This window comes from Amycolatopsis sp. NPDC057786, assembly GCF_042797905.1.
Taxonomy (GTDB): domain Bacteria; phylum Actinomycetota; class Actinomycetes; order Mycobacteriales; family Pseudonocardiaceae; genus Amycolatopsis.
Genome location: NZ_JBHVKW010000023.1, coordinates 1 through 56,209, shown reverse-complemented (window position 1 = coordinate 56,209; position 56,209 = coordinate 1). Strand labels below are relative to the sequence as shown.

51 protein-coding genes (1 of these 51 cut by a window edge) are annotated in these 56,209 nt (G+C 69.3%); 20 read left to right on the top strand and 31 right to left on the bottom strand.

The window, feature by feature from the left end; genetic code table 11:
* Window positions 1–312, bottom strand: partial view of an FAD-binding protein gene (locus tag ACFVM3_RS15585; RefSeq protein ID WP_378439174.1) — the start only. Its footprint begins 1,287 nt before the window's first position; only the first 312 of its 1,599 coding nucleotides appear in the window; the start codon lies at window positions 310–312; its stop codon lies off the left edge, out of view.
* Window positions 313–411: 99 nt separating this feature from the next.
* Between ACFVM3_RS15585 and kstD the strand changes: the two genes are divergently transcribed.
* The 7 genes from kstD (at window position 412) to ACFVM3_RS15550 (ending at window position 7,052) form a co-directional block, all read left to right on the top strand.
* Window positions 412–2,082 (top strand): 3-oxosteroid 1-dehydrogenase, encoded by a 1,671-nt coding sequence (gene kstD / locus ACFVM3_RS15580; protein ID WP_378439172.1) that lies wholly within the window; start codon window positions 412–414, stop codon window positions 2,080–2,082.
* Complete coding sequence (locus ACFVM3_RS15575; RefSeq protein WP_378439170.1) at window positions 2,079–3,218, top strand: Rieske 2Fe-2S domain-containing protein; 1,140 nt, start codon at window positions 2,079–2,081, stop codon at window positions 3,216–3,218. The genes kstD and ACFVM3_RS15575 overlap by 4 nt, the downstream gene beginning before the upstream one ends.
* Entirely contained in the window at window positions 3,215–3,475 is a 261-nt protein-coding gene (locus ACFVM3_RS15570; protein ID WP_126737608.1) for a hypothetical protein, read from the top strand. Before ACFVM3_RS15575 ends, ACFVM3_RS15570 begins: the two co-directional genes overlap by 4 nt.
* Window positions 3,472–4,497, top strand: a complete 1,026-nt coding sequence (locus tag ACFVM3_RS15565) for a 2Fe-2S iron-sulfur cluster-binding protein (protein WP_378439168.1) — start codon at window positions 3,472–3,474, stop codon at window positions 4,495–4,497. The genes ACFVM3_RS15570 and ACFVM3_RS15565 overlap by 4 nt, the downstream gene beginning before the upstream one ends.
* A 160-nt stretch (window positions 4,498–4,657) precedes the next feature.
* The gene (locus ACFVM3_RS15560; RefSeq protein ID WP_378439166.1) at window positions 4,658–5,521 is read left to right on the top strand and encodes a MaoC/PaaZ C-terminal domain-containing protein; all 864 of its coding nucleotides are present in this window, start codon (window positions 4,658–4,660) and stop codon (window positions 5,519–5,521) included.
* A gap of 52 nt (window positions 5,522–5,573) precedes the next feature.
* Window positions 5,574–6,323, top strand: a complete 750-nt coding sequence (locus tag ACFVM3_RS15555) for a class I SAM-dependent methyltransferase (protein WP_378439213.1) — start codon at window positions 5,574–5,576, stop codon at window positions 6,321–6,323.
* Between the two features lie 270 nt (window positions 6,324–6,593).
* Entirely contained in the window at window positions 6,594–7,052 is a 459-nt protein-coding gene (locus tag ACFVM3_RS15550; RefSeq protein ID WP_378439211.1) for a riboflavin kinase, read from the top strand.
* A gap of 81 nt (window positions 7,053–7,133) precedes the next feature.
* Here ACFVM3_RS15550 and ACFVM3_RS15545 read toward each other — a convergent pair whose 3' ends face one another.
* From ACFVM3_RS15545 to ACFVM3_RS15515, 7 genes are all read right to left on the bottom strand, one after another.
* Window positions 7,134–7,703, bottom strand: coding sequence for a DUF5134 domain-containing protein (locus tag ACFVM3_RS15545; RefSeq protein WP_378439165.1), 570 nt, complete (start codon window positions 7,701–7,703; stop codon window positions 7,134–7,136).
* Between the two features lie 73 nt (window positions 7,704–7,776).
* Window positions 7,777–8,946: a lipid-transfer protein gene (locus ACFVM3_RS15540; RefSeq protein ID WP_378439163.1), complete on the bottom strand. Its 1,170-nt coding sequence runs from the start codon at window positions 8,944–8,946 to the stop codon at window positions 7,777–7,779.
* Complete coding sequence (locus tag ACFVM3_RS15535) at window positions 8,946–9,341, bottom strand: MaoC family dehydratase (protein ID WP_378439161.1); 396 nt, start codon at window positions 9,339–9,341, stop codon at window positions 8,946–8,948. The genes ACFVM3_RS15540 and ACFVM3_RS15535 overlap by 1 nt, the downstream gene beginning before the upstream one ends.
* A complete protein-coding gene (locus ACFVM3_RS15530; protein ID WP_378439159.1) occupies window positions 9,338–10,252 on the bottom strand; it encodes a bifunctional MaoC family dehydratase N-terminal/OB-fold nucleic acid binding domain-containing protein in 915 nt (304 codons plus the stop codon). Before ACFVM3_RS15530 ends, ACFVM3_RS15535 begins: the two co-directional genes overlap by 4 nt.
* Window positions 10,249–11,421 carry an acyl-CoA dehydrogenase family protein gene (locus tag ACFVM3_RS15525; protein ID WP_378439157.1) on the bottom strand — a complete coding sequence of 391 codons (1,173 nt, stop codon included), beginning with the start codon at window positions 11,419–11,421 and terminating at the stop codon, window positions 10,249–10,251. The genes ACFVM3_RS15530 and ACFVM3_RS15525 overlap by 4 nt, the downstream gene beginning before the upstream one ends.
* 4 nt (window positions 11,422–11,425) lie before the next feature.
* Window positions 11,426–12,490, bottom strand: coding sequence for an acyl-CoA dehydrogenase family protein (locus tag ACFVM3_RS15520; protein WP_378439155.1), 1,065 nt, complete (start codon window positions 12,488–12,490; stop codon window positions 11,426–11,428).
* Window positions 12,491–12,578: 88 nt separating this feature from the next.
* Window positions 12,579–13,970 (bottom strand): wax ester/triacylglycerol synthase family O-acyltransferase, encoded by a 1,392-nt coding sequence (locus ACFVM3_RS15515; RefSeq protein WP_378439153.1) that lies wholly within the window; start codon window positions 13,968–13,970, stop codon window positions 12,579–12,581.
* Window positions 13,971–14,036: 66 nt separating this feature from the next.
* On the opposite strand from ACFVM3_RS15515, the gene ACFVM3_RS15510 reads away from it, so the two are divergent.
* Window positions 14,037–15,284, top strand: coding sequence for an alpha/beta hydrolase fold domain-containing protein (locus ACFVM3_RS15510; RefSeq protein WP_378439151.1), 1,248 nt, complete (start codon window positions 14,037–14,039; stop codon window positions 15,282–15,284).
* Window positions 15,285–15,462: 178 nt separating this feature from the next.
* On the opposite strand, the gene ACFVM3_RS15505 is transcribed toward ACFVM3_RS15510, so the two are convergent.
* The 3 genes from ACFVM3_RS15505 to ACFVM3_RS15495 form a co-directional block, all read right to left on the bottom strand.
* The gene (locus tag ACFVM3_RS15505) at window positions 15,463–16,647 is read right to left on the bottom strand and encodes an SWIM zinc finger family protein (RefSeq protein ID WP_378439149.1); all 1,185 of its coding nucleotides are present in this window, start codon (window positions 16,645–16,647) and stop codon (window positions 15,463–15,465) included.
* Entirely contained in the window at window positions 16,647–19,421 is a 2,775-nt protein-coding gene (locus tag ACFVM3_RS15500) for a DEAD/DEAH box helicase (protein WP_378439147.1), read from the bottom strand. Before ACFVM3_RS15500 ends, ACFVM3_RS15505 begins: the two co-directional genes overlap by 1 nt.
* 115 nt (window positions 19,422–19,536) lie before the next feature.
* A complete protein-coding gene (locus ACFVM3_RS15495) occupies window positions 19,537–21,612 on the bottom strand; it encodes an acyl-CoA dehydrogenase family protein (RefSeq protein WP_378439145.1) in 2,076 nt (691 codons plus the stop codon).
* Between the two features lie 145 nt (window positions 21,613–21,757).
* On the opposite strand from ACFVM3_RS15495, the gene kstR reads away from it, so the two are divergent.
* Window positions 21,758–22,405 carry a cholesterol catabolism transcriptional regulator KstR gene (kstR, locus tag ACFVM3_RS15490; protein WP_378439209.1) on the top strand — a complete coding sequence of 216 codons (648 nt, stop codon included), beginning with the start codon at window positions 21,758–21,760 and terminating at the stop codon, window positions 22,403–22,405.
* 60 nt (window positions 22,406–22,465) lie between these two features.
* Here the strand turns inward: kstR and ACFVM3_RS15485 are convergent, their stop codons facing one another.
* From ACFVM3_RS15485 to icmF, 3 genes are read right to left on the bottom strand one after another with little or no spacing between them, the layout of a single operon-like run.
* Entirely contained in the window at window positions 22,466–23,455 is a 990-nt protein-coding gene (locus ACFVM3_RS15485) for a TIGR03557 family F420-dependent LLM class oxidoreductase (protein WP_007033688.1), read from the bottom strand.
* Complete coding sequence (locus ACFVM3_RS15480) at window positions 23,452–24,297, bottom strand: LLM class F420-dependent oxidoreductase (protein WP_378439143.1); 846 nt, start codon at window positions 24,295–24,297, stop codon at window positions 23,452–23,454. Before ACFVM3_RS15480 ends, ACFVM3_RS15485 begins: the two co-directional genes overlap by 4 nt.
* Window positions 24,298–24,338: 41 nt before the next feature.
* Window positions 24,339–27,575: a fused isobutyryl-CoA mutase/GTPase IcmF gene (gene icmF, locus ACFVM3_RS15475; RefSeq protein WP_378439141.1), complete on the bottom strand. Its 3,237-nt coding sequence runs from the start codon at window positions 27,573–27,575 to the stop codon at window positions 24,339–24,341.
* A 135-nt stretch (window positions 27,576–27,710) separates the two neighbouring features.
* Between icmF and ACFVM3_RS15470 the strand changes: the two genes are divergently transcribed.
* The 3 genes from ACFVM3_RS15470 (at window position 27,711) to ACFVM3_RS15460 (ending at window position 29,353) form a co-directional block, all read left to right on the top strand.
* Window positions 27,711–28,049: a helix-turn-helix transcriptional regulator gene (locus tag ACFVM3_RS15470; RefSeq protein ID WP_125675475.1), complete on the top strand. Its 339-nt coding sequence runs from the start codon at window positions 27,711–27,713 to the stop codon at window positions 28,047–28,049.
* Window positions 28,042–28,695 (top strand): DUF899 domain-containing protein, encoded by a 654-nt coding sequence (locus tag ACFVM3_RS15465; protein ID WP_378439138.1) that lies wholly within the window; start codon window positions 28,042–28,044, stop codon window positions 28,693–28,695. The genes ACFVM3_RS15470 and ACFVM3_RS15465 overlap by 8 nt, the downstream gene beginning before the upstream one ends.
* Before the next feature lie 100 nt (window positions 28,696–28,795).
* Window positions 28,796–29,353 carry a dihydrofolate reductase family protein gene (locus tag ACFVM3_RS15460; protein ID WP_378439136.1) on the top strand — a complete coding sequence of 186 codons (558 nt, stop codon included), beginning with the start codon at window positions 28,796–28,798 and terminating at the stop codon, window positions 29,351–29,353.
* A 48-nt stretch (window positions 29,354–29,401) separates the two neighbouring features.
* On the opposite strand, the gene ACFVM3_RS15455 is transcribed toward ACFVM3_RS15460, so the two are convergent.
* Genes ACFVM3_RS15455 through ACFVM3_RS15440 form a run of 4 tightly spaced genes read right to left on the bottom strand, consistent with a single transcriptional unit; the run spans window position 29,402 to window position 34,595 of the window.
* Window positions 29,402–29,965 (bottom strand): ATP/GTP-binding protein, encoded by a 564-nt coding sequence (locus tag ACFVM3_RS15455; protein WP_007033694.1) that lies wholly within the window; start codon window positions 29,963–29,965, stop codon window positions 29,402–29,404.
* A 28-nt stretch (window positions 29,966–29,993) separates the two neighbouring features.
* A complete protein-coding gene (locus tag ACFVM3_RS15450; protein WP_378439135.1) occupies window positions 29,994–30,740 on the bottom strand; it encodes a DUF742 domain-containing protein in 747 nt (248 codons plus the stop codon).
* Window positions 30,741–30,747: 7 nt separating this feature from the next.
* Window positions 30,748–31,200 carry a roadblock/LC7 domain-containing protein gene (locus tag ACFVM3_RS15445; protein ID WP_005166055.1) on the bottom strand — a complete coding sequence of 151 codons (453 nt, stop codon included), beginning with the start codon at window positions 31,198–31,200 and terminating at the stop codon, window positions 30,748–30,750.
* Window positions 31,197–34,595: a nitrate- and nitrite sensing domain-containing protein gene (locus ACFVM3_RS15440; protein ID WP_378439133.1), complete on the bottom strand. Its 3,399-nt coding sequence runs from the start codon at window positions 34,593–34,595 to the stop codon at window positions 31,197–31,199. Before ACFVM3_RS15440 ends, ACFVM3_RS15445 begins: the two co-directional genes overlap by 4 nt.
* 978 nt (window positions 34,596–35,573) lie before the next feature.
* On the opposite strand from ACFVM3_RS15440, the gene ACFVM3_RS15435 reads away from it, so the two are divergent.
* Together ACFVM3_RS15435 and ACFVM3_RS15430 are read left to right on the top strand one after the other, a co-directional pair.
* Window positions 35,574–35,996 carry a DUF485 domain-containing protein gene (locus ACFVM3_RS15435; RefSeq protein WP_378439131.1) on the top strand — a complete coding sequence of 141 codons (423 nt, stop codon included), beginning with the start codon at window positions 35,574–35,576 and terminating at the stop codon, window positions 35,994–35,996.
* Window positions 35,993–37,567 carry a cation acetate symporter gene (locus ACFVM3_RS15430; protein WP_378439129.1) on the top strand — a complete coding sequence of 525 codons (1,575 nt, stop codon included), beginning with the start codon at window positions 35,993–35,995 and terminating at the stop codon, window positions 37,565–37,567. Before ACFVM3_RS15435 ends, ACFVM3_RS15430 begins: the two co-directional genes overlap by 4 nt.
* 51 nt (window positions 37,568–37,618) lie before the next feature.
* Here ACFVM3_RS15430 and ACFVM3_RS15425 read toward each other — a convergent pair whose 3' ends face one another.
* On the bottom strand, window positions 37,619–38,188 hold the full coding sequence (locus tag ACFVM3_RS15425; protein WP_378439127.1) for a TetR/AcrR family transcriptional regulator: 570 nt from the start codon (window positions 38,186–38,188) through the stop codon (window positions 37,619–37,621).
* 137 nt (window positions 38,189–38,325) lie between these two features.
* Between ACFVM3_RS15425 and ACFVM3_RS15420 the strand changes: the two genes are divergently transcribed.
* On the top strand, window positions 38,326–39,747 hold the full coding sequence (locus ACFVM3_RS15420) for an MFS transporter (RefSeq protein ID WP_378439125.1): 1,422 nt from the start codon (window positions 38,326–38,328) through the stop codon (window positions 39,745–39,747).
* Here the strand turns inward: ACFVM3_RS15420 and ACFVM3_RS15415 are convergent.
* The 5 genes from ACFVM3_RS15415 to ACFVM3_RS15395 form a co-directional block, all read right to left on the bottom strand.
* Complete coding sequence (locus ACFVM3_RS15415; RefSeq protein WP_125675490.1) at window positions 39,744–40,097, bottom strand: DUF3817 domain-containing protein; 354 nt, start codon at window positions 40,095–40,097, stop codon at window positions 39,744–39,746. The genes ACFVM3_RS15420 and ACFVM3_RS15415 overlap by 4 nt on opposite strands.
* A gap of 23 nt (window positions 40,098–40,120) precedes the next feature.
* A complete protein-coding gene (locus tag ACFVM3_RS15410) occupies window positions 40,121–40,492 on the bottom strand; it encodes a hypothetical protein (protein WP_378439123.1) in 372 nt (123 codons plus the stop codon).
* A gap of 84 nt (window positions 40,493–40,576) precedes the next feature.
* Entirely contained in the window at window positions 40,577–41,458 is an 882-nt protein-coding gene (locus ACFVM3_RS15405) for a lytic transglycosylase domain-containing protein (RefSeq protein ID WP_378439122.1), read from the bottom strand.
* A gap of 131 nt (window positions 41,459–41,589) precedes the next feature.
* Window positions 41,590–42,072 (bottom strand): helix-turn-helix transcriptional regulator, encoded by a 483-nt coding sequence (locus tag ACFVM3_RS15400; protein WP_126734844.1) that lies wholly within the window; start codon window positions 42,070–42,072, stop codon window positions 41,590–41,592.
* A gap of 349 nt (window positions 42,073–42,421) precedes the next feature.
* Window positions 42,422–42,577 (bottom strand): hypothetical protein, encoded by a 156-nt coding sequence (locus tag ACFVM3_RS15395; protein WP_162182762.1) that lies wholly within the window; start codon window positions 42,575–42,577, stop codon window positions 42,422–42,424.
* Between the two features lie 133 nt (window positions 42,578–42,710).
* Here ACFVM3_RS15395 and ACFVM3_RS15390 point away from each other — a divergent pair, with 133 nt between their 5' ends.
* Both ACFVM3_RS15390 and ACFVM3_RS15385 read left to right on the top strand, forming a co-directional pair.
* The gene (locus tag ACFVM3_RS15390) at window positions 42,711–43,496 is read left to right on the top strand and encodes a crotonase/enoyl-CoA hydratase family protein (protein ID WP_378439121.1); all 786 of its coding nucleotides are present in this window, start codon (window positions 42,711–42,713) and stop codon (window positions 43,494–43,496) included.
* 10 nt (window positions 43,497–43,506) lie between these two features.
* Entirely contained in the window at window positions 43,507–44,031 is a 525-nt protein-coding gene (locus tag ACFVM3_RS15385; RefSeq protein ID WP_378439119.1) for a GNAT family N-acetyltransferase, read from the top strand.
* Between the two features lie 74 nt (window positions 44,032–44,105).
* On the opposite strand, the gene ACFVM3_RS15380 is transcribed toward ACFVM3_RS15385, so the two are convergent.
* Both ACFVM3_RS15380 and ACFVM3_RS15375 read right to left on the bottom strand, forming a co-directional pair.
* On the bottom strand, window positions 44,106–45,254 hold the full coding sequence (locus ACFVM3_RS15380; RefSeq protein ID WP_378439117.1) for a CaiB/BaiF CoA transferase family protein: 1,149 nt from the start codon (window positions 45,252–45,254) through the stop codon (window positions 44,106–44,108).
* 28 nt (window positions 45,255–45,282) lie between these two features.
* Window positions 45,283–46,434: an acyl-CoA dehydrogenase family protein gene (locus ACFVM3_RS15375; protein ID WP_340688457.1), complete on the bottom strand. Its 1,152-nt coding sequence runs from the start codon at window positions 46,432–46,434 to the stop codon at window positions 45,283–45,285.
* A gap of 104 nt (window positions 46,435–46,538) precedes the next feature.
* On the opposite strand from ACFVM3_RS15375, the gene ACFVM3_RS15370 reads away from it, so the two are divergent.
* From ACFVM3_RS15370 to ACFVM3_RS15360, 3 genes are all read left to right on the top strand, one after another.
* The gene (locus tag ACFVM3_RS15370) at window positions 46,539–47,153 is read left to right on the top strand and encodes a TetR/AcrR family transcriptional regulator (RefSeq protein WP_185927221.1); all 615 of its coding nucleotides are present in this window, start codon (window positions 46,539–46,541) and stop codon (window positions 47,151–47,153) included.
* Between the two features lie 103 nt (window positions 47,154–47,256).
* The gene (locus ACFVM3_RS15365; protein ID WP_378439115.1) at window positions 47,257–48,045 is read left to right on the top strand and encodes a hypothetical protein; all 789 of its coding nucleotides are present in this window, start codon (window positions 47,257–47,259) and stop codon (window positions 48,043–48,045) included.
* A 116-nt stretch (window positions 48,046–48,161) separates the two neighbouring features.
* Complete coding sequence (locus tag ACFVM3_RS15360) at window positions 48,162–49,775, top strand: succinic semialdehyde dehydrogenase (protein WP_378439113.1); 1,614 nt, start codon at window positions 48,162–48,164, stop codon at window positions 49,773–49,775.
* Window positions 49,776–49,844: 69 nt separating this feature from the next.
* Here the strand turns inward: ACFVM3_RS15360 and ACFVM3_RS15355 are convergent, their stop codons facing one another.
* The 5 genes from ACFVM3_RS15355 to ACFVM3_RS15335 form a co-directional block, all read right to left on the bottom strand.
* Window positions 49,845–52,868, bottom strand: a complete 3,024-nt coding sequence (locus ACFVM3_RS15355) for an AAA family ATPase (RefSeq protein ID WP_378439111.1) — start codon at window positions 52,866–52,868, stop codon at window positions 49,845–49,847.
* A gap of 63 nt (window positions 52,869–52,931) precedes the next feature.
* The gene (locus tag ACFVM3_RS15350; RefSeq protein ID WP_378439109.1) at window positions 52,932–53,144 is read right to left on the bottom strand and encodes a hypothetical protein; all 213 of its coding nucleotides are present in this window, start codon (window positions 53,142–53,144) and stop codon (window positions 52,932–52,934) included.
* 161 nt (window positions 53,145–53,305) lie between these two features.
* Window positions 53,306–53,515 carry a DUF397 domain-containing protein gene (locus tag ACFVM3_RS15345; RefSeq protein WP_378439107.1) on the bottom strand — a complete coding sequence of 70 codons (210 nt, stop codon included), beginning with the start codon at window positions 53,513–53,515 and terminating at the stop codon, window positions 53,306–53,308.
* 12 nt (window positions 53,516–53,527) lie between these two features.
* Window positions 53,528–54,415: a helix-turn-helix domain-containing protein gene (locus ACFVM3_RS15340; RefSeq protein WP_378439105.1), complete on the bottom strand. Its 888-nt coding sequence runs from the start codon at window positions 54,413–54,415 to the stop codon at window positions 53,528–53,530.
* A 449-nt stretch (window positions 54,416–54,864) separates the two neighbouring features.
* Window positions 54,865–55,764 (bottom strand): acyl-CoA thioesterase, encoded by a 900-nt coding sequence (locus ACFVM3_RS15335; RefSeq protein ID WP_378439103.1) that lies wholly within the window; start codon window positions 55,762–55,764, stop codon window positions 54,865–54,867.
* Window positions 55,765–56,209: the final 445 nt, after the last annotated feature.

Below are 56,209 nucleotides of genomic sequence, written 5' to 3'. Positions count from 1 at the left end.
GTCCTCCAGCCAGGAGATCATCTCCGTACTGCCCGCGCAGAAACGCCGCAGGGTCTCCTCGGAGACGACGTCACCGACCTCCAGCCGCAGGTAGTCGTACATCGCGTCGACGCTGTCGTCGACGCCCGCGTCCCGCTGCTGCGCCGTCCCGCCCCCGGCGTAGACGACACCACCGCTGACCGCGCTCGCGCCACCGCCGGAGAAGCGGTCCAGCACCAGCACCCGGGCACCGGCATCGGCGGCCTCGATCGCCGCACAGGCGCCGGCCGCACCGAAACCCACGATCACCACATCCGCGACGAGGGAGTCCATGACCCCACCCTAGAACTAGAACACGTTCTCGTCTATGGTGACTGGAGCAGCGCGGATGCTGCTACATGCTTCCTACAACGTGTTTCAGGTGAGGGGCGTATGGAGTACGACGTGATCGTGGTCGGCAGTGGTGCCGCCGGGATGACCGCCGCACTGTCCGCAGCCCACCGGGGACTCGAGGTCCTGGTCGTGGAGAAGGCCGCCCACTTCGGCGGTTCGACGGCACGCTCCGGCGGCGGCGTCTGGATCCCCGGCAACCACGCGCTGCGGGCGGCCGGGATCGAGGAGTCCCCGGAGCGGGCGCGCGAATACCTCGAAGCGATCGTCGGCGACGTCGTCCCCGCCGAACTCCGGTCGGCCTTCCTCGACCGCGGCCCCGAGGTCCTGTCCTTCGTCTGTGACAAGACACCGTTGCGTTTCCGCTGGGTCCGCGGCTACTCGGACTATCACCCGGAAGCCCCCGGCGGGCGCGCGGGCGGACGGTCGGTGGAGCCGGCCGCGCTCGACGGCAACTTGCTCGGCCCGGAGCTGGCGAATCTGGAGCCGCCGTACAGCGCTCCCCCGCTCGGCGCCCCGATCACCCAGGCGGACTACCGGTGGCTGAGCCTGCTCGCCCGGCATCCGCGCGGCATCCTCCGCGTGTTCGGTCTCGGCGGGCGCTGGCTCGCCGGACGGATCCGCCGTCAGCGGCTGCTTTCCATGGGGCAAGCGCTTGCGGCCGGTCTGCGTGAAGGTCTTCGCCGGGCGGATGTCCCCGTCTGGCTGAACACACCGCTGGTGGACCTCAAGAGCGAAGGCGACCGGGTGACCGGCGTCGTCGTCCGCCACGAGGGTGAGGAAAAGACGGTCCGTGCGCGGCTCGGCGTCGTCCTCGGCGCGGGCGGGTTCGAGCGCAACGAAGAGATGCGAATCAAGTACCAGCGGGCGCCCATCGGTACGGAATGGACCGTCGGCGCCGAGGCCAACACCGGTGACGCCATCGACGCCGGGCTCAAACTCGGCGCGGCCGTCGACCTGATGGACGACGCGTGGTGGGGCCCGTCCATCCCTCTCACCGGCGGCCCGTGGTTCGCGCTCGCCGAACGGTCGCGGCCCGGCTGCCTCATGGTCAACGCGCGGGGCGAACGCTTCGTCAACGAATCGGCGCCGTACGTCGAGGCCGTGCACGCGATGTACGGCGACGGTGACGGCCCCGGTGCGAACATCCCGACCTGGCTGGTGTTCGACCAGCGCAACCGCAACCGGTACATGTTCACCGGCCTCGGCCCGCGCCAGCCGCTGCCCGGACGCTGGTTCAAAGCGGGCATCGCGGTCAAAGCGAGCACGATCGCGAAACTCGCCGAGCGGATCGAGGTCCCGGCCGACGCGCTGGAAGCCACCGTGCGCCGGTTCAACGGCTTCGCCAGGAGCGGCGTGGACGAGGACTTCCACCGCGGGCGCAGCGCGTACGACCACTACTACGGCGACCCGCGGAACAAGCCCAACCCGAGCCTGGGCCCGCTGGACGTCGCGCCGTACTACGCGGTGAAGATCGTGCCCGGCGACCTGGGCACCAAGGGCGGTTTGAGGATCGACCCGCACGCGCGCGTCCTGCGCGAGGACGGGTCGGTGATCGAAGGGCTTTACGCGGCGGGCAACACGAGCGCGGCGGTGATGGGCCGCACCTACGCGGGCCCCGGCGCGACGATCGGCCCGGCGATGGTGTTCGGCTACCTTGCGGCCGAGCATCTCGCGCAGCAAGATCACACCAAAGCGGGAGGCAGCCGATGACGACGGAATCCGTACGGCAGATCGACGCGGGCGCGCCCCCCACGCGGTTCGCGCGCGGGTGGCACTGTCTCGGCCTCGCCGAGTCGTTCCGCGACGGGAAGCCGCACGCCATCACGGCGTTCGGGACGAAACTGGTGGTCTTCGCCGATTCGTCCGGCAAGCTGAACGTGCTCGACGGGTACTGCCGCCATATGGGCGGCGACCTCACCCAGGGCGAGGTCAAGGGCGACGAGATCGCCTGCCCGTTCCACGACTGGCGCTGGAACGGCAACGGCAAATGCGTCTCCATCCCCTACGCCAAACGGGTTCCGCTGCGGGCGCGGACGAAGTCGTGGCAGGTGCTGGAGGAGAACAAGCAGCTGTTCGTCTGGCACGACCCGGAGGGCAACCCGCCGCCGGAAGACGTCGTCATCCCGCGGATCGAAGGCATCTTCACCGGCGAGTGGAGCAACTGGACCTGGGACTCGGTGCTCATCGAGGGCTCCAACTGCCGCGAGATCATCGACAACATGGTCGACATGGCGCATTTCTTCTACATCCACTACGCCTTCCCGACCTACTTCAAGAACGTGTTCGAGGGGCATGTCGCCACGCAGTACCTGAACACGAAGGGCCGCCCGGACAAGGGAATGGCGTCGAACTACGGCGGCGAGGAAAACCTGCTGCGGTCGGAAGCGTCCTACTTCGGTCCGTCCTACATGATCAACAAGCTGCTCAACACGTACCAGGGTTTCGAGATCGAGAACGTGCTGATCAACTGCCACTATCCGGTCACCGAGAACTCGTTCGTGCTGCAGTGGGGCGTGAGCGTGAAGAAATTCGAGGGCGTCTCGGACGAGCACGCGGACAAGATCGCCGGGAAGTTCGCCAAGGGCATCGGTGTCGGATTCCTGCAGGACGTGGAGATCTGGCGTAACAAGACCCGGATCGACAACCCGTTGCTGTGCGAGGAGGACGGGCCGGTCTACCAGCTGCGCCGCTGGTACGACCAGTTCTATGTGGACGCCGCCGACGTCACCGAGGACATGACGCGCCGGTTCGAGTTCGAAGTGGACACCAGCCGCGCCAACGAGGTCTGGGCGGCGGAGGTGGCCGACAACCTGGCGCGGCAGCAGGCGGAAGAGGCCGGGGTGTGAAGCCCGAGACCGTCGAATTCCTCACCGCCGGGCTTCGGCCGCTGAGCTGCCGCGCGTGCGGGACGTGCGTGCTGGTCAAGAAGAACAGCATGCAGCACACCAGCATCCAGTGGACGAGCGACGCGTCCCGGAGCTGCCCGGTGTTCGCCGAGCAGAAGGCGTCCGGCGCGCAGACGGCGTTGCTCGACACCTGCGGCAATCTCAGCGACAGCATCGACGCCGCGCTGAAGGACGGCCTGCTGGAGGTGCCCGAATGAGCGGTCCCGTCACCGTGACCGTGGCCGAGGTGATCACCGAGACCGCCGACGCGCGGTCGATCGTGTTCGAGATCCCGGCCGAGCACGCTTCGGTTTTCGCTTACACCCCAGGGCAGTTCCTCACGTTGCGCGTGCCGAGCGACCGGACCGGCTCGGTGGCCCGCTGCTACTCGCTCTCCAGCGCGCCGCACGAGGGCCGGGTGCAGGTCACCGTCAAACGCACCGCCGACGGCTACGGGTCGAACTGGCTCTGCGACAACCTCCGGGCAGGCCAGGAGGTCCAGGTCCTGCCGCCGGCCGGGGTGTTCAGCCCCGCGTCGCTCGACGAGGACTTCCTGCTGCTCGCGGGCGGCAGCGGTATCACGCCGGTGATGTCCATCCTCAAGTCCGCGCTGGAGCACGGCACCGGCAAGGTGGTGCTGCTGTACGCCAATCGCGACGAAGGTTCGGTGATCTTCGCCCGGGAACTGGCGGACCTCGCCGCTCGGTACTCCGACCGGCTGGTCGTCGTGCACTGGCTGGAGAGCCTGCAAGGACTGCCGACGGAGGCACATCTGCGCGCGCTGGTGACGCCGTACACCGCGCACGAAGCGTTCATCTGCGGCCCGGGGCCGTTCATGGACGCCGCGCGCACGGTGCTCAAGGACCTCGGGCTGCCGCGCAAGCGGATCCACCTGGAGCGGTTCCTTTCGTTGGGCGGGAACCCGTTCGAGGTGGCCGAACCCGTCGCCGTCGAAGAGGCCGAGACCCCGGCGTCGGTCGAGGTCACCCTCGACGGCGAGACGAAGAAGCTCACCTGGCCTCGCCGGACGAAACTGCTGGACCTGTTGCTGGAAAAGGGTTTCGACGCGCCGTACTCGTGCCGCGAGGGCCAGTGCAGCGCGTGCGCCTGCCGCGTCACCTCCGGCGAGGTGAAGATGCTGAACAACGAAGTCCTCGACGGCGACGACATCGCCGAAGGCATCGTGCTGGCGTGCCAGTCCCTGCCGCTGACCGACGACGTCACCGTCACCTACGAGTAGGAGCTCACGGTGGTTTCTTCAGGCAAGCCCGTGTCCAGAGCCGTAACACGCGTGCTCAGAGCCGTAACTCGCGTGTCCGGAGCCCGATGACTCACGGCCCGCGAGTTACGGCTCCAATCACGCGTGTCCACCGAAAACCCACAGCACCGTAGGAGTCCCTGTGCCCATCGATCCCTCCGTCGCGATCGGCGCCGACCTCGGCGAGGTGAGCTTCGCCTGGACGGCGTCGGACGTGCAGCTCTACCACCTGGCGCTGGGCGCGGGCGCGGACCCGATGAGTCCGCGCGAACTGCGCTACACCTACGAAGACGGCCTCCAGGTGCTGCCGACGTTCGCCACCGTGGCGGCGAACCTGCGTGTGTTCGAGCCGCCGGCGGTCTCGTTCCCCGGCGTCGAGGTCGACCTCGGAAAAGTGTTGCACGGCAAACAGGAGGTGATCGCGCACCGGCCGATCCCGACATCGGGGAAGGCCGTGGCGCGTACGCGGATCGTCGACGTCTTCGACAAGGGCAAGGCGGCCGTGATCGTGAACGAGACGGTCGCCACCGACTCGGACGGAACTCCATTGTGGACACTGCGGTCGAGCATCTTCGCCCGTGGCGAAGGGGGTTTCGGCGGCGAACGGGGACCATCCGACCGCGTCGAGCTCCCGTCGCGGGAGCCGGACGCGGTCATCGACACGCCGACGTTACCGCAACAGGCCCTGCTCTACCGGCTCTGCGGGGACCGCAACCCCCTGCACGCCGACCCCGCGTTCGCCGCGGCGGCCGGGTTCGACAAGCCGATCTTGCACGGCCTGTGCACCTACGGCGTCATCGCGAAGGCCGTCACCGACGAGTTCCTCGCCGGCGACACCGCCCGCGTCGCGTCGTTCTCGGCCAAGTTCGCCGGCGTCGTCTTCCCCGGCGAGCCGCTTCGGACCCGGGTCTGGCGCGAGCCCGCCAGGTTGCTGATCACCACCACGGCACCGGACCGGGACGAGGCACCGGTCCTTTCGGACACTTTCTTGACCACGACAGACTGAATCATCGTTCCCGCAGGTAGCGGCTCTGGCTAGACTCGGGCAGGTGCGCCCCTTGATCTCGGACCCGTATGCCGAACTCGGCCGGGACTACGCGCGATCGAGACGCCCGGATCCCCGCATCGCGGCCGCCGTCACCGCCGCCCTCGGCGACGCGCGCTCAGTGGTCAACGTCGGGGCCGGAGCCGGTTCCTACGAACCGGAAGACCGCGACGTGGTGGCCGTCGAGCCGTCGTGGCGGATGATCGCGCAGCGCCCGTCCACCGCTGCCCCGGCCGTGCAAGCGTGCGCGGAAGGGCTGCCCTTCCCCGACGGCGCCTTCGACGCCGCCCTGGCGGTGCTGACCGTGCACCACTGGACGGACGTGACCGCCGGGCTGGCCGAACTGCGGCGAGTGTCCCGCCGCCAGGTGATCGTGACCTGGGATCAGGCGGTGTTCGCGCGGTTCTGGCTGGTGCGGGACTACCTGCCGGAGATCGCCGAACACGAAAGCAGGCTGGCCTGTCTCGACCGGGTCGTCGAAGACCTGACCGCGGCCGGGCGGACTCCCTCGGTGGCTCCGCTGCCGGTGCCGTCGGACTGCGTCGACGGGTTCCTCGGCGCGTATTGGCGCAGGCCCGAGGCCTATCTGTCCGAGCGCGTGCGCGCGGGGATGTCCGGCGTTGCGCTGCTGGACCAGAACGTCGTCGCGACGGCGGTCGAACGGCTGCGCGCCGATCTCGCGGACGGGCACTGGCACCGGCATCACGTCGGCCTGCTCGGCCGGACGGAACTCGACCTGGGATACCGGCTCGTCACCACGTGATCAGAGCCAGGTGGCGAAGCTGGGATGTCCAGGCAAAGGGTCCTACGGCAGGAACCCGTTTCGGCCGAAGGCCCCGCGATCGTAGGGCGCCCTCGACGCACACGGTGACGTAGATGACCAGGCGGCGGCCTGCCGACGTCGATCGCGGCCGCGGGTTCGTCCAGGTGATTCAGTACACAGTGGACGTCTCTCGCGACGTGAACGGCGGTCGACCCCGGACGGCGAGGCATGGTATTCATGGCTTTCGTGACGGCAGGGGACGGGAGCGGCATGACGGCGGAGTACTTCGTGGTCCGTGGCCAGGTGGAGAAGGGCGATCAGCGGGGCAGGGAACTGGGCTTCCCGACCGCCAACATCGCACTGCGCGACCAGGACGGCCAACTCGGCGACGGAGTGTGGGCGGGCTGGGCCGAACGCGCCGACGGTACCCGGATCGCGGCGGCGGTCTCGGTCGGCAGGCGGCCGACCTACTACGGCGCGGACGGCTACCGGCTCGTCGAGGCGCATCTGCTGGACTTCAGCGGCGACCTCTACGGCGAGGTGCTGACCGTCTGGCTGGGCCACCACCTGCGCGAGCAGGAGGCGTACCCCTCGTCGGAGGCGCTGATCGTCGCGCTGAACAAGGACATCGCCAACGCCGCGAAGTGGGCGGCGGACAACCCGGCCGAGGGCCTGCCGGACGTGGGCACCGCCGAGGCGGGCGTCGTGCGCCGCGTCCCCCGAGACTGAGCTGAAGGACGCTTTCCTCGCATAAGACGCGGTGAAAGCGCCCTTCACCGGGTGAGATGAGGGGAAAGCCTCCTTCAGCCGCTAGACCGCCGCGCCCAGCAGCATGTATCCCATCCCCAGTCCCATGATCACCCGGCACACCCGCCGCGACACCTGACCGGCCTCCCCCGCGCCCCGCGCCGCGAGCACCCCGGCGCGCACTGCGTCCGCCGCGAAGTACGCGGCCACGGCACCGAAGATCAACGAAAGCCACAATGCCGAAGTGCCGCTGGGGCCGGTCATCACCAGCCACGGACCATGCGTGACGTCGCTGTGCGGCATGAACGTCACCATGAACAGCATCGCGGTGGCGGAGACGGCGTGGTGCCCGCACGAAGCGTGCCCCGACCGCCGCCCCTTCCACCACGAGACGGCGAACCAGCCCGCGGTCAGCGCCAGCACCGCCTGCCAGCCCGCCGCCGGGATCGGGCCGCCGACCGGGGACAGCATCGCGACCATCGCGACGACGAGCAGCAGTTCGGCCAGGTCGCCGTTGCGGACCGCCGCGCCCTGCCTGCCGTAGTCCAGGCGGACGAGTCTCAGCACGCAGGGCAGGACGAGCGCGGCGAACACCGCGGTCAGGGTCCACGCGACGACGATTGGTCCGGACATGGCACCTCCCGGCCGGTAACCCCTTCACCGTGGCAGGTACCGCTCTAGTACACCATCGGACATTGAGGTGATCTCAGCCCGCCGTCAGGACCAGTCCGCTCGTGGGGACGCCGGTGCCGGCGGTCACCAGCACCCGCGCCGCCCCGTCGACCTGGTTGACGGCCTCGCCCCGGAGCTGCCGGACACCCTCGGCGATCCCGTTCATCCCGTGGATGTAGGCCTCCCCCAGCTGTCCGCCGTGCGGGTTGAGCGGGAGCTTCCCGTCGAGTTCGAGGGTTCCGCCGCCGATGAAGTCCTTGGCCTCGCCCTTCCCGCAGAAGCCGAGTTCTTCCAGTTGCATCAGGACATAAGGGGTGAAGTGGTCGTACAGCACGGCGAGGTCCATGTCCCCGGGCCCCAGCCCGGACTGCGCCCACAGCTGCCTTCCCACGACACCCATTTCGGGCAGCGCCGGGAGATCGTCGCGGTAGTAGCTGGTCATCACGTACTGGTCCGGCCCGCTCCCTTGCGCGGCCGCCGCGATCACGGCGGGCCTGCGCGGCAGGTCACGCGCCCGCTCGGCGCTGACGATCACCAGGGCGACCCCACCGTCGCTCTCCTGGCAGCAGTCCAGCAGGTGCAACGGCTCGGCGACCCAGCGGGAGGCTTGATGGTCTTCGAGCGTGATCGGCTTGCCGTAGAACCAGGCCTTGGGGTTGGTCGCCGCGCGGGCACGGTCGACGACCGCCACCCGGCCGAAATCCTCGCTGGTCGCGCCGTACTCGTGCATGTACCGCCGGGCGAGCATGGCGACGGTCGCGGCCGGGGTCGCGATCCCCATCGGGTAGTGGAACGCGTTGTCGACGCCGGAGGAGTTCACCTGCCCCGCCGCGGCCGAGGACACCTGGCCGAACCGCATCCCCGACCGTTCGTTGAACGCCCGGTACGCGACGACGACGTCCGCGACACCGGTCGCGACGGCCATCGCGGCCTGCTGCACGGTCGCGGCCGCGGCCCCGCCGCCGTAGTGGATCCGGCTGAAGAACTTGAGTTCGGGGATGCCCAGCTCCCGCGCGACCGCGATCTCGCTGTTGCCGTCCATGGTGAACGATACCAAACCGTCCACATCGGACGGAGCGAGCCCCGCGTCCTTCACCGCGCTCGAGACCGCTTCCGCCGCCAGCCGCAGCTCGCTACGTCCGGAATCCTTCGAGAACTCCGTGGCTCCGATCCCGGCGATGGCCGCCCGTCCGGACAGGGTCATCACTCGCCTCCCAGCGTCAGCGCCACGGTGCCGACCACGTGCTCACCCAGACTGTCCACACCGGACACCGCGACCACCACGTCGTCGCCGTCCCGTTCCGTGACCCGTCCGGTGAAGGTCAGCGTGTCGTAGGCGTAGCAGGGCACACCGAGCCGGATCTTGATCGACCGGACGAACGCCTCCGGCCCCGCCCAGTCGGTGACGAACCGCTGCACCAGACCGGTGTCGGTGAGGATGTTGAGGAAGATGTCCTTCGACCCGCGCCGCACGGCGGCGTCACGGTCGTGGTGGACGTCCTGGAAATCCCGGGTCGCCAGCGCCGTGCTCACCACGAACGTGGGGGTGGCCTCGATCTTCAGCGGCGGCAGCTCGGTGCCGACCGAACAGTCCTTCATCGCGCGACCCTCCAAGCGGGCAACGTCAGTTCCTCGTCGATCTTCACGAAGGCCGCTTCCACCGGAAGTCCGATGTGGACGGACTCGGGATCGGCGTCGAGCAGCTCGCCCATCACCCGGACACCTTCCTCCAGCTCGACGAGCGCGACCACGAACGGCAGATCCTTGCCGGGAACCTTCGGATGGTGGTGCACGACGTAGCTGTAGACCGTGCCCCGTCCGGACGCCACGACGTAGTCCGGCTTCGCGTCGAAGTCGCCGTCCGGCGACATCGGGCCGGGCGGGTGCCGCAGGGTCTCGCCCCACCGCTGGATCCGCAGTTCCCCGTCACGCAGCCCCGACCAGAAGAATTCGGTGTCCTTGCTGATCACCGGCCGCAACACGGGCGCGGCCGTCTTGGCGGGTTCGGCGCCCGGCGGACGGAACTTCAGCACCCGGAACACCATGTCCGCGACGGCCTCGTCACCGACGTACCAGGTGGTCTTCGTCGTCACGAACCAGCCCTCGCCCAGCGCGGTCCGCTTCGGCCCGACGACACTTTCGAGTTTCGCGGTCGCTTCGACCCGCTCACCGTGCCGGAGATAGCGGAAGTAGTTCTGCTCGGAGTTCGTCGCGACGACCGAGGTGAACCCGGCTTCGTCGAGCACCTCCATCATCGCGCCGAGCGGGTCGTCCGACGCCCTCGTCCAGTGCAGCCCGCCCATCGTCCACACCTGCGCCATCGCGGGCGGCGCGACGAGTCCTTTGTGGACACTCTTGGCGGCGAACTCTTCGTCGACGTACACCGGATTGCGGTCGCCGATGGCTTCGACCCAGTTGTTCACCATCGCCTGGTTGACCGCGTCGCGCGCGGCCCGCGGCGCGGATTCCCCGCGCGCGGCGATGCGTTCGGCGGCTTCCTGGATGCTCATCGCGGCACCCTCGGCAGGCCCAGCCCGGCGGTGGCGATCAGCTCGCGCTGGATCTCGTTGACGCCGCCGCCGAAGGTGAGCACCAGATTGCGTTTGGCCACCACGTCCAGCCACAGCGCCAGTTCCGCGGTTTCGGCGTCGGCCTGGTCGCCGTGTCGCGCCACGATCTCCTCCAACCTCCTGGCCAGCCGCTGGATGCGTTCGGAACCGAAGATCTTGGTGGCCGACGCGTCGGCCACCGCCACCGGCCCGGTCGCCGACGACGCCGCGACCTGCCAGTTCAGCAGTTCGTTGACCCGGGCGGTCGCCAACGTTTCCGCGAGCACGGCCCTGACGTCGGGTAGCTGGAGCAACGGCGTGCCGTCCGGCGTCTTCCTGGACGCCGCCCATTCGCGGACGCGGTCGTGAAGACCTCCGATCCGCCCGGCGGGGCCGAGCATGACGCGTTCGTGGTTCAGCTGGGTGGTGATCAGCCGCCAGCCCTCGTTCTCCTTGCCCACCAGCATGTTCGCGGGGACGCGGACGTCCGTGTAGTAGGTGGCGTTCACATGGTGCGCACCGTCGCAGGTGATGATCGGCGTCCACGAATAGCCCGGATCGCGGGTGTCCATGATGAGGATCGAGATCCCCTTGTGTTTCGGCGCGTCCGGAGCGGTCCGTACGGCCAGCCAGATGTAGTCGGCGTCGTGCCCGCCGGTGGTGAAGATCTTCTGGCCGTTGACGACGTACTCGTCCCCTTCGCGCACCGCTGTCGTACGCAGCGCGGCGAGGTCCGTTCCCGCGTCGGGCTCGGTGTAGCCGATGGCGAAATGCACCTCACCGGCGAGAATCTTGGGCAGGAACAGGGATTTCTGCTCCTCGGTGCCGTACGCCTGAAGCGTGGGCCCGACGGTCTGCAAGGTCACCGACGGCAGCTGCACGTCGGCGCGGGCGGCCTCGTCGACGAAGATGTGCTGCTCGATCTCGCCGAACCCCCGGCCGCCGTACTGTTCCGGCCAGCCGACGCCGAGCCGGCCGTCGCGGCCCATTCGCCGCACGATCTCGCGGTACACCGGGCCGTGCCGCTCCCGCAGCATCGCGCGCCGCTCGTCGGCGCTCACCAGTCCGGCGAAGTACTTTCGCAGTTCGGAGCGCAACTGGTGTTGCGCCGCGGTCAGTTCGATCAGCATCGGTTCACCCCGCCACCAGTTCGCCCAGTCCGGCCAGCCGATGCGTGGCGCCGCCGAGCGTTCGTCCCAGATCCTTGACCGCCGACGAGAACCGGTGCAGCGGATACGTTTCGTCCACGCCGACCCCGCCGTGCAGGTGATGGCAGACGGCCAGCGCCGCGGGCGCCTCCTCTGCCAGCCAGTACGCCGCGATGTCGAGCTCCGCCTCGGCGTCGAGCCCCGCCGCGAGCCGCCAGACCGCCGACCGCGCGGCCAGCTGGACCGTCCGCGAGGCGACGTAGACGTCCGCGATCTGTTGCGCCACCGCCTGGAACGCCGCCAGCGGGCGCCCGAACTGCTCACGTTCGCCGACGTGCTCGGTGGTCAGCGCGAGCGCGCCGGCGAGCAGCCCGTCGCCGAACGCCACGGCGCCCGCGAGCGCGAACCGGTGCAGCGTCGCGATCGACTCCCCGGGACCGTGCCCGTTGAGGAGATCGGCGTCGGTGACGGTCACCGAATCGAGCGTCATCGTGTAATCCGGTGTACCGGAAGAGGTTCTCGTCGGGCTCAGCGTCACGCCGTCCGCGCGCGGATCGACCAGGAAGACTCCGGTACCGCCTGGCAGCGAAGCGGGCGTGAGGATCCGGGTCGCCTCCGCCGCGTACGGCACGCCGATCTTGACGCCGCTCAGGCGCCAATCTCCCGCCGATTCCGCGACGGTCGCGGGCCGGGTGCTGAAGGGTGCGGAAGGCTCGTGCAGCGCGGCGGTGAGCACGGCTTCGCCCGCGGCGACCGGCGGGAGCAGCGACGCAAGCTGGTCCGGGCCACCGAGCGCGGTGACCGGCAGGACTCCGAACGCCAGCGACGCCAGCGCGGGCGTCGGCGAGGCGACGCGCCCGAGTTCGGTCAGCACCAAAGCGACTTCGGCGACGCCGAGCCCGTCACCACCGAGTTCGGTGGGCAGCGCCAGGGCGAGCAGACCGGCGTCGGCGAGCGCGCGCCACGTGTCGCCGGGGTCACGCTCCTTGCCGAGGACGCGCGCGGCCAGCGCGGTGACCTCGGTCTGCGTCTCGTCGAACTGGAAGTCCACACTGGCTCCTCACCGGGGCGAACGGGCACAATATTGAAACCTGTTCTAGTCTTAACCGGAAGGAGCCGTGACGGCAAGGGGTGAGGAGCTAGGAGGTGGCTTTGAGCAGTTCCGCGAGGGCGTCGGGGAAATGGTCGGCGAGCGGCCACAGGTCACCGGTGAGTTCTCGGGCGCCGAGCAGGCCGACGTCGACCCTGCCCGCGTTGGACAGCACGGTGACGTTGAGCCCGGCGCCGTGGAACACCGGGCCGAGCGGATAGAGCCCGGTGATCCGGCAGCCCAGCAGGTACAGCGGCATCGGCGGCCCCGGCACGTTGGAGACCACCAGGTTGTGCACCACCGGATGCCGTTCGGCCAGGCGCAGCGCGGAATACGCGCGCACCGCGAGGCCGAACATGGTCGCCGCCGAGAACTGCGCCCAGTCCTGGAGCATGTCCGCGTCGATGGTGTGGTGATGGTCCTTGGACAGCCGGTTGGATTCCGCGAGCATGAACACCCGCGCGGCGGGATCGTCGAGATGGGTCGGCAGCGAGGCGAAGAACGCCGAGACCTTGTTGCTGCCGTGCTCACGTTCGGTCCGGCCGTGCACCGACACGGGCACGGTCGCCACCAGCGGATCCTCCGGTAGCTCGCCCCGGTCTCGCAGGAACTGCCGCAGCGCGCCGGCGACCACGGCGAGGACGACGTCGTTGACGGTGACCCCAAAGGCGTTCTTGACCTGCTTGACGTCGTCGAGGTCGAGAGAGGCGTAGGCGACGCTGCGGTGCGCGGTGATCGTCCCGTTGAACGACGTGCGCGGCGCGGTGAACGGGACCGGCATTCCCTTGCCCTGCAACGCTTTCCCCAGCCATCTCGGCACGAGTTCGAGCAGATCGGGCAGCAGTTTCACGAGCTCGACCGGCCGTTTCGCGAACGACGTCAGCCCCGCGCCGAGCAGCGCGCGCCTGCCGGGAACACCGGCGTTGCCGCGTTCGTCCTTCGCGATCTCCGGTGGCGGAGCGTCCGGGTCGAGCCCCGCGAGGTAGCTGATCAGGCTGGCGCCGCCGACCCCGTCGACGCTGGCGTGGTGCATCTTCAGCAGGACCGCGATCCCGCCGTCGGCCAGGCCTTCGATGACGTACAACTGCCAGAGCGGCTGTGCGCGGTCCAGTCGTTGTCCCGCGATGTGGGCGGCGAGTTCGGCCAGTTCCCGCCGGTCACCGGGGGCGGGTACGCCGATCCGGTGAACGTGGGCTTCGAGGTCGAAATCCTCGTCCTCGACCCAGACCGGATGCGCCAGATTCCAGAGTGGATTGTGCAGTTTGCGCCGGAACGCCGGGATCAGCTCGACCCGTTCGGCCAGCTTCTCCTTGAAGCGGTCGAAATCGTAGCCACCGGGCATGGTCGAACCGTCCAAGGTGAGCAGCCCGCATATATGCAGGACCTGGGCCGGTGTCTCCAGGTAGAGGAAACTCGCGTCCAGACCGCTCAATCTCTGCATGAGAAGCACCTTAAGTGAACTTTGCAACCCGTTCTAGGTGGTCACCCGGCGGTAGGATCGGTGTCCATGCAGCCGAGTTTCGTCGTCCGTCAGGCACTCCAGCTCGCGCTCACCGCGAACGCGCTGAAGCCGCCGCGAGGTGCGCGTACAGCGATTCCGGCGTTCTTCGCGGGCTGGCTCACCGGGGAGCTCGCGCCGCATCTGCTCGCGCTCACCGCGGCCGACGCGGCGGCGCATGTCGCCCGGCACCGGGGTGGATCGAGCAAGGCCGGGCTCGCGCTCGCGGCGGCGTCCGCGGCCGGGCTCGGCACCCTGATCGCGCAGTCCCAGCGGGCCCGCGACGAGATCGAGACCGCGCTCACCGAAGGAATCGGCAAGGCGTATGCCGACGAACTCGATCACCCGCCGAGCCCGACCGACCTCGCGACCCCGTGGGGCCAGCTCGCCATGCCGTTCCGCATGCGTGACCCCGACGTCCGGCGGACCCGCAACATCGCCTACGCGCCCGGCGGGAAGCGATTCCTGCTCGACGTCTACGCCCCGCGCGAGCCGGTCACCGGCGCGCCGATCCTGCTCCAGGTGCACGGCGGTGCCTGGGTGATCGGCAACAAGGACCAGCAGGGCCTGCCCCTGATGCTGCACATGGCCAAACGCGGCTGGATCTGCATCGCGATCAACTACCCGCTCTCCCCCGCCGCCCGCTGGCCCGCGCATATCGTCGCGGCGAAACGCGCGCTGGCCTGGATCCGGGACAACGCCGAGTCCTACGGCGGCGACCCGTCGTTCGTCGCCGTCACCGGCGGTTCCGCGGGCGGGCATCTCGCGGCGCTGCTGGCACTGACCGCGAACGACCCGGCTTTGCAGCCCGGCTTCACCGAAGCCGACACGAGCATCCAGGCGTGCGCCCCGCACTACGGCGTGTACGACTTCGCCGCGACCAGCGGACGACGCTCCAGCCAGGCCCGGCTGAAGACGCTGATCGCCCGGCACGTCTTCGAGGCGGACCGGGATCCGGTGAACTTCCTCGACGACTACATCGCGGCTTCACCGCTGGACCGGATCACCGAGGACGCGCCGCCGTTCTTCGTCATCCACGGCGTCCACGACTCGCTGGTGCCGGTGGGCGAGGCCCGCGAATTCGTGCGGCGCCTGCGGGAGAAGTCCCAGCGGGAGGTCGCGTACGCGGAGATCTCCGGCGCGCAGCACGCCTTCGACGTCTTCCCCTCGATCCGCAGCGCTCACGTCGTCCGCGGGGTGGAACGGTTCCTGGAGTGGAGTTATCGCACGTGGCGGCGCCGGGCCGCAGGTCCGTGAAGGCCTCCTTGAGGGACTCTGGGTCCCTCAAGGCCTTCACGGACTCGGCGCACACGCCTCTAGCTCCAGCAGCCCCACCAGTCACAACGATGGCGGGCGAAGGGCCCCTTCACTGCATTAGACGCAAGGAAGGACCCCTTCACGTACTTCAAACGACCAAGGCACCGGAAGGCGCCGGTCAGGGCGGGTAGATCACGTCCGTCGGCCGGGCGGAGGACGGGCCGTCGACCCGCCAGCCCTCACCGTCGCGCACGAAGCGGTACCACCGTTCGTCTCGCCCGTAACGCAGTTGCAGGTCGCCCTGGGTGATCCGGTTCCGCCAGGTCTTCGGCGTGCCCGGCAGGCCCGATTCGGCGAGGTCGGTCCTGGCCTGGGCGAGCGGCGCCTGCCCGGGCCGCCAGGCGTCGCGGACCACCGCCATCCCGCCCCGGCCCGCCTCACGCCAGGCCTGTGCCCAGAGGGCCAGATCCCGCACCGCGACCCCGGCCGCCTCGGCGAGTTCGGCGACCACATGCGGGTCACTCGCCGCCGCGCGGCGCGCGAGGTCTTCCTCGAAGGACAGCTCCACCTCTCGCTCGGGCCCCATGACCAGCAGCTCCCAGGCCCGCGCGGCGGCGTCGGCCGCCAGTTCGACGAACATCTCGCCGGTCCAGCCGGTGCGGTGCGGCGGGTCGACGTCGAGGACCGCGGGCGGCCCGACCGTGCCCGGGACGGCAGGCCGCGGCGGGAGCGCGGCTATCCGCCGGGTGTACGCGCGTTTCGGGTCCACTCCGGGCGCGGCGGGGGCACGCACCCGTTTGCCCGGCGTGCTCGCGGGGGCGCGGCGGGACCGCAGTTCCGCGAGCACGGCCTCCCTCGGCCTGCCACGCAGCAGGAACAGCACGAACGGATCGGCGTCGACCTCGTCCGCGACCAGGTAGTACACCGCGGCGACGTGCTTGCACGGGTTCGCGCTGTCGGGACAGGAGCACTTCGGGCGCAGGTCTCCGGGGCCCGGCAGCAGATCCGCGCCGACGGCCCGGGCGTCCTCGGCCAGCTCACCGGGCAGCTCGCCGTCGAGGAGGGCGGCGACATGCCCGAGCCGGGAGCCGACCATCCCGAGCAGGCTCTCCCACTGCGGCCCGGTGAACGCCCGCATGTGGATGGTCACCCGGTACGGCACCGCCCGGCTTCCCTGTACCCAGGCCGTCACCTCGCCCTCGCCGACCGCGAGCTTGCTGACGGTGCCCTTGCGCGCGTACGTCCGCCCCCGCGGCAACCGGTTCGGATCGAGTTTGGCGCGGTCCTCCAGGGCCTCGACCCACGCCTTGCCCCACCACGTGTTGCCGAAGGTGCGCCGTTTCCGCCCTGTCACGCCGGGCATCAGGGCTCCCCGAGCCGGACGAGGTCGGCGAGTTCGTCGTCGGTGAGTTCGGTGATCCAGTTCTCACCGGCGCCTACGACCGCGTCGGCCAGCCCGCGTTTGGTCTCCAGCACCTTGGCGATGCGCTCCTCGAGCGTGCCCTCGGCGATCAGCCGGTGCACCTGGACCGGCCGGTCCTGCCCGATCCGGTACGCGCGGTCGGTGGCCTGGTCCTCGACCGCCGGGTTCCACCAGCGGTCGTAGTGGATCACGTGGGTGGCCTTGGTCAGGTTGAGCCCGACCCCGCCCGCCTTGAGGGAGAGCAGGAACACCGGCACCTCGCCCGCCTGGAACCGGGCGACCATGTCCTCCCGTGCCTGGGGCGTGCTCGACCCGGACAGCAGCATCGTCGGCAGCCCGCGTTCGGCCAGGCGCTTTTCCAGCAGACGGCACAACTGGACGTACTGGCTGAACACGAGCACGCTGTCGCCCTCGTCGAGGATGACGTCGAGCAGCTCCTCGAACGCGGCCAGCTTGCCGGACCGGCCGTGCAGCACGCCTGGTTCCTTGAGGTACTGCGCCGGATGGTTGCAGATCTGCTTGAGCTCGGTGAGCAGTTTGAGCACCTGACCGCGCCTCGCCGCGCCGTCCAGCTCGCGGATCATCGCGAGGTTCTCCCGGACCACGGCCTCGTACAGCGTCGTCTGCTCGGCGGTGAGCGGGACGAACCGGTCGGTCTCGGTCTTGCGCGGGAGTTCGGGGGCGATGTCCGGGTCGGTCTTCCTGCGGCGCAACAGGAACGGGCGCACGGTCGCGGCGAGGCGCTCGGTGGCGGCGACGTCACGGTCGCGTTCGATCGGGCGGGCCACCTTGCGGCGGAACCCGTCGAGCGAGCCGAGCAGTCCCGGCGTCGTCCAGTCCACAATGGACCAGAGTTCGGTGAGCCGGTTCTCCATCGGCGTCCCGGTCAGCGCGACCTTCGCGGCGGCCGGGATCTTCCGAAGCTCCTTGGCGGTGACCGAAAGCGGATTCTTGACGTGCTGTGCCTCGTCGGCGGCGATCATCCCCCAGTCCACTTCGGACAGTGTCTCGCGATCCCGGCGGAGGACGCCGTACGTGGCGAGCACGACCTCGTCCGGCGCGACCTCGTCGAGATGCCGCCCGCCACCGTGGAACCGGCGGACCGGGATGTCCGGCGCGAACCGGGCGAACTCCCGTTCCCAGTTGCCCAGCAACGACGTCGGGCACAGGACGAGGGTGGGCCCCTCGCCGAGGGGACGGCGATGCAGGTGCAGGGAGATGAGCTGGATCGTCTTGCCGAGCCCCATGTCGTCGGCGAGGCAGGCGCCGAGACCGAGACCGGTCATCGTCGCCAGCCAGGCCAGCCCCGCCTTCTGATAAGGCCGCAGGGTGGCCTTCAGGTCCGCGGGTTGCTCGATCGGTTCCGCGGCGCTTTCCCGGATTCGCTGAAGCAGCCCCGTCACCGCCGATGGCGCGGTGAACTCGACCTTTTCGCCGTCCAGCTCCAATTCGCCGGTGAGCGCCGCGGCCAGCGCCTCGGCCCCGGAGAGCTTCTTCGCGCGATGGGCACGCACCTTGGCGAGCAGGCGCGCGTCGACCTTGACCCATTTGCCCCGCAGCCGCACCAGCGGCCGCTTCGCCTCCGCGAGCGCCGTGACCTCGGCGTCGGTGAGGTCTTCGCCGCCGAGGCTCAGCCGCCAGCGGAACTGCAGCAGGCTCTTGAGCGTGAACTCGGGCCCGGTGACGCTGCCCGGGGCCTGCGTCGCGCTCGCCTTCGCCTTGAGCTCGCCCGCGAAGAGGTCCTTCGGCCACTGCACCTCGATGCCGGCGCCGCCGAGCGCCGCGTCCCCGTGGGTCAGCAGGTCGACGACCTCGTCGTACTCCAACGTGAGCCCGGTCGGCGCGGCCGACTGGAGCATGCGGCCGAGCGGCGCCCATGCCCTGGCGCCCCGGCGCAGGCCGAGCAGCAACTGCGTCTCGACCTGCTCACCCATCCGTTCCAGCACCGCTTCGGGCGCGTCCCACAGCGTCGCCGCCTCGACGATCAGGCTCGGATCGGCGGCGCTCCGCACGGCGAGCACCGAGGCGAACGTGGGCTCTTCTTCGGGATCCTCGGGCTCGTGCACCTCCATGCGCAGGACGAGATGCGCGCCCTGGGCCTGCCGGGCGCTCAGCTCCGCCAGCCACGCGGCCCCGTCCGGGCCGACCAGCGTCGGCTCGGCCGCGGCGAACGCCGGACCGCCCGCCGCGACACTCGCCGCGGGCGTGCGGACCAGCACGTCCGCCGTCGCGTCCCAGAGCGCGCGGATCAACGACTCCGGCGAATGCAGCCGGATCCGCTTCAGCCCGGACAGCGGCAACGCGTGCGCCTCGGGAGGCAGCGCGGCGGCGAGCCCGCGCAGCATCTCCTCGTCGGCGACGTCGAGCGGTCCGACCCGCCACGAATCCACCCCGGCGGGTGAGGCCGCGGGCAGCAGCCTTCCGCGGGCGATGAGGTTCACCCCGGCTTCGGCGACGGCCGACCACGCGGCGATGGCCGGGCTCAGGTCGCCGTCCGCGGTGAGCAGCCGCGGAATCGCGCGCGACAGCGGGACGAGTGCCGCGTCGACCTTCGTGCGCCGGAAGACCTTGTTGTCCTTGCCCGCCGGAAGCACGAGTTCGATCGCGGTGTCACCCGCTACGCCGTCTCCCCAGAGCGCCAGCACTCCGTCCCGAGGGGGATCCGAGGGGACGAAGGTGGCCTGGGTTCCTGTGCCGAACTCCACGACCCGCACGTTAGAGCACGGGACCGACAGCTGTCGGGCGCCGGTGCCATGAAAGGTCCTTTCCTTGCCAATTTTGCAAGGAAAGGACCTTTCATGGCACGCCAAAGTGCCGCGACAGGGACTTTCAGGACCGAGGCAGCCCCAGCAACCGCTCGGCCGTCAGCGACAGCAGCACCTGCGTCGTCCCGCCCGCGATACTGAGGCACCGGGTCAGCAGGAACTCGTGCTGCGCCGGGTCACCGTCCACGAGCGCGTTCTCCCCCAAAGCCTCCAGGGCGAACTCCGCCACCGCCTGCCGATGCCGCACCCCCAGCAGTTTGCGCACACTCGACTCGGCACCGGGGTCCTGGCCGTCGAGCCGCCGCAGCGTCGCCCGCAGGTCCAGCACCGAACACGCGCTGCCGTCGGCGATCAGCGCGCCCAGCCGGTCGAGGTCGGCGTCGTCGCCCAGCGTGGCGAGCAGATTCTCGACGCCCTCCCCCACCGCCGATCCGCTCCCGAGGGCCACGCGCTCGTTCGCCAGCGTCGTCCGCGCCAGCCGCCAGCCGCCGTCGACCTCGCCGACCACCATCTCGTCCGGGACGAAGACGTCGTCGAGGAAGACCTCGTTGAAGACGGCGTCGCCGGTGATCTCGCGCAGCGGGCGCGTGCTGATCCCGGCCGCGGTCATGTCGACGAGGAAGTAGGTGATCCCCTTGTGTTTCGGCGCGTCCGGATCGGTGCGCGCCAGGCAGATCGCCCAATCGGCTTCGCGCGCGAGCGAGGTCCACACCTTCTGGCCGTTCAGCAGCCATCCGCCGTCGACTCGGCGGGCCGTGGTGCGGAGCGACGCGAGATCGGAGCCTGCCTCGGGCTCACTGAACAACTGGCACCAGGTGATCTCGCCGCGCAGTGTGGGCACGGCGAACTGTTCGCGCTGCTCCTCCGAGCCGTGTTCCAGCAACGTCGGCACGGCCCAGCCGCCGATGACCAGATCCGGGCGGCGGACACCCGCGCCGTCGAGCGCGGCGTCGATCCGTAACTGCTCGGCCGCGGTGGCGCCCCTGCCGTACGGGACAGGCCAATGCGGCGCCAGCAGTCCCGAATCGGCCAGCGCGACCCGGCGTTCCGGCTCGGGCAAGGCGGCGATCTCGCCTACCAGGGCACGGAGTCCGGCGTCCTCGCCGACGTCGACGCTCAACGTCCGGCGGTCGCCGCGCAGCGCGAGTCCGGCGGCACGACGACGCCAGCGGGCCGAACCGCCGAGCCACTGCCGCAGGGCGACGGCCCGCCGCAGGTAGAAGTGCGCGTCATGCTCCCAGGTGAAACCGATACCGCCGAGGACCTGAATGCAGTCCTTCGCGTTGGCCACGGCCGCGTCGAGCGCGTAGGCCGCCGCGGTCGCGGCCGCGAGGGCGTGCTGCGCCGGGTCTTCGGCCGCCCTCGCCGCGTCCCACGCGAGCGCGTCGGTGGCTTCGGCCCGGCACAGCATTTCCGCGCACAGATGCTTGATCGCCTGGAACGACCCGATCGGGCGGCCGAACTGTACCCGCACCTTCGCGTAGTCGACGGCGGTCCGAAGACACCATCGTGCGATCCCCGCGGCCTCCGCGGCGCCGAGTGTGGCGGCGTAGGAATCCACCGGCAGCGCCTCGAAAACGGCTTCGGGCCGCACCTTCGCGCACCGGACCCGGCCCACCGGCCGGGAAACGTCGAACGGCTCGCACCGCTCGATGTCCACTCCGGACGCTCCGGGTGGGATGAGCGCGGAGACGTCGCCGTCCGAGACCAGCGTCCACGCCGACGGGTGAACGTCGAGAGCCGGGCCCGACTGGCCGTCGACCACCGAATCCGAGATACGGAAGGCGCCGCCGAGCACCACCGCCAGCCGTTCCGTCCCGTCCGCGAGACCGGGCAGGATCTCCTTGGCGGCCTGGGGAATCGTCGCGAGCAACGCGCCGCCCAACGCGGTCCCGAGGACCGGGCCGGGCACGAGCGCTTCGGCCGCTTCGGCGAGCCCGGCGGCCAGATCGGCCAGTGTGCCGCCTGCGCCGCCGACGTCTTCGGGAATCGCCACGCCGAACAGCCCGAGTTCCGCCAGGCCTGGTGGCACCTCGGTGATCCGGCCACTTCGGACGGCGTCGACGGGACGGGCGGAAGCCGCCCAAGCCCGGATCGACGCGGCCAGCGCCGCCTGTTCCTCGGTGAGCGCGATCGACACGGGTGAGACCTCCTGCTCGGACCTACCCGCGAGTGTAGAACGTGTTACAGTTTCTTGCCCAGTGGGTCACGTCTTGAACAGTTCGTCCGCTTAGGTACGCTACGTGAGGAAAGTGGAACAAGTTCCGACGAAGGGGGACGTGGCGATGCCAGGGAAGGCCAAGGCACCCACGAGCGCGAAGACGCGCAGCGGCAATGGTCTCTCCGCGCTGGGCGGCGAGGAACTCGGCTCCGCGGCACAACGCGACCGGCGGCGCCGCATCATCGACGCGACCCTCACCCTCGCCGCGAAGGGCGGCTACGACGCGGTCCAGATGCGCGCGGTCGCCGAGAAGGCGGACGTCGCGCTCGGCACGCTGTACCGCTACTTCCCCTCGAAGATCCACCTGCTGGTTTCCGGGCTGGCCAGGGAATTCGAACGCGCGCAGGAGAAACTCGACCGCGCTGCCATCCCCGGCGACACCCCGAGCGAACGACTGATGTTCGTCCTCGGCCGCAACACCCGGCTGATGCAGCGAGACCCGCACCTGACCGAAGCCATGGTCCGTGCGTTCATGTTCGCCGACACGACCGCCGCCGCCGAGGTCGAGCAGGTCGGGCGGCTGATGGAGAACATGTTCGCCAAGGCCATGGGCATCGAGGACCCGACCGAGGCCGATCGCGACATCTTCCACGTCATCGCCGACGTCTGGATGGCGAACCTGGTCGCCTGGGTGACGCGGCGCGCGTCGGCGGCCGACGTCGCGAACCGGCTGGAGCTGTCGGTGCACCTGCTGCTGGACAAGAACGTCTGAACGCTATGAAAGGTCCTTTCCTTGCGAAATTTGCAAGGAAAGGACCTTTCATAGCGCGCGTCAGGCGGTCAGCTTCGGCAGCACGTCCCGCCCGAAGGTCTCGATGAACTCGTCCTGGTTCCGGCCCACGTTGTGGATGTAGATCCGGTTGAACCCGGCGTCGACGTACTTCTGCAGCGCCGCCCGGTGCACGTCCGGATCGGACGAGACGACCATGCGCCCCTCGAAGTCCTCGCGCCGCACCAGTTTCGCCATCTGCGCGAAGTCGAACGGCGAGCGGATGTCGGCCTTCGGGAACTTCATGCCGCCGTTGGGCCACTGGTCGAGCGCGTTGGCCCACGCCGTCTCGTCGTCCTCGGCCCACGACAGGTGCACCTGCAGCAGCTTCGGCATCGAGTCCGGGTCCTTGCCGGCCTTCCGCGCGCCGGTGCCGAAGTTGTCGAGGATCCCCGCCAGCTTCTCGATCGACGCGCCCGGCGTGATCAGCCCGTCCGCGAGCTCACCGGTCTTGCGTGAGGTGTACGGGCCCGCCGACGCGATGTAGATCGGCGGCGGCTCGTCCGGCAGCGTCCACAGCCGGGTGGTGTGCAGCTTGAAGAACTCGCCGCTGTGCTTGACGTCCTTGCCGGTGAACAGCTTCCGGATGACTTCGAGCGCCTCGAACATCCGCCGTACGCGCTCGGGCGCTTCGGGCCAGTAACCGCCGATGATGTGCTCGTTGAGCGCTTCACCGGAGCCGATGCCGAGCCACGTCCGGCCGGGGTAGGTCGCCTCCAGCGTCGCCGCGGCCTGCGCGACCATCGACGGGTGCAGCCGGAACGACGGGCAGGTCACGCCCGGCCCGAGGTCACCGGTGGTGTTCTCCGCCAGGGACGCGAGCACGCTCCACACGAAGGACGCTTCACCCTGTTGAGGGACCCACGGCTGGAAGTGGTCGGCGGCCATCTGGCCGGAGAATCCGTGCTGTTCGGCCAGTGCCGCCAGCCGGATCGACTCGCGCGGCGAGAACTGCTCCAGTGCCGCGGCCAAGCCGATTTGAACCTCAGTCACGCCTGCTGCCCCTTTCGAAAGCTTTCGGCGACCTTCGCGAACTGGTCGAGTCGTTCCAGTGTCGCCGCTTCGGGCTCGGTCGGCAGGAAGAGCGTCGCCTCGTCGACGCCGCCCTCGGCCAGCCTGCCCAGCGTGTCCTCCTCCGGAGTGGCGCCGAAAGCAGAGAACGTGAGGTCGCTACGGCCCTGGTCCGCCAGCCACTGACGCGCCCGGCGAAGCTCCTCCGGCGGGGTGTGGGCGTGCGGCAGCCAGCCGTCGCCGTACTTGGCGATCCGCTCCATCGCCTTCTGCCCGGCGCCGCCGATGTAGATCGGCGGATGCGGTTTCTGCACCGGCTTCGGCCACGCGAAGATCGGGTCGAAGTCGACGTGCTCGCCGTGGAATTCGGCCTCGTCCTTCGTCCAGATCTCCTTCAGCGCGGCGAGTTGCTCGTCGACGAGCGCGCCGCGGGTGCGCGGATCGGTGCCGTGATTGCGCATTTCCTCCCGGTTCCACCCGACGCCGACCCCGAAGACGAACCGGCCTCGCGAGACCAGGTCCAGCGAAGCGACCTCTTTCGCCGTGTGGATGACGTCGCGCTGCTGCAGCAACGCGACGCCCGTCCCCAGCTTCAGGTTCGACGTTGCCCCAGCCGCCGCGGTCAGCGCGACGAACGGGTCCAGGGTCCGGTAGTAGATCCGCGGCAGCTCGCCACCGCCCGGGTACGGCGTTTCCCGGCTGACCGGGATATGCGAATGCTCCGCGATGTGGAGCGAGCTGAACCCGCGCTCTTCGGCGGCTGCGGCAAGGACGTCCGGCCTGATGCCTTCATCGGTGACGAAGGTGGCGATTCCGATCTCCATGTCCAGCAACTACCCGAACACGGCCCGCGATATTCCCGCCGCTACACGTTACGCCGGTACTGCCCGCCCACCTCGAAGAACGCCTCGGTGATCTGGCCGAGCGAGCACACCCGCGCCGCGTCCATCAGGACACCGAACAGGTTGCCGCCCCTGGTCGCGGCCTCGCGCAGGGTCTTGAGCGCGACCTGAGCTTCGGCGTGGTGACGGCGCTGGAAGTCCTCGAGCCGCTCCAGCTGCGAACGCTTCTCGTCCTCGGTCGCCCGCGCGAGTTCGACCTCGACGTCGTCCTCGCCGCCGTTCGGGTTGCGGAAGGTGTTGACGCCGATGATCGGCAGCGTGCCGTCGTGCTTCTGGCGTTCGTAGAGGATCGACTCGTCCTGGATCTTGCCGCGCTGGTAGCCGGTCTCCATCGCGCCAAGGACACCGCCGCGCTCGGAGATCCGGTCGAACTCCAGCAGCACGGCCTCTTCGACCAGATCGGTCAGCTCGTCGATGATGAACGAGCCCTGCAACGGGTTCTCGTTCTTCGACAGGCCCCATTCCTTGTTGATGATCATCTGGATCGCCATCGCGCGCCGCACCGAGCTCTCCGACGGCGTGGTGATCGCCTCGTCGAAAGCGTTGGTGTGCAAGGAGTTCGCGTTGTCGTACAGCGCGCACAGCGCCTGCAGCGTGGTCCGGATGTCGTTGAAGCTCATCTCCTGCGCGTGCAGCGACCGGCCGGAGGTCTGCACGTGGTACTTGAGCTTCTGCGAGCGCTCGTTGGCGCCGTAGCGTTCCCGCATCGCGACCGCCCAGATCCGGCGCGCGACCCGGCCCAGCACCGAGTATTCGGCGTCCATGCCATTGGAGAAGAAGAACGACAGGTTCGGCGCGAAGTCGTCGATGTCCATCCCGCGCGCGAGGTAGCTCTCGACGTAGGTGAAGCCGTTCGACAGGGTGAACGCCAGCTGCGAGATCGGGTTCGCCCCGGCCTCGGCGATGTGGTAGCCGGAGATCGACACCGAGTAGAAGTTCCGGACGCCGTGCTCGATGAACCATTCCTGGATGTCGGCCATCATGCGCAGGCTGAACTCGGTGGAGAAGATGCAGGTGTTCTGCCCCTGGTCCTCCTTGAGGATGTCCGCCTGCACGGTGCCGCGGACGTTGCGCAGCGCCCATTCGCGCAGTTCGGCGGCCTCGGCTTCGGACGGCTCGCGGCCGTGCTCGGCCTTGAACGCCGCCATCCGCTGGTCGATCGCGGTGTTGAGGAAGAACGCGAGGATCGTCGGCGCCGGCCCGTTGATCGTCATCGACACCGAGGTGTTCGGCGAAGTCAGATCGAAGCCGTCGTAGAGCACCTCCATGTCCTCCAGCGTCGCGATGGAGACGCCCGAGGTGCCGACCTTGCCGTAGATGTCGGGGCGGGTGTGCGGGTCGTGCCCGTACAGCGTCACGGAGTCGAAAGCGGTCGAAAGGCGCTTCGCCTCGGAGTCGGCCGAAAGGAGCTTGAACCGCTTGTTGGTGCGGAACGGGTCGCCCTCGCCCGCGAACATCCGCGCCGGGTCCTCGCCCTCGCGCTTGAACGGGAAAACGCCTGCGGTGTAAGGGAAGTAGCCGGGAAGGTGCTCGCGGCGCAGGAACGACAGCAGCTCGCCGGACTCGGTGTAGCGCGGCAGCGCCACCCGCGGGATCCGGTTGCCGGAGAGTGTGTCGCGCCAGAGCTGGGTGTGCAGTTCCTTGTCGCGGATCTTCACGACCAGCTCGTCGGCACGGTAGGACTCGGCCAGTTCCTGGAAGCGGGCCAGCAGATTCGCCGACTCACCGTCCACATCGGACTCGGCCGCGGCGAGCAGGCCGTCGAGCGCGTCGGTGCTCGCGTCGACGGCGGCCAGCGCCTCCTTGGCGGCGGCGAGGTGCTCGCGTTTGCGCAGCGCGGCGACCTGCTGCTCGGTCTTGGCGTGGTAACCGCGGACGGTCTCCGAGATCTCCGCGAGGTAGCGCGTCCGGTTGGCCGGGATGATCGTGCTGGCGTCGGTGGACACCTTGCCCTCGACCTTCGGGAGCACGCCTGCCGAGACGGTCAGGCCGCGTTCGGCCAGGGTGTCGCGCAGGTGCTGGTAGAGCGCGGTGACGCCGTCGTCGTTGAACTTCGCGGCGCTGGTGCCGTAGACCGGCATATCCTCAGGCGAGGAGCTGAACGCCTCGCGGTTGCGCACGAGCTGGCGCGCGACATCCCGGCGGGCGTCTTCGGCGCCGCGGCGCTCGAACTTGTTGATCGCCACCGCGTCGGCGAAGTCGAGCATGTCGATCTTCTCCAGCTGCGAAGCCGCGCCGAACTCCGGCGTCATGACGTACAGCGACTGGTCCACGTAGTCGACGATGCCGGCGTCGCCCTGGCCGATACCGGGCGTCTCGACGATCACCAGGTCGAACCCGGCGGCCTTGCAGGCGAGGATGGACTCGGAGAGTCCGGTGGGGATCTCGCCGCTGGTGGTCCGGGTGGCGAGTGAACGGAAGTAGACCGGGCTGCCATCGAGGCAGTTCATCCGGATGCGGTCCCCGAGCAGCGCTCCCCCGCCCTTGCGGCGCGACGGGTCGACGGCGAGCACGGCGATGCGGAGCTTGTCCTCCTGGTCCAGCCTGAACCGGCGGATCAGCTCGTCGGTGAGCGACGACTTGCCGGAACCACCCGTCCCGGTGATGCCCAAGACCGGCACCGTCCGCGTCTTGGCGGCTTCGGTGATCTTGTCGAGCGCGTCCTGCGGCAGCGCCTCGCGCTGCAGCTGCGTGATGACCCGGGACAGCGCCGGGATGTCACCCGAAAGCAGTTTGTCCAGCGACCCGGGCGACTGCGCGGACAGGTCCGTGTCGCAGGCCTTGATCATCAGATTGATCATGCCCGGGAGGCCCATCTCGTAGCCGTCCTCCGGCGAGAAGATCCGCGCGACACCCCGCGAGTGCAGCAGGTCGATCTCCTCGCGGACGATGACCCCACCGCCGCCGCCGAACACCTTGACATGCCCCGCGCCGCGCTCGTTGAGCAGCTCGACCAGGTAGCTGAAGTACTCGACGTGCCCGCCCTGGTAGGCGCTGATGGCCACGCCCTGGACGTCCTCGGCGATGGCCGCGGTGGCGACCTCGTCGACCGACCGGTTGTGCCCGAGGTGCACGACCTCCGCGCCCTGCGACTGCAGGATGCGCCGCATGATGTTGATGGACGCGTCGTGCCCGTCGAAGAGACTCGACGCCGTCACGAAACGAACGGGGTTCACGGGCCGGTGCAGGTCGCTGCTCATCCCTCCAAAATACTTGGACTTCCTACTGTTTTAAACCCATCCACTTGCGTGATGGCGCTCTCACTCATCCTTGACAGATCGACGCGCACCAGTATATTCAACTTGCAGGTTAAACAACCGATTGATTGAGCAGCGATGACCACTGATCAGCTCAGCGCCACGTTCGCCGCACTGGCGGACCCCACCCGGCGGGCGATCCTCGCCCGGCTGGCCACCGGCGAGGCCAGCGTCAACGAGCTGGCCGAACCCTTTCCGGTCAGCCTCCAAGCCATCTCCAAACATCTCAAGGTCCTCGAACGCGCGGGCTTGATCAGCCGGAGCCGGACCGCGCAATGGCGGCCCTGCCGGCTGGAGGCCGCCCCGCTCGGCGACGTCTCCGAATGGGTCGAGCGGTACCGGCGCTTCTGGGAAGGCGGTTTCGACCGCATGGAAGAGCACCTGGCGGAACTGAGGAAAGGCGAACGAAATGACTGAAACCGTCACCCTGCCGGAAGTCGTCTCGGCGGGCGAATGGCAGATCGCCAGGGACGCGTTGCTGGCCAAGGAAAAGGAGCTCACCCGCGCCGCGGACGCGATCGCCGCCGAACGGCGACGGCTGCCGATGGTGCGCTTCGACAGCACCTACGGGTTCGACGGGCCCCAGGGCCGCGTCACCCTCCTCGACCTGTTCGAGGGACGGCGTCAGTTGATCGTCTACCACTTCATGCTCGCCCCCGGGCAGAAGGCGGGCTGCCCCGGCTGCTCGATGCTCGTGGACAACATCGGCCACCTGGCCCACCTGCACGCCCGCGACACCACGCTGTACGTCGTCGCGCCGGCGACACTGCCCGAAATCGAGCGGTACAAGGAGCGGATGGGCTGGACCGTCCCGTGGGTCTCGACCGTCGACGGCTTCAACCCGGACTGCGGTATCGACGGCGGGTTCGGCGTCAGCGTCTTCCTGCGCGACGGCGACGAGGTGTTCCGGACGTACTTCACCACCGGTCGCGGCGGGGACCAGCTGGTGGGGACGCTGCGCTACCTGGACCTGACCCCGTTCGGGCGGCAGGAGGCCTGGGAGGAGTCCGGCCGCGGGACCGACGGCCCCGGGTACTGGTGGAAGCGGCACGACGAGTACTGAGCAAAAACTTTTCGCGGAGCATGTCGAGAACCCCGCGCCCGCTCCGACCCCTCGGTGTCCGGCGCCCGGAAGGCGGGCGCCACACCGGAGGGATCAAGCCATGCGCAAGCTCGTCTACGCCGTCCACACCTCGCTCGACGGCCGCATCGAGGGCCCGAACGGCGAGTTCGACTGGGCCGAGATGGGCCCGGAGCTGTCCGCCCACTCGCAGGAGCTCACCGACCGAGCCGACACTCTCCTCTACGGACGGCGGGTCTGGGACATGATGTCGTCCTACTGGCCGCAGGCGGAAGAGATCTCCGACCACCCGCACGATCTCGAGTACGCCCCGATCTGGCGCGAGACGCCGAAGATCGTGTTCTCCCGGACGCTGGACGAGGCCGGCTGGAACACCGAAGTGATCGGCGGTGACCTCACCGAGCGGGTCACCGAACTCAAGCGCAGGCCCGGCAAGGATCTGCTGCTGATGGGCGGGGCCGAGCTGGCCACCGCGCTCGCCGACCACGGCCTGATCGACGAGTTCCACGTCGTCGTGCACCCGGTGGTGCTCGGCGGCGGCAAGCAGGTGTTCGGCGGCGGAGTGCGCACGGACCTGCGGCTGACCGGCACCCGGACGATGGACGGGCGCGCGGTTCTGCTGACCTACGAAGCCAAGTGAGGTGAGGTGAAGCCCTGGGCGGCAGCCCCTACGCTGCCGCCGTCAGGTTCACCTCGCGTTGCTCGCGCGCAAGGCGATCCACTGCCGCATCGCGTACTCGACCAGCGTGATCAGCGTCTGCTTCGTCGACTCCCGCTCCCTGGCGTCGCAGCGGACGATCGGGATGTTGGGGTCGATCGACAGCGCCTCACGCACGTCGTTGATGTCGTGCTCGAGGATGCCGTCGAAGGTGTTCACCCCGACGATATAGGGCAGGCCCCGGTCCTCGAAGAAGTCGATCGGCGCGAACGAGTCGGCCAGCCGCCGCGTGTCGGCCAGCACCACGGCGCCGATCGCGCCGCGGACGAGGTCGTCCCACATGAACCAGAACCGCTGCTGCCCGGGCGTGCCGAACAGGTAGAGGATCAGGTCCGCGTCCAGGGAGACCCGGCCGAAGTCCATCGCGACCGTGGTGGTCGATTTGTTGGGCGTCTGGTCGAGGTTGTCGATCCCCCGACTGGCGTCCGTCATCATCGCCTCGGTGGTGAGCGGGACGATCTCCGACACCGAACCGACGAAGGTCGTCTTACCCGCACCGAAGCCACCCGCCACGACGATCTTCGCGGATGTCATGGTCGGGGGCGCGGTTTCCCGCGGTGCCTTAAAGCCGACGGAGTCCACTCAAAACCCTTTCCATCAACACCAGATGTGCCTCGGCGCCGTCATTGCCCGAAATCGTCTTGTGCACGCTGACCAGTCCCGCGTCCGCCGCGTCGCTGATCAGCACGCGCGCCACACCCAGCGGCACGCGCAGGGTCGCCGCGATCTCGGCGACCGAACGCGGGGTGCGGCACTCCTCGATGATCGAAACGCATTCGATCTGGTCCGCGGCGATCGCGGGGAGGCTACCCGAGTCGACGTGGTCCTTGGTGGAGATGAGGGTCTCCAGCTCGAGAGCGTAGTTCGCCTTGGTCCGGCCCCCGGTGAGGGCATAGGGACGGACGATCGCCGTCTCTTCGAGCGGCGACGGCGATTGCTCGAAGACGGCGGGCATGATGAACTCGCCGCTGGGCGGGCCCGGGTCGAAAAGACCACCTGGTCTCGGCCCGACGGCACCTGCGCCGCTGTCGGGTGGAGAAGCAAGTGAGGTCACGCGGTCTCCTTGATCGGTCGGCTGCGGGACTGCCGATTCCCCGGTGGCGGGTGTTCCGCCCGCCCGGGAATCCTGAGGGTGCTTGTTCTTCTTGCGCTTCCGACGACCACGTCCCGAATCCAGGGTGAAGCCGTTCAGGACGTCGGCGAAGGTGCCGTCGTCCCGTGAACCGGCAGCATTGGCAGCCCCCGCGTGCGGGGGCTGGTGTTCACCCGTCCCCGGCGGTTCGCCGAAGGATCCGGACCCGGTGCTCATCGGGACATCATCCCACCGGTTCGCCGATCAGCGACCCACCGGCGCCCTGCAATTGCGCGCGAAGTTCCGGGGTGAGGATCTGGCCGACACGATCGACGAGCATCGTCATCTCGTAGGCGACCTGCCCGATGTCGCAGTTCGGGGCGGCGAGGATGGCCAGGCAGGAGCCGTCGCTGATGGACATCAGCACCATGATGCCGAGTTCCATCTCGACGACGGTCTCGTTGACCGCGCCCGCCTCGAAGCACCGCGCGGCGCCCTGGGTCAGGCTGACCAGGCCGGACGCGACGGCGGCCAGCTGGTCGGCGCGGTCCAGCGGGAGCCTGCTGGACGCGGTGAGCAGGAGGCCGTCCGCCGACACCACCACGGCGTGCGCCACTCCGGGTACGCGCTCGGCGAAGTCGTTCACCAGCCACCCGAACTGGTTCTGCTGGGGCTGGGCCGGGTTCGGCGAGGTCATTCACCCTCCAGGGTTTCGTGGTTGGCTTCGGTCGCCTGGGCTGTGTGGTGCCGTCCGCGCTGGATGCCCTGCTGGAAACTGCTCAGGCGACCGCGCACGTCGTGCGCGTCTCGCTGTGGTCGGGGGGTGACCGCCCCGGCGGGCGGTCCCGCGCTGCCCGGGAGCAACTGCTCCCCGCGACGGCGCCTGGGTAATCCTGCCGAAGTCATCCGCGAGGGCACGGACTGGGACACCGCTTGGGCGGCTTTCCAGCCTTCGTCGGAGCCGAAGTTCCAGGCGTCCGTCCGCTCAGTGGCGGCGACCGGTTCCGGTTCCGGGCTCGCTGCCTGCGGTTTCCTGCTCGGCAGCGCGGCGGGCGGGGTCGCCGGACGCTCGGCCGTCTCCGGCGCCTTCGCGGCCTCGGGTGCCTGCGACGGCTCGGGTGCCTTCGCGGGCTCGGGCTTCGTGTCCGGCTTGGCGGTCGCCGCGTCAGCGGCCGGCGTGACCTTGTCCGCCGCTTCCTTGCGTCCCCGCTTGACGCCCTGCTGGAAGCTGCTCAGCCTGCCGCGCACGTTCGCCGGGTCGCGGACCGGCAGCTCCGATTTGGCGGCGGGTTCGGCGGCCGGGACCGATGACGCCGCACTGCCCGGTAGGAGCTGCTCGCCCTTGCGGCGACGCGGCAACCCGGCATCGGTGAACGTCGACGGGGCGTTCCGGGAGATCTCCTGCACCGTGCGGAAAGCCTTGTCGCTGGCGAAGTCCCAGGTGCGGGCCTCCTGCTCGGCGGTGGGAGCGGGCTCGGCCGTCTTCTTCTCTTCGGGGTCCTTCGTCCCCGGCTTCTCCTTCTTGGCCGCTGGTTCGGCCGCGGGCTTTTCCGGAGCGGGGACGGGCGAACGGAACCACGCCGACAGCATCTCGTCGAAGATCGGCGTCGTCTCCGATTTGGGCGCTGCGGTGGGCGGCGGTGCGGTGGCCGGGGCAGGCGGCGTGGTCGCCTGGTTCCACCATTCGCTCAGCGTGGTGTTGTTCTTGGCCTCGAACAGTTCCTTGCCGCTGGGCAGATCGCCTTCCTGCTGGGCGGGCTTCTCCGTTTCCTTGGCGACCGGCTCGGGCTCGGGAGCGGGTTCCGGTTCGGGACGGCGGGGTTCGGGCGCCGGCGGCGGTGTCGTCTCATCCCTGGGGATCGGGCTGAACAGCGCCGTTCCCGAAATCTCCAGATCGGACGGCGGCCGCGAATCCTGGGGGCCGTGCCCGTTGACCCCGGATTTGGTGTGGCCCGCCAGGTCGTTCGCCGACGGCCACCGCTCCCCGCCTTGCGTGGGCACGCTCGGCATCGCCGGGCGCGAACCGTTCGTGGGCCGCTGGCGGCGGGGCAGGCCGCCCGGCTGCTGCGGCGGCAGCGGCGCGAGGCGCTGGGTGATCGGGCCGGTGGCGGGGCCGGGGTCACCCCCAGGCGGGGCCATCACGAGGTCCGCCGGGACCGAAACGGTGGCGCGCACGCCGACGATGTCCTTGCCGCCGTGCAGCGACACACCGATGCGGTGCCTGCTGGCCAGCCGTCCGACCACGAACAGGCCCATCCGGCGCGAAGTGGTGAGGTCGACGTTCGGTGCCTCCGAGAGCCGGGCGTTGGCCTCGGCGACCTCGGCCTCGTTCATGCCGATGCCCTTGTCGAGGATGTCGATGCCGAACGAGCCGTCTTCGACGAGCCTGGTCGCGACCGTCACCTGGGTTTCCGGGGCGGAGAACGCCGTGGCGTTGTCCAGGAGTTCGGCGATCAGGCGCATCAGATCGTTGGCCGCGTACCCGACCAGCCGCACCGGTGGCGGGTTCTGCACGGTGACCCGCTGGTACTGCTCGATCTCGGACACCGCCGCGCGCACCACGTCGGTGGCGGAGACCGGCTGCCCCGAGCGCCTGCCCGGCTCGGCGCCGGAGAGGACCATCAGGTTCTCGTTGTTGCGGCGCATGCGGGTGGCGAGGTGGTCCAGCTGGAACAGGGTGGCGAGCTGGTCGGCGTCCTCTTCGTCGCGCTCCAGCCGCTCGATCAGCTGCAGCTGCCGCTGCACGAGGCTCTGGCTGCGGCGGGACAGGTTGACGAACACGTTGCTGTAGCCGGTCCGCATCGAGGCCTGCTCGGTGGCCAGGCGCAGCGCCTGGTGGTGCACCTTGTCGAAGGCCCTGGCGACCTCGCCGATCTCGTCGTCGCCGCCGACCGGGACCGGCCGCACGTCGGTGCCCTGCGAGCGCCCCTCCTGGATGTTGCGGACCGCGTCGGGCAGCTGCTTCTCGGCGACGTCGAGTGCGCTGGCGCGCAACACCTTCAGCGAGCGCAGCAGCTGGCGCGTGATGAGGAAGACGACGGCGACGGCGAGCACCATCGCGCCGAACAGCAGGACCGCGAGCAGGCCCGCGCCGCTGCTGGCGTCGTCGACCAGTTCGGCCGACACCGCGCTCGTCTCGGCACCGAATTTGTTCGCGACCTCGCCGACCTTGCCGATCACCGCGGTGGAGGCGTCGGTCCAGCCCTGCGCGGACAACGAGCGGAAGGCTTGCGCGGACGGGGTTCCCTGTTCGCCGAGGGCGGTTTTCGCGAGCCTGTCACGGTTTTCCATCGCCTGGTCGGTGACGGTGGCGCTGAACTCCTGGCGCTGCTGTTCCGAAGCGGCGGCGCGGAAGTCGGTGAGGCGGTCGGCCAGCCGGAGTTCGGCGGTGCGCACCTGGTCGAGCTCGCTCGGCGCGAGACTCGACCGGGCGATGCCGAAGGAGACCAGAGCCTGGCTCAGCGACAGCTGTTCCTTCATCATGGCCAGGTCGTGCAACGCCGTGGGGGTGCCACCGAGGACATCCTGGCCGGCACCGGCCGCGAGCGCGGTGTCGAGGGCGAGCAGCGCGGTGGTGACGTCGGTGTACTCCCCGATCGCCTGGACGGGATCGAGCTGCCCGGAGGAGGCCCGCTGCCGGATGTCGGGCAGCCGGTCGAGCTGGGCGGCAGCCGCTTCCCGCGCCTGACGGAGCGACGGCTCGTTCTCCACCGCCCGGGTGGCGGCGGCGCCGTAAAGCGGGATGGCGGTGTCGACGTCGGCACGGGCCGAGGCGAGTTCGAGGGTCCCGCCGACGGTGCCGGCGGTCAGCCCCGCGGCGGACTGGGTGCGTTCGCGGCCGAGGCCGTCGGCGAGGGTGCGGATATGCCCGCTCAGCGCGACGAGGCGGTCCAGCCGCTGGTAGCCGTCGGACCGGCCGACCTGGCCTGCGATGGTGGCGATGCCCAGTGCGAGCGCGATGAGGATCGGCACCAGCGTCACGGCCGACAGCTTCACCGGCAGGCTCCAGTCCCGCCAGCGCACGAGCGTGCGCCAGCCGGTGGCCCACCGAGATGGCCGGGGAGTGCGTCCCAGCAGCTCCCCGACAGGCACTTGGCCTTCTCCTGCAACGGTCACGTAGGTGACTCCCTGTCCGGCGTCCTGGCACGGTCTGAGGCGCCCGTTCCCGCGAGGTACCTGCCTGCGGCGAACTCGGCCCCGGTCTGACCGCGTGATCGATCGCGACGTGAGGGACCCCGTCGGGCGATCCGGGTGTCCCGAGTGTCCCTGGGTACACCGGTCCGCCTCGGGAGTTCTTGCACCTGCACGTGCAGGTCGCAACCTGCGAAGTGCATGGTCGTCGAGATCAACTTGTCTTTGCCAATCGATCACTGCGGGTCAGCCGGGCCAAAGAATCGTACACCAATCCGGGTGCCGTCAATTCCGTTCAGTACACGGGGGCTGACCAGCGAAAAGCGTGCGGCCGAACGATCCGCCGGGCCGGAAAACCGCTCGTGCGTCACAAACGAGGGAATTCCGGTTACGGGTTGCGCGGATACACAGGCTGCCCTAATCACCCGATCAGCCTACGTACGGTAGCCGCGTCGCCCGGTCGAACTACTTTCCGTGCCCCCAACGGGTGGGTCAAGCCCAAATATGTGCCCGATGTTGTGGCCTTGCCGCCCAAGCCGGTTCGATGTCGCCCGACATGGTGATTTCTTTCGAGACACCCGGTGAAGCGGGGGATCTTCCCCGGTCCAGGATGGCGGGCACGGTATCGGAACCCGTGGCGCCCGGGTAGCAAAACTACGATCTGTCACCAAAACGGGGGACAGAGCGTGGTCGCCGTCCATCTTTTGCCGCAGTGGGCCGTTCGGGCGACAACCGCGCGTGACAACCCTGCTCACTACGACGAGTGATAAAAGCGGTTCATTCCGACCGAAACGATTTCCGGAAACACCAATGGAAGGTAAAACCGAATACCGGCTCACGCCTTCGCGGAACCGGGGTCGCCTATTCAGAGCGCGTGAAGCCGTAGTTAGTATGTGCGCTCCCCGTACCGCGCCACGGATGCAAGCCCCGGAGGAACCCATGCCCGACGTCGCGCGTCCTTACGCGGCGAGCAACGCCCTGGAGGACACCGGGCAGATGCCCGCGCTGTTCGTCCGCGAGCGCCAGCCCGCTCCCCCGCCGCCGCGCGCCACCGGCCCTGACTACGACCGGATCCAGCACGGCAAGGAGTTCGTCGCGCTGCGCAAGACCTTCCGCCGGTTCGTGTTCCCGATGAGCCTGCTCTTCTTCACCTGGTACATGACCTTCGTGCTGCTGGCGGCCTACGCGCACGACTTCATGAGCCGGAAGGTGTGGGGTGAGGTCAACGTCGGCATCCTGCTCGGGCTCGGCCAGTTCGCCAGCACGATCCTGATCACGATCGCCTACCTGAAGTTCGCGAACAAGCGGCTCGACCCCAAGGTCGAGGCGCTGCGGGCCTCCGTCGGGGCGGGAGAGCGATGAGCATCCCCGACAACAACCCGGTACTGAACATCGCGGTGTTCGCGCTCTTCGTCGCGATCACCCTGTACGTGGTGTACCGCGTCAGCGCCCGCAACACGTCCACTTCGGACTACTACGCGGCAGGCAGCGCCTTCACCGGGCGACAGAACGGCATCGCACTTTCGGGTGACTTCCTCTCGGCGGCGTCGTTCCTCGGTATCGCCGGGGCGATCGCGATCCACGGCTACGACGGCTTCCTGTACTCGATCGGGTTCCTCGTCGCGTGGATGGTCGACCTGCTGCTGATCGCGGAACTGCTGCGCAACACCGGCCGCTTCACCATGGGCGACGTGCTGAGCTTCCGGATGAAGCAGCGCCCGGTCCGCGCCGCGGCCGCGACGTCGACCCTGGTGATCTCCTTCTTCTACATGCTCGCGCAGATGGCGGGCGCCGGCGGCCTGGTGGCGCTGTTGCTGGACATCCACGGTGGTATCGGCCAGGCGCTGGTGATCGGCGTCGTCGGTGTCGTCATGGTGCTGTACGTGCTGGTCGGCGGAATGAAGGGCACCACGTGGGTGCAGATCATCAAGGCCACGATCCTGCTGCTGACCGGTGCGCTGATCACCGTGTTCCTGTTCGGCAAGTTCGGCTTCAGCTTCTCGAACCTGCTCGCGGCCGCCGCCGACAACAGCCCGCTCGGTGACGAACTGCTGCAGCCGGGCGGTTCTTACGGCAAGAGCGAGGTCACGAAGCTCGACTTCGTCTCGCTGGCCCTGGCTCTGGTCCTCGGCGCCGCCGCGCTCCCGCACGTGCTGATGCGCTTCTACACGGTGCCGAACTCGCGCGAGGCACGGCGCTCGGTGGTGTGGGCGACCGCGTGCATGACGATCTTCTACCTCTGCACACTGGTCATCGGCTTCGGCGCGGCCGCGCTGGTCGGCCCGGAGGCGATCAAGAACGCGCCCGGCGGCGAGAACTCGGCGGCGCCGCTGCTCGCGCTGAACATCGGCGGCACCCTGTTGCTCGGCATCGTCTCGGCGGTGGCCTTCGCGACCATCCTCGCCGTCGTCGCCGGACTGACGATCACCGCTTCAGCGTCCTTCGCGCACGACGTGTACGCGAACATCTTCAAGCGCGGCAAGGCGGAACCGGCCTCGGAGGTCCGGGTCGCGCGGCTGACCGCGGTCGCCGTCGGGGCGCTCGCGATCGTGGGCGGCATCCTGGCGAACGGGCAGAACATCGCGTTCCTCGTGGCGCTGGCGTTCGCCGTCGCCGCGTCGGCGAACCTCTCGACGCTGCTGTACTCGCTGTTCTGGAAACGCTTCAACACCACCGGAACGCTGTGGGGCATCTACGGCGGGCTGATCGCGAGCCTGGTGCTCGTGTTCTTCTCGCCGGTGATGTCCGGGGCCGCGGACTCGATCATCAAGAGCGTCGACTTCCACTGGTTCCCGTTGAAGAACCCGGGCCTGGTGTCGATCCCGTTCTCATTCCTGTGCGGGTTCGTGGGTACGTTCGTCGGCCGGTCGAAGGCCGATCCGGTCAAGCACGCGGAGATGGAGGTGCGGTCCCTCACCGGGATCGGCTCCTGACGCGCGCCATGAAAGGTCCTTTCCTTGCAAATTTTGCAAGGAAAGGACCTTTCATGGCACCCGGAGACCGTCCAGCACGATCGCGAGAAGCCGCTTCGTGTCCTCCTCCGAAGCCTTGCTCGCCGCCGAGCCCAGCCCGTGGCCGAGCCGCAGGATGTCGACGCCCGCGACGTCGGGCCGGAGCACGCCCTCGTCCTGAGCCGCCTTCACGATCGTGTCGGCCGCGGCCCGCAGGCGTGACTGACACCAGCCGAAGACTTCGGAGCCCGCGTCGACGGACGCCTTCAGCGTCATCGCGAGCCCATGCTTCTCGACCACGTAGATGACGTGCGTGGCCAGCCACGTCTCGAGCGCCTCGCCCGGCGGCAATTCGTCGAGCAGGTCGTATGCCTGCTGCGCCAGCCCGTCGATCTCGTCGCGGTAGACCGCCTCGATCAGCTTGTCGCGCGTCGGGAAGTGCCGGTACAGCGTGCCCGCGCCGACACCGGCGCGTTTGGCGATGTCGTCGGCGGGCACGTCCACGCCGTCGGCGGTGAAGGCCTCCTTCGCCACGGCCACGATGCGCTCGTAGTTGCGCCGCGCGTCCGCGCGCATGGGGCGGGCCGGATCGGCCGTGACCATCTGCACCTCCTCGGGCGACGAAAACGGAGACGTTCTCCGAATTCACTTGCGTAAGCGGAGACTGTCTCCATATCATCGCTCACGACCTCAAGTGGAGAGTCTCTCCGCTTCATCTCGTTACGTCTTCGGAGTATTCCTTGACCGAGCGAACCCTGCGTGCCGAGCCTAGGCCCGAAACGGCCGGGGCCCCGCCACCTCCGCACCGGCTGGTCCTCCCCATCATCCTGACCTGCCAGCTCATGCTCATCCTCGACGCGACGGTGATGAACGTCGCGCTCCCCCGCATCCAGTCCGAGCTCGGCTTCACCGACACTGGCCTGTCCTGGGTGATGACCGCGTACAGCCTGGTCTTCGGCGGCTTGCTGCTCCTCGGCGGCCGGGCGGGCGACTTGTTCGGGCGTCGCCGGACGTTCGTCGTCGGCACGGCCGTGTTCACCGCCGCCTCCCTGCTCGGCGGCCTCGCCGGTTCGGCGGAACTGCTGATCGCCGCCCGGGTCGCGCAGGGCGTCGGCGCCGCGCTCGCCGGGCCGAGCACGCTCGCGCTGATCACCGGCACGTTCACCGAGGCCAAGGCACGAGTGCGCGCGCTGGCGTTGTTCTCGGCGATGTCCAGCAGCGGTTTCGCGATCGGCCTGCTGCTCGGCGGGCTGCTGACCGAATGGATCTCGTGGCGCGCGGCGCTGTACATCAACGTTCCGTTCGGGCTCGCGATCGTGCTGCTCACTTCCCGGTACGTCGCCGATCCTCCACGACGCCGCGCCCGGCTGGATCTCCCCGGCGCGTTCACCGGCACCCTCGGCGTCGGCTCGCTCGTGTTCGCCTTCACCCACGCCGCTTCGCACGGCTGGGGCGACACGATCACCCTCGGCAGCCTCGCCGCCGGGCTGGCACTGCTCGCCGCGTTCCTCATCATCGAGACGAGGATGCGCGAACCGCTGATCCCCCTGCGCCTGTTCGCCGAACGCGACCGCGCCGCGGCCTACGTCAACTTCTTCCTCGGGCCGATGGCGATGATGTCGATGTTCTTCTTCCTGACCCAGTTCCTGCAGGACATCGCGGGTTTCGCCGCGCTGGAGACCGGCTTCGCGTTCCTGCCGATGGCGGTCTGCATGTTCCTGCTGAGCAGGCTGATCCCGAAACTGCTGCCCCGGTTCGGGCCGAAACTGCTCGCGTTGACCGGGACCGCGCTGATGACCGGCGGAGTCGTCTGGCTGACCACGCTCACCACGGACAGCGGGTACTTCTCGCATCTGCTCGGGCCGATGCTGCTGATGGGCGTGGGCGCCGGGCTGGCGTTCTCCCCGCTCAGCGTGATCATCATGGCGACGGTGCCCACCGACGACGCGGGCGCCGCGGGCGGTGCGCTGCAGACGTTGCAGCAGGTCGGGTCGACACTGGGGCTGGCCATCCTGATCACCGTGTTCGGCGCGGCGACGCGGACCCCTTCGGGAAACCCGGCGGACACCACGGTCGCCGGGATGACCGCGGCCTTCACCGCCGCGGCCGTCGTGACGGCGGTGTCCTTCCTGGTGGCGCTGACCTTCCGGCGGAGGGCTTAGAGCTTCACGCCCGCCTGGACCTTGTGCGTGACCTTGCGCTCCATCACGAACGAGAAGAACGGGATGCAGCCGGCGATCAGCACGAGGAGGGTGCCCTTCATCGACCAGCGGGCCTTGATCGCGAGGTCGACCGCGAGCAGCAGGTACACCAGGTACAGCCCACCGTGGACCATGGGGATCATCTTCACGAACTGGGGAAGTTCCACGCGGAAGACGTACTGCAGCAGCATTTCGACGACCAGCCCGAGCAGGGCCACACCGGTGGCGTACGCCGCGACGCGGAACCGGATCAGCGGTCCGCCCAACGAGACCGGGCGGGCCGGGGCGGCGTCGTCAGTTCGGGTGGTCATAGGGTCTCGAACCTCTCTGGGGACTACTTGTCGCGGGCGTTGAGCTCGCGCAGGTATCTGTTGTACGCGGCCAGCTCGTCGTCCTCGGGGGGCGGCGGCGCCGGGGCCCGTCGCTGCCGGGGAGCCGGCACCTCGGGGACGGTGGTCTCGGCCACCGTTTCCTGGGTGTCGGCCTCCGCGGTTTGGCGGCGGAGCTTGCGGATCCGCCAGAACATGAAGGCGGGGAACAGCCCGAACAGCGGCCACTGCAGGACGTAGCCGAGGTTCTGGAACGTCCCGCTGGCCGAGGAGAACCGCTCCCACTGCCACCACGCGAGCCCGCAGCACAGGGCCAGGCTCACCAGGCAGACGCCGGCGATGCCGAGACGGCGCAGGGTGACGGGCGAAGCGGGCACATCTCGACGCTAGCACTGGGCGCGCGGCGAAACATCGCCGACCTTGGCGCTCGGGACCTTGGTCCCGGCCGCGACGGCGAGCGCTCACTTGGCGGCCGCGACGGCCTTCGCGTAGTCGTCCGCCAGCCCGAAGACCTTCTGCGCGTACTCGGTCGAGTTGTTGTACGACAGGATTCCCTGCCACCACCCCGAGGCGGCCGACATGTCCCGGTTGTTCACGCACAGGTAGCGCGCCGCCGCCAGCGTCGCGTCGTCGATCTGCTGCGGGTCGCCGAGGCCGTCGCGGTTGCCGTCGGCGGCGTACCGGCGCCAGGTGCTGGGGATGAACTGCATGGGGCCGACCGCGCGGTCGACGGCCGCGTCGCCGTCGAACTGGCCGCCGTCGGTGTCGCCGATCGCCTTCACGCCGGGCGAACCGTCGAGCGGGACGCCGATGATCGGCTTCGACGGCCGTCCGTCCTGGCCGAGGACCGCGCCGCCGTACTGGCCGTGGTTCGACTCGATCCGGCCGATACCGGCCAGGGTCGCCCACGAGATCTTGCAGTTCGGCTGCATCTGCCGCATCGCCAGTTCGGCGTTGCCGTAGGCGAGCAGCGCCCTGGCCGGGATGCCGGTGGCCTGCGCCGCCCGCTCGGTCCAGGCGGTCAGCGGGTCCTTGCCCGGTTTCGGCTGCGCCTGCTGCGGCGCGGTCTGCTGGGTGGCGCCGCCGGCGACGGTGGCGTTGACCGGGGCGACCGAACCGGGCTTGACGTCCGCCGCCTTGACCTGCAGGGCGGGGATCTCCATCGTCGTGGGGCTCGCGACCGGGGCGGACGCCTTGGTCACCAGCCAGATCCCGCCACCGGCGAGGCCGAGCACGGCCAGCACGATCACGAGCCTGCCGAATACGGCGGCGCCCACCCCGCGTGGCGGGGCGGGCGTGGCCGGGTCTGCGACGAGCTCGTCGTTTTCCGGGGTGGTGCGCACGAAGCGGGTCCTCCAGCGTGGGCGGCGATCACGACCGATGCTCGAACAACGAGCCCGCGCAGGTTAGCGTTACGCGGTCGCCCTGATCGCCCTTGCCACGCCGGTTCACCCGCGCGTGCGAGAACTTCTCATCAGGCGGACTTCTGCTGCCTCGCCAGCCGTGCCACGCACCAGGCCGGGGCGCTGCCGCGGCGGAGGTGCTGCAAAACGGTCATCGGGCCGAGACGGCGGCTCAGGTCGGACGGGGCGAGCCCGGCCGCGCGGTAGTCGAGCGCACGCTGGTCGAGCGGGCTGATGCCGGCGTCCCACCAGGCTTCGGCCTCGGCGACCCCGCCGACCATCTGCCACCAGCCCGCGGCCGCGACGAGCAGATCCTGCGGGACCTCCGGGAGACGGCGGCGCATCGCGTCGAGGTAGCCGGGGTCGGCGGCCTCGACCGGGGCCCAGCGCCCCTGGCCGGACTGCTGACGCTGGCCGGGGATACCGGGAGCCTGCCTCGGCACATCGGCCAGCCACGCCGACGCGATGCGATCGGCTTCCTGCTCCTCGGGGGTCTGCTCACGCTCGGCCGCCCACTGCCGGATCAACGCATCGACTCCGGGATCTCCGGTCATCCCTGCCTCCTCATGATTCCCCGACTGACAAGCCCTGACTTACTTGCCCGGCTGAAAGTTCCGCTGCCGTGAGGCTTGCACCTGCGGAAACTCCTGCCCAGGAGGCCGGCTCCGGCGCCTGGAGGACCAACCGATCACGCAATGTGAGCACCGTAGGGGCGCGGAGGTCTCTTCCGCCAGAGCTTCCAGGGCACGAATTCGTCGACCAGCGGGTTTTCGGGGGCAATCCACCCGGATGGTCGAGTCGTCCGACCGAAATGCGAGACGGGTGACGCTGAGTGATAACCGCTGGTGACTGCGCACAGCGATCACCGGCGTCGCGAGGGACGCCGGTGATCGCCGCGAGGGGTCAGGAGAAGAGGCTCCGGACGAACGTCACGATGGCTTCGGCACCGGACCGGAGCCAGCCGAGCGCGGTGTGGACGGCATCGGCGGATTGCGTCGGCCTGCTGATCAGAAAGAAGAGCACGAGCGCGACGACGGCGATGACAACGAATTTCTTCAAGCCGGGCGACATGGCTCCATCCCATCACACCGTAGTGTCCAGACGATGACTCCGCGCGCACTGCGGACTTTGTCACCACTTTAAGGAGAATCGGGCTCTGTTGCCCACCCGGATTTCCTCAAGGGAGCGATCGATGAGCGAAAACGTTCTCGTCCACCGGGACGGGCCGGTCACGACGATCACGCTGAACCGCCCCGAGTCGCGCAACGCCGTGGACGGGCCGACGGCGAACGCTCTGGCGGACGCGTTCCGCGCGTTCGACTCCGACGAGGAGGCCGCGGTCGCCGTCCTCACCGGTTCGGGTGACGCCTTCTGCGCAGGAGCCGATCTGAAGGCCGTCGGCACCGGCCGCACCAACTCGCTCAGCCCCGCGGGCGACGGGCCGATGGGCCCGACGCGGATGGCCCTGTCGAAGCCGGTGATCGCCGCGGTCCGGGGGCACGCCGTCGCGGGCGGCCTGGAGCTGGCGCTGTGGTGCGATCTCCGGGTCGCCGACAGCACGGCCGTGTTCGGCGTGTTCTGCCGCCGCTGGGGAGTGCCGCTGATCGACGGCGGCACGGTACGTCTCCCCCGGCTGATCGGGCATTCGCGGGCGATGGACCTGATCCTCACCGGCAGGCCGGTCGACGCCGGCGAGGCGCTCGCGATCGGGCTTGCGAACCGGGTCGTGCCGGACGGCGAAGCCCTGGCCGCCGCGCAAGCGCTGGCGCGCGAACTGGCCACGTTCCCCCAGGCGTGCCTGCGCGCGGATCGCAAATCCGCGTACGGCCAGTACGGGCTCACCGAAGACGAGGCGATGCGCGCCGAGTTCTCGAACGCGTTGATCGGCGGCGGGCTCGCCGAGGAGGCCGTCGCGGGCGCGAGCCGGTTCAGCGACGGCGCGGGGCGTCACGGCAGTTTCGACGGCCCACGGCTCTAGGGTCTGTCGGATGACAGAAACCGGAGTCGCGCTCAGACCGGTGTACGAAGACGACCTGCCGATGCTCGAAGCACTGACGAACGATCCGCGGGCCGCGGGCACGTTCGAATGGCACGGCTGGCACGACCCGCACTTCCTGCGCCGCCGCTGGACCGAGACCGGCATGCTCGCGGCGGACAACGGGATGCTGATGGTCGAGCTCGACGGGCAGCGGCTCGGTTTCGTCTCCTGGCACAAGACCAGGACGGGCTCGACGTCGTACTGCTGGAACGCGGGGCTCGTGCTCATCCCCGAGGCACGCGGCCACGGCTACGGGACCGAGGCCCAGCGGTTGCTGGTCCGCTACCTCTTCGCGCATACGCAGATGAACCGGGTCGAGGCGTCGACGGAGGCGGGCAACCTCGCCGAGCAGCGCTCCCTGACGAAGGCGGGCTTCACCCGGGAGGGTGTGCTGCGCGGCTACGGGTTCCGGGACGGGGCCTGGCGCGACCACATCCTCTATTCGGTGGTGCGGTCGGACCTCGACGTGGGCTGAAAGCGTCCTTCACCGCGTGAGATGCGGTGAAGGACGCTTTCGCTGCGTCTCATGCGGGGAAAGCGTCCTTCAGCTCACGCGATCGTCCCGGCGGCCCGGAGCCGTTCGATCCCGTCGGCGTCCACGCCGAGCTCGGCGAGGACCTCGGCGGTGTCGCCGCCCTTGGGCCGCGGCGGTTCCGGCGTCTCGGCAGGCGTGCGGTCGAACCGCGGTGCCGGCGCGGGCTGCAGCATGCCGCCGACGTCGACGAACGTCTTGCGCGCGACGTTGTGCGGATGCGACGGCGCCTCCTTCGGGGAGAGCACCGCCGTCAGGCACGCGTCAGTGCCTTCGGCCTTCGCGACCAGCTCGTCACGGGTGTGCTTCGCGACGGCTTCGGCGACGATCTTGCGCAGCTTCGGCCACTCGTTCTTGTCGACGTGGACCGGCGTCTCCTCGGGGTCTAGGCCGAGCACCTTCACCAGGTCGCCCCAGAACCGCATCTCGATCGCGCCGATGGCGACGTACTTGCCGTCGGCGGTCTCGTAGGTGTCGTAGAACGGCGCGCCGCCGTCGAGCATGTTCTCGCCGCGCCCACCGGACCACAGCCCGGAGTCCAGCAGCCCGTGCAGGCTGGTGGTCAGCAGCGCCGCACCGTCCACCATGGACGCGTCGACCACCTGGCCCTTGCCGGACGTCTGACGTTCGAACAGCGCCGCCAGCACACCCATCGCGAGCAGCAGGCCACCGCCGCCGAAGTCACCGACGAGGTTGAGCGGCACCACCGGCCGCTGCCCGGCGTGCCCGATGGGTTCGAGCGCGCCGGAGATGCCGATGTAGTTGATGTCGTGCCCGGCGACGGTCGCCAGCGGACCGTCCTGGCCGTAGCCGGTCATCCGGCCGTAGACCAGCCGCGGATTGCGGGCGTGGACCTCTTCCGGCCCGATGCCCATCCGTTCCGCGACGCCGGGGCGGAAACCCTCGATGAGCACGTCGGCGTCGTCGGCGAGTTTCAGCACCAGTTCGACGCCCTCGGGGGTCTTGGTGTTGATCCCGATCGACCGCCTGCCGCGCGCGAGCGGATCGTTCGGGAAGCCGATGACGTCGTTGCCCGGTGTCGCCCGGTCGATCCGGACGACCTCCGCGCCGAGATCGGCGAGGATCGTGCAGGCGAACGGCGCCGGGGCGAGCCCGGCCAGTTCGACGACCTTGAGCCCGCTGAGCGGGCCGGCCTTTTTCGCCACGTCTTTCCTTTCTGCGCCAACGGTTCCGCTACAGCGTGCGGGAGATGATTTCCTTCATGATCTCGCTGGTGCCACCGAAGATGCGCGAGATCCGGATGTCGGCCCACGCGCGCGCGATCGGGTACTCGGTCATGTAGCCGTAGCCGCCGAAGAGCTGCAGGCAGTCGTCGACGACCTTGTTGACCCGTTCGGTGGTCCAGAGCTTCGCCATCGCCGCGCCCTGCACGTCGAGTTCCTTGCGCAGGTGCCGTTCGATGCACTGGTCGAGGAACGCGCGGGACACCGCGGCCTCGGTCGCGGCCTCGGCGAGCTTGAACTTCGTGTTCTGGAAGTTGTAGACCGGGCGGCCGAACGCCTGGCGGTCCTTGGTGTAGGCGATGGTCTGGTCGATCGCGGCCTCCATCCCGGCGACCGCGGTGACGGCGATGATCAGCCGCTCCTGCGGAAGCTGCTGCATCAGCTGGATGAAGCCGAGCCCTTCCTGCGCACCCAGCAGGTTGGCGGCGGGGACGCGGACGTCGTCGAAGTTCAGCTCCGCGGTGTCCTGTCCCTTGAGACCGATCTTGTCGAGGACGCGGCCGCGGCTGAAGCCGGGCGTGTCGGTCTCGACGGCGATCAGCGAGACACCCTGCGCGCCGGCCTCCGGGTCGGTCTTCACCGCGACCACGACGAGGTCGGCGTGGAAACCGTTGGTGATGAACGTCTTCGCGCCGTTGATCACGTAGTGGTCGCCGTCGCGGACCGCGCGGGTCTTGATGTTCTGCAGATCCGAACCGGTGCCGGGTTCGGTCATCGCGACCGCGCCGACCATCTCGCCGGAGGCGAACTTCGGCAGCCACGCCTTCTTCTGCTCTTCGTTCGCGTACTCGAGGATGTAGTGCGCGACGATTCCATTGTGGACGGTGACGCCCCATGCGCTGTCACCGGACCGGGCCTGCTCTTCGTAGAGCACGGCCTCGTGGGCGAACGTGCCGCCGCCACCGCCGTACTCCTCCGGGATGGAAAGGGCCAGCAGACCCACCTCGCCCGCCTTCGTCCACAGCTCGCGGTCGACCTTCTTCTCGGCCGCCCAGCGCTCCTGGTTCGGCACGAGTTCCTTCTGGCAGAAGGTCCGGGCGAGGTCCCGGAGGTCTTCGAGCTCCGTCGTGCTCCACGAACTCTTCTGGATCTGCAAGGGCACGGCCAACGCCTCCTGATCGGACCTGGAAAACATGACGCTTAGGATGTAAGTTCCATGCGGAATGTACATCCGTACCGAGCTGCACGTAAAGGGGGCAGGATTCGGTGAGTGTGCTCGGCAGGACCCACCGCACCCAGGCCGAGCGGCGCGAGCAGACCCGCGCCGCCCTACTCGACGCGACCATCGACTGCCTGGTCGACCTCGGCTACGCGCGCACCTCGGTCCAGGAGATCTGCGCCCGCGCCGGCGTCTCGAAGGGCGCCGTGCAGCATCACTTCTCGGCGAAGGCCGAGCTCATGGCGGCCGCCGTGGAGCATCTGACGGAGAAACTGCGCGGACGCCTCGCGGCGTCGATCACGGCGCTCCCCGGCGGCGCCTCGGGTGTCGCGGCGGCGATCGACCTGCTGTGGGAGGGCTACTCCGGCACGCTGTCCACGGCGGCCACGGAACTGTGGGTGGCGGCGCGCACCGACCCCGAACTCCGCGAAGCGATCCGCCCGGTCGACAAGGCTTTGGGCCGCTCGACGCTGGAGCACGTCACCGCCGTCGCAGGGGATCTCCCGAAGGAACGCGCGGAGATCCTGTTCTGGCTGACCGTGAACCTCACGCGCGGGCTGGCACTGGACGCCGAACTCGGCGGCGACCCGAAGCGGCGCCGGCAATTGCTCGACGAATGGAAACGCGTCGCGGTCATGTTGTACGAGGACAGCTCCGCGTAGCACGCGCGAAAGCCCCAGACCAGAGCACAGCCGACACTTATCCCGTCGGCCGATCCGTGGTGGAATTCCTTGCTGGACAACAGAACCGGCGGAGGAGTCGACCATGAGCGCGCCGCAGCAGCAGCCGTACCAACCGACTGGCCCGTTCGGCGCAGCGCAGCCCGCGCGACCGCCGTCGGATCTGCGCCTCCCCCGGCTTTTCGCCGCGATGATGGGGGTTTTCGCCGGGCTGCTGGTCCTCCTCGCGACTTTTCTCCCGCAGTCGACGTACGAGCAGGTTTCCGACGGCAAGACCGTGTCGAAATTCGCCGAGACCGGCTGGACGCGACTCTTCGACATCGAACCGTCGGCGGAGGAACAGGAGTTCTACGACAGGACGCATGTCGCCCGCTACGGCATCCCGTTGTCCGCCGCCGCGCTGACCTTGTTCGCCGGAGCCGCGGTGGGTTTCGCCGCGTACCGGCGTAATTCGGCGTCGCCCGCCGCGACGACGTCGAGAACGCTGCTCGTCGCGGGCGGGGCGGGGACCGCGATCGGCGTCTGGATGCTCGGCATGGACATCTCGGCGAGCCTGAGCTTCGGGCAGGACACCGGCCGGTTCGTCTCGCGTTATGGGACCGGGAGCGGATTCTGGATCCTGCTCGCCGGCGGGCTCGTGGCGTTGCTCACGATCGGGCTGGCGGTCGTGGCCAACCGTCGTGAACCGGCGCCGCCCCCTCAGTCCCCTTACCCGGTCACCTACACCCCTTACGCTCCCGGCATCCCTCAGCAGCAGTATCCGCAGGCCTACGAGCCGCCGTCACCCCCGACGCCGCCCGCGGGATCCGCGTTGCAGCAGCAGGACATCCTGCGCCCGTCGCCGGACAATCCGCCACGACCCGACAATACGTGAAACTGATTCATATCAGCGCTGGACAGTCTCCATACCGGCGGTATGCTGTACTCGTCGGTAACACCTGGGCTCTGCGTGGCGCCTTCCGGCTCCGCGCGGCATGGAACGGAGACGGCATGACGAGCACGACACCGGCGAGTGCGGGCCAGCACACCGAAGGACCGTCCACCATCGGCGGCGTTCCCGGCGCCCCGGCCATGGCCAGGGCGGAACGGCTCGTGCGCCGGGTCGTGGGTGGCGCGGACTCCGCGCCCGTCCAGATGCGCGCGCCCTTCACGGGACAGCCGATCGCGACCCTCCCCCAAGCCACCGACGCCGACGTCCGCGCCGTGTTCGACCAGGCACGGGAGGCTCAGCGCGCGTGGGCCGAACGGCCGGTCGAAGACCGCCAGCGCATCCTGATCCGCCTGCACGATCTGGTGCTGAAGCGGCAGGAAGAGGCGCTCGACCTCGTGCAGATCGAGGCGGGCAAGGCGCGGATGGACGCCTTCGACGAAGTCAGTGCCACCGCGCTCGTGGCCGCCTACTACGGCAAGCACAGCGCGAAGTTCCTTTCGCCGCGTCGCGCCGCCGGGCTGATCCCGGTGCTGACGAAGGTCGGCGAGATCCGGCACCCCAAGGGGGTCGTCGGGATCATCTCGCCGTGGAACTACCCCCTCGCGCTGACCGCGATGGACGTCCTGCCCGCGCTCGCGGCGGGGAACACCGTCGTGCAGAAGCCGGACAACCAGACCGCGCTCTCGGCGCTGTGGCTGCAGGAGGTCGCCGAGGAGGCCGGGCTGCCCGCCGGCGTCTGGCAGATCGTGCTCGGCCGCGGCTCGCGGATCGGCGACGCACTGGTCGAGGAGTCGGACTATCTCTGCTTCACCGGATCCACGCCCACGGGCAAGGGCCTCGCCGCGAAGGTGGCGGAGCGGCTGACGAGCTACTCACTAGAACTCGGCGGCAAGAACCCGATGATCGTGCTGCCCGACGCGGATATCGCCAAGACCGCGACCGGCGCGGTGACCGCGTGCTTCTCCTCCGCGGGGCAGCTGTGCGTCTCGGTCGAGCGCATCTACGTCCACGAGTCGATCCGCGAGGAGTTCACTCGCGCTTTCGTCGCCAAGACGGCCGCTTTGCGGCTCGGCGGCGCCCTGAACTACCAGGCGCAGATGGGCTCCCTGACCTCCGAAGCCCAGCTGGAGACGGTGTCGGCGCACGTCGAGGACGCCCGGTCCAAGGGCGCGAAGGTGCTCACCGGCGGCAAGGCCCGGCCCGATCTCGGCCCGCTGTTCTACGAGCCGACCGTGCTCACCGACGTCACCGAAGACGTGAAGCTGTTCGCCGAGGAGACCTTCGGGCCGGTCGTGTCGATCTACGGCTACACCGACGTCACCGACGCGATCGAGCGGGCCAACGACACGAAGTTCGGGCTGAACGCGAGCGTGTGGTCGCGTAACGGCCGGGCGGGCTGGGAGGTCGCGGCGCGGCTGAAGGCCGGGACCGTCAACGTCAACGAAGGCTTCGCGGCGACCTTCGGGACCGTGGGACTGCCGATGGGCGGGATGAAGGAATCCGGTGTCGGGCGGCGTAACGGTGCCGAAGGCCTGCTCAAGTACACCGAGGCCCAGGCGATCGCTTTGCAGCGCGGGATGCCGCTGCGCCCCGGCCGCGGGATCCCGCCGAAGCTCTGGGTGCGGACGCTGAGCGCGAGCCTGAAAGCCCTCCGCCGCCTCCCGCGCCGCTGACCCACGCGTTTAGTCCTCTGAATGCGGTAGTTGCGTGTGCAAGGACCGCATTCAGAGGACTAAACGCGGCTAGGGAGAGGACGGAGCGGCCAGCAGGCCCCGGTCGTAGGCGATCGCGACCGCCTCGGCCCGGCGGCTCGCGCCGAGTTTCGCCATCACGCGCGAAAGGTGGACGCTCACCGTCTTCTCGCTGATGTACAGCTCTTCGCCGACCTGCCGGTTGGTCCGGCCGAGCGCGACGCGCTCCAGCACGTCGCGTTCCCGGTCGGTGAGCGGATCGACGACGTCACGACGCGGCGCCGCGGCCTCCCCGGGAAGCTCGACACGCGCCCGGTGACTGAGCTCCCGGACGGCTTCGCGCAGCGGGCAGGCGCCCAGCCGATCGGCCACCGCGTGCGCGGCCAGCAGCTCCGACGCAGCGAGCGCGGTGTCGCCGTCCGAAGCCAGCAGGGATTTCGCGTGCTGCAGACGGCACATGGCCTGCTCGTACACCGCGCCGTACCCGAAGGCCTCGACCGCCTTCGCCCACAACTCCGGGTCTCCCGCGCCGCGCAGGCTGCCGCCGAGCGCCTCCAGCCGGGCGAGCCACGCCAGCGCCTCCGGACCCAGCGACACGGAACGCGGGATGCCGTGTTCGGCGCAGTGGCGACCGTGGGCGAGGAACTTCTCGCCCGAGGCCACCGCGGCCTCGACCGTCGCCAGATCACCGCGTACCCGCGCTTCGGCGGCCTGGGCGACGGCCGCGGTGAGGCCGTGCACGCTGATCCGGATCCCGCCGAGCACGGCGGGTTCGACCTCTTCGAGCCAATCGATCAGCTCATGGGCCTGGCGTACCGCGCCCGCGTGGTCTCCTCGCCACGACGCGAGCTGGATCGCGGCGTCGCCCGACGCGAGCGCGATCGAGTAGTCCGCGCTCCAGTGCTGACGGAGGCTGGGCAGGATCTTGTCCGCGTCCGCGAACCGGCCCCTGCCGACGACGAACTGTGCCCAGATCCCCAGGAACCGCCCGGCGACGACACTCGAAACACCGCGGCCCGCGCGGCCGGCGTCGTCGTCTTCCGGCCAGTCCCCGCTGACGTACCGCAGCGTGAGGTGCTTGGTCCGCAGCTCGATGCCGAACGAGCTCCAGGTCAGGCCGGTCTCCTTGGCCCGCTTGATGCCCTTGGCGTAGTACTTCAAGGCGGAATGGATCTCGGCCCTGTCGTCGTAGCTCAGCCCGAGGAAGTGCAGAGCCCGTAGCTCGCCGTTGAGCGCGCCGGATTCCCTGGCCTTCCGCTCGGCCTCGCGCAGCCGCTCCCGCGCCTCCTCGACGTCGCCCGCCGAATCGGCCAGCGTCCCGAGCGAGACCAGCGCCGCCGCCTCCGCCCCGCCCGCGCCGACGGCCCTGGCGTCGGCGACCGCGGCCAGCGCGCACTGCAGCGCCTCGTCGTGCCGGTCGATCAGCCGCAGGATCCCGGCGCGGGTGGCGAGCACCCAGGCCCGCGCGGCACTCGCCTCGGTGTGCTCGACCAGCTCCCAGGCCTTGTCGATCGCCTCGACGACCTCGTCCAGCGTGCCGTCGACCGAAAGCAGCGCCTCGGCGTGCCGTCGCCAGACCTTGGCCGCCCGCTCGTTGCCGGTGTCCGGGCCCAGCGCCTCGGTCGCGGACCGTGAATACGCGACCGCGCGCTCCGGCTCCCCCGACGTGCTCGCGAAATACGACGCCTCGTGCAGGAGGCGGAGCTCGTCGACGTCGGACGGCCGGTCCGCCGCGGGTACGGCGTCCCAAATGGACAGTGCCTGCTCGACGTGCCGCAGCGCGGAACCGGGCGCGCCCAGCTTCTCCGCCTCGTCCATCGCGCGCAGCAACGCGGCCAGCGCGGTGACGAAGTCCTTGCTCTCCATGCTGTGGTGCGCGAGCCGCGCGTCCTGGCCGCGACCCTGTGCCCGGTCGCGGATTCGGGCCGCGTACGCCGCGTGCATGCGCACCCGCTCCCCCGGCAGCAGGTCGCCGTAGACCGCTTCCTGCAGCAGCGCGTGGCGGAAGGTGTAGAAACCGTTCTCGATCACCAGGACGTGATGCTGCACGGCCTCGCGCAGCGCCTCGTCGAGTTCGAGTTCGTCCAGTCCGGAGATCTCGGCGAGCGCGGCGTGCGCCACCGCGTCCTTCGCGACCGAGACCACGCGTAGCACCCGGCGGGTGATCTGGGAAAGCTGCTCCACCCTGGCGAGGAGCACTTCGGCCAGCCCGGCGGGGAGGTCTCGGCAGTCCTTCGCGGAAGCGAGCAGCTCCTCGACGAAGAACGGATTGCCCTCGGACCTGGCGACGATGTCGGCGATCAGGTCCTGGCCGATCGGCTCGTCGGCCAGCGCCTCGACGAACGCGCGCGCGTCCTCGGCGCCGAACGGCTTGACCTCGACGCGTTCGACCGCGCCCAGCCGCACCACCTCGGACAGCACCGCCCGGAGCGGATGCCGCCGGTGGACGTCCTCCTCGCGATAGCTCGCCACCACCAGCAGCCGCTGGGTGCGCAGCCTCGTCAGCAGGAAGGACAGCAGGTTCCGGGTGGAGCCGTCGGCCCAGTGCAGATCCTCCAGCAGGATCACCACGGGCCGGCGCTGCGCGATGACGGTCAGCACCCCCAGTACCGCGTCGAACAGCTGGAGCTGGCCGAGGTCCTGTTCGGGACCGAGCCGTTGCGTCGACATCCGTTCGCTCGCGGTGAGCTGACCGTCTTCGATGGCGGGGTAATCCTCCGCCTGCTGCATCTGCGGGAGCAGCCTGCCCAGCGCCGGCCGGGCCCGGACCGCCGCGGTGACCGCGGGATCGGACGTCGTCGCCAGCGGCGCCAGCGCCTCGGCGAACGGAAGATAGGGAAGACCGCCCTCATGGACGTCGATACAGCGCCCGGTGAGCACCAGGGCGCCCGCGCCCGCGACGTACTCGCCGAGCGCGGTCAGGAGGCGGGTCTTGCCGACGCCGGCGTCACCGGAGAGCAGCACCGCGCCGGCCTCGCCCCGTTCTGCACGGGCGAAGGCGGCGCGGAGCTGCCGCATCTCCTGAGTGCGGGCGACGATCGGGATTCCGGAGCCAAGACGGGGCACGAGGTGCATTCTTGCCTACCGGGCCGACAACTTCGCCTGTGTTTTCGCCGAGAGCTTCATCGCACTCGACCTCTACCGGGTGACGTCGCCGCTGCGGGCGGGCGCCTGCCGGACCTCGCGGCGCTCCTGGGCGGGCACCCGGACTTCGGCGCGCTGCGCGCGGATCCGCTTGCCAGCCCGGCGGGCCCGGTCGACCCATACGCTGCGGCCCGCTCGCTGAAGCTCTTCGCGGCGGTACTCGACCTCGGCCAGTACCCCGGTGAGCAGAGCGTCGTTCGTGTTCATCTTTTCCCCTTAGGAACTCACTACCTGGTTTGGTAGTGATGAGATTCGTCCTGAGGGGTGCCTCGCGGCATCGGGTGATCACCTACACCCGGACGTGATTCGACCCCTTACGCCGGCCCATCCCCTGCTCGGGGGGCGTAAGGGGTCGAGTTCGGGGATCTTCAGTCGTGAGCGGGGCCACTCGAGCGCACGGCGCCGAGCAGCCCACGCCAAGCCTGCGGCGAGAGACGGAAGGCGCCACCCTCAGGGTCCTTGGAGTCCCTCAGCGCGGCACCGGAACCGGTGAAGGCGACCTCGACGCAGTCGTTGCCGCCACCGCTGTGGCTGCTCTTGAACCACCGGGCCTGGGAAAGATCATCGTTGGGCGTCATGCTCCCCACTCCTTACTTCGTTTCCAGGGACTTCTCCGGAAGGGCCGCCCGTTCGGCGAACCTTCCGGCGGCCTCGGCGATCACCTCGACCGAGTCGTCCGGCTTCAACGCGGCGGCACGAAGATGGTCGAACATCAACGCGTATCGCCGGACGTCCGGGGGTTCCTCCAGGTAGAGCCCGCTGGAGGTGCTGTCGACGTAGACCACGTCGGTGTCGGCCAGTTCGGGGAAGCCCATGATGAGGAACGGACCCTCCATCCCGGGATGGGCACCCGCGCCGAACGGCACGATCTGGACGGTCACGTTCGGCTGCGCCGCCATGGTGACCATCCGGTACAGCTGTTCCGCCATGACCTCGGGGCCGTCGACCACGCGGTGCAGGACCGCTTCGTCGATGACGGCCCAGTACTCCGGGGGCGAGGGGTCGGTCAGCAGCTCCTGCCGCGCCATCCTCGCCGCCACCCTGCGCCTGATCTCGGCGTCCTCGGCGTCGGGCCGCATCGCCCTGATCACGGCCTTGGCGTACCGCTCCGTCTGCAACAGACCCGGCACCAGCAGCGCCTGGAACGCGCGCAGCGAACTCGCGTCCGCCTCCAGCCCGACGAAGGTGCCGGTGAACACCTCGTTATACGCGTGCCACCAGCCGCGTTTACGGGCCTCCCTGGCCAGCTGGACGAGCGCTTCCTGCTCGTCGCCCGCGATGCCGTACAGCTCGAGCATGTCGCGCGCGTCGCGCGGGGTGACGCCGACGTGTCCCGTCTCGATGCGGCTGACCTTCGACGCCGAGCATTCGAGCTTCTCGCTCACCTCGTCGATGGTGAGGTCGGCCGCCTCGCGCAACCGCCTCAGCTCGCTCGCCAGCCGCCGGCGGCGCACGGTGGGTCCCTGACCCCTCGTCATCACGGCACCTCCACAAGCTGTCCGAGCACCAACGATCGCGACACGGCGGAGAACAGTGTTCAGGAACCCCGCACGAAGCACATCTAACCAGCCCGAGACACATTCGGTGAGATGGTCACACGACCATTTTCACCCACGCGTCGATTTTCATCCTGCAATTTGCAGATTGCCGTTGTAGGTTGAGCATTGTGCAACGCGGTACGCCCGCCCTCACCGGCGGCAGCGGATCCGCTCGCGGCACGGGCGCGGGGCCGCAAGCTGCACCGATGGGCTTTCGGAAGGATACCCGTCGAAGCCGGATTCACCCCCGGTGCAGGGCCGGAGCCGTCCCCCGATCGGTTCCGGCCCTCCCTTTATGCCCGCATTCCGTAATGCTCTGGCTCCAGATGTTAATGCGTTTCGCCATTCCCTCTAAAGGGTGGACTAGACGACATCCCGACTGCGGAACGTCACACGACTCGGAGCAGACCTTCCTGCACCACGGTGGCGATATGCGTTCCGTCCGCGGCGAAGAACCGTCCGGTCGCCAGCCCGCGGGCACCCGACGCGGTGGGTGACGCGCTGTCGTAGAGGAACCACTCGTCGGCCCGGAACGGGCGGTGGAACCAGAGCGCGTGGTCGAGGCTCGCGCCGAGCACCTTGTCGAGATCCCAGTAGACGCCGTGGCGCGCGAGGACCGAGTCCAGAAGCGTCATGTCGGAGGCGTAGGTCAGCACGCAGACGTGCAGCAGCTGCTGGTCCGGGAGCTTGCCGTCGGCCCGCATCCAGACCTGGTTCCTGGCCGGCCGGTCGCCCGACTTCCTGGTCACCCACGGCGGGTCGTTGACGTAGCGCAGGTCGATCGGGCGCGGCCGGTCGAGATGGCCCATGAAGTACCCCTCGGCCCGCTCCTGCAGCGTCGGGAGCGACTCGGGATCGGGGACGTCCGGAATGGTCTCGGAGTGTTCGATGCCGCCCTCGTCCTTCTGGAACGAGGCGGACAGGGAGAAGATCGCCTTGCCGTGCTGGATGCCCACGACGCGGCGGGTGGTGAACGAGCGGCCGTCGCGGATGCGGTCGACCTCGTAGACGATCGGGACACTCGGGTCGCCGCCGCGGATGAAGTAAGCGTGCAGCGAGTGGACCTTCCGCTCCTCGGGGACCGTGCGGCCGGCGGCGACCAGCGCCTGCCCGGCGACCTGTCCGCCGAACACCCGCACCGGCGAATGGGCCGGCGAGACGCCGCGGAAGATGTTCTCCTCGATCTTCTCCAAGTCCAGCAGCGCGACCAGCCGGTCGAGCACGGGCTGTCCGCCCATCCCGCCGGCGTTGTCGAAACCGGCCGCGGCTTCCCTGGCCATCTCAGTCATGTCATGGACTTTAGGCCGTGCGGGTGTCCTGGGCCCGGGTGAGGCGGGACGTTTGTCGCGAAGGCCACCTTCGGGACACCTGGGACGCCATGAAAGGTCCTTTCCTGGCAAATTTTGCGAGGAAAGGACCTTTCATGGCGTCGACGGAGGGGTGAAGGGGCCTTTCACCGCATGGCATGTGGCGAAAGGGGCCTTCACCGCACGGACGCGGCAGGAGCGCGCCTCGCACCGGGGGTCGCGCCACCTTCGTGACCTCCCGACGCTAGGAAAGGTCCTTTCCTAGCAAATTTTGCCAGGAAAGGACCTTTCCTAGCGGTCGGCAGGGTCGGAGCCCGTGACAGGCCCGAAGTCCGTGAAGGCCTCCTTGAGAGACCCAGGGTCCCTCAAGGAGGCCTTCACCGACTCGCGTCAAAAGCCAAACCTCAGGCGTGGTCGTCAACGCCGA

Bases quoted from the DNA above. Each gene is read 5' to 3' on its own strand.
- kstD (WP_378439172.1), top strand. From the start codon at position 412: ATGGAGTACGACGTGATCGTGGTCGGCAGTGGTGCCGCCGGGATGACC.
- ACFVM3_RS15575 (WP_378439170.1), top strand. From the start codon at position 2,079: ATGACGACGGAATCCGTACGGCAGATCGACGCGGGCGCGCCCCCCACG.
- ACFVM3_RS15565 (WP_378439168.1), top strand. From the start codon at position 3,472: ATGAGCGGTCCCGTCACCGTGACCGTGGCCGAGGTGATCACCGAGACC.
- ACFVM3_RS15550 (WP_378439211.1), top strand. From the start codon at position 6,594: ATGACGGCGGAGTACTTCGTGGTCCGTGGCCAGGTGGAGAAGGGCGAT.
- ACFVM3_RS15545 (WP_378439165.1), bottom strand. From the start codon at position 7,703: ATGTCCGGACCAATCGTCGTCGCGTGGACCCTGACCGCGGTGTTCGCC.
- ACFVM3_RS15540 (WP_378439163.1), bottom strand. From the start codon at position 8,946: ATGACCCTGTCCGGACGGGCGGCCATCGCCGGGATCGGAGCCACGGAG.
- ACFVM3_RS15535 (WP_378439161.1), bottom strand. From the start codon at position 9,341: ATGAAGGACTGTTCGGTCGGCACCGAGCTGCCGCCGCTGAAGATCGAG.
- ACFVM3_RS15530 (WP_378439159.1), bottom strand. From the start codon at position 10,252: ATGAGCATCCAGGAAGCCGCCGAACGCATCGCCGCGCGCGGGGAATCC.
- ACFVM3_RS15525 (WP_378439157.1), bottom strand. From the start codon at position 11,421: ATGCTGATCGAACTGACCGCGGCGCAACACCAGTTGCGCTCCGAACTG.
- ACFVM3_RS15515 (WP_378439153.1), bottom strand. From the start codon at position 13,970: ATGCAGAGATTGAGCGGTCTGGACGCGAGTTTCCTCTACCTGGAGACA.
- ACFVM3_RS15510 (WP_378439151.1), top strand. From the start codon at position 14,037: ATGCAGCCGAGTTTCGTCGTCCGTCAGGCACTCCAGCTCGCGCTCACC.
- ACFVM3_RS15505 (WP_378439149.1), bottom strand. From the start codon at position 16,647: ATGCCCGGCGTGACAGGGCGGAAACGGCGCACCTTCGGCAACACGTGG.
- kstR (WP_378439209.1), top strand. From the start codon at position 21,758: ATGCCAGGGAAGGCCAAGGCACCCACGAGCGCGAAGACGCGCAGCGGC.
- ACFVM3_RS15480 (WP_378439143.1), bottom strand. From the start codon at position 24,297: ATGGAGATCGGAATCGCCACCTTCGTCACCGATGAAGGCATCAGGCCG.
- icmF (WP_378439141.1), bottom strand. From the start codon at position 27,575: ATGAGCAGCGACCTGCACCGGCCCGTGAACCCCGTTCGTTTCGTGACG.
- ACFVM3_RS15470 (WP_125675475.1), top strand. From the start codon at position 27,711: ATGACCACTGATCAGCTCAGCGCCACGTTCGCCGCACTGGCGGACCCC.
- ACFVM3_RS15465 (WP_378439138.1), top strand. From the start codon at position 28,042: ATGACTGAAACCGTCACCCTGCCGGAAGTCGTCTCGGCGGGCGAATGG.
- ACFVM3_RS15460 (WP_378439136.1), top strand. From the start codon at position 28,796: ATGCGCAAGCTCGTCTACGCCGTCCACACCTCGCTCGACGGCCGCATC.
- ACFVM3_RS15455 (WP_007033694.1), bottom strand. From the start codon at position 29,965: ATGACATCCGCGAAGATCGTCGTGGCGGGTGGCTTCGGTGCGGGTAAG.
- ACFVM3_RS15450 (WP_378439135.1), bottom strand. From the start codon at position 30,740: ATGAGCACCGGGTCCGGATCCTTCGGCGAACCGCCGGGGACGGGTGAA.
- ACFVM3_RS15445 (WP_005166055.1), bottom strand. From the start codon at position 31,200: ATGACCTCGCCGAACCCGGCCCAGCCCCAGCAGAACCAGTTCGGGTGG.
- ACFVM3_RS15435 (WP_378439131.1), top strand. From the start codon at position 35,574: ATGCCCGACGTCGCGCGTCCTTACGCGGCGAGCAACGCCCTGGAGGAC.
- ACFVM3_RS15430 (WP_378439129.1), top strand. From the start codon at position 35,993: ATGAGCATCCCCGACAACAACCCGGTACTGAACATCGCGGTGTTCGCG.
- ACFVM3_RS15425 (WP_378439127.1), bottom strand. From the start codon at position 38,188: ATGGTCACGGCCGATCCGGCCCGCCCCATGCGCGCGGACGCGCGGCGC.
- ACFVM3_RS15415 (WP_125675490.1), bottom strand. From the start codon at position 40,097: ATGACCACCCGAACTGACGACGCCGCCCCGGCCCGCCCGGTCTCGTTG.
- ACFVM3_RS15400 (WP_126734844.1), bottom strand. From the start codon at position 42,072: ATGACCGGAGATCCCGGAGTCGATGCGTTGATCCGGCAGTGGGCGGCC.
- ACFVM3_RS15390 (WP_378439121.1), top strand. From the start codon at position 42,711: ATGAGCGAAAACGTTCTCGTCCACCGGGACGGGCCGGTCACGACGATC.
- ACFVM3_RS15385 (WP_378439119.1), top strand. From the start codon at position 43,507: ATGACAGAAACCGGAGTCGCGCTCAGACCGGTGTACGAAGACGACCTG.
- ACFVM3_RS15365 (WP_378439115.1), top strand. From the start codon at position 47,257: ATGAGCGCGCCGCAGCAGCAGCCGTACCAACCGACTGGCCCGTTCGGC.
- ACFVM3_RS15360 (WP_378439113.1), top strand. From the start codon at position 48,162: ATGACGAGCACGACACCGGCGAGTGCGGGCCAGCACACCGAAGGACCG.
- ACFVM3_RS15355 (WP_378439111.1), bottom strand. From the start codon at position 52,868: ATGCACCTCGTGCCCCGTCTTGGCTCCGGAATCCCGATCGTCGCCCGC.
- ACFVM3_RS15350 (WP_378439109.1), bottom strand. From the start codon at position 53,144: ATGAACACGAACGACGCTCTGCTCACCGGGGTACTGGCCGAGGTCGAG.
- ACFVM3_RS15345 (WP_378439107.1), bottom strand. From the start codon at position 53,515: ATGACGCCCAACGATGATCTTTCCCAGGCCCGGTGGTTCAAGAGCAGC.
- ACFVM3_RS15340 (WP_378439105.1), bottom strand. From the start codon at position 54,415: ATGACGAGGGGTCAGGGACCCACCGTGCGCCGCCGGCGGCTGGCGAGC.
- ACFVM3_RS15335 (WP_378439103.1), bottom strand. From the start codon at position 55,764: ATGACTGAGATGGCCAGGGAAGCCGCGGCCGGTTTCGACAACGCCGGC.